The sequence below is a fragment of the Pseudovibrio sp. Ad37 genome (genome assembly GCF_001623075.1).
Classification (GTDB): domain Bacteria; phylum Pseudomonadota; class Alphaproteobacteria; order Rhizobiales; family Stappiaceae; genus Pseudovibrio.
Map to the genome: position 1 here is coordinate 115343 of NZ_LMCF01000218.1, position 57671 is coordinate 173013.

At 51.2% G+C, this 57671-nt stretch carries 47 protein-coding genes, 1 tRNA gene, 1 pseudogene and 1 riboswitch (1 of these 50 cut by a window edge); of the genes and pseudogenes, 19 read left to right on the forward strand and 30 right to left on the reverse strand.

Annotated elements, in window-relative coordinates:
• On the reverse strand, positions 1-155 hold the start of the coding sequence (locus PsAD37_RS23935) for a sulfite exporter TauE/SafE family protein (protein WP_063298215.1). It extends 628 nt beyond the left edge of the window; the window shows 155 of its 783 coding nt (coding positions 1-155); the start codon lies at positions 153-155; its stop codon lies beyond the left edge, outside the window.
• A 163-nt stretch (positions 156-318) separates the two neighbouring features.
• Here PsAD37_RS23935 and PsAD37_RS23940 point away from each other — a divergent pair, with 163 nt between their 5' ends.
• Together PsAD37_RS23940 and PsAD37_RS23945 are read left to right on the forward strand one after the other, a co-directional pair.
• A complete protein-coding gene (locus PsAD37_RS23940) occupies positions 319-891 on the forward strand; it encodes a thioesterase family protein (RefSeq protein WP_063298216.1) in 573 nt (190 codons plus the stop codon).
• The gene (locus tag PsAD37_RS23945) at positions 884-1567 is read left to right on the forward strand and encodes a glutathione S-transferase (RefSeq protein WP_082827155.1); all 684 of its coding nucleotides are present in this window, start codon (positions 884-886) and stop codon (positions 1565-1567) included. Before PsAD37_RS23940 ends, PsAD37_RS23945 begins: the two co-directional genes overlap by 8 nt.
• Here the strand turns inward: PsAD37_RS23945 and PsAD37_RS23950 are convergent.
• A complete protein-coding gene (locus PsAD37_RS23950; protein ID WP_063298217.1) occupies positions 1551-2207 on the reverse strand; it encodes a bifunctional 2-polyprenyl-6-hydroxyphenol methylase/3-demethylubiquinol 3-O-methyltransferase UbiG in 657 nt (218 codons plus the stop codon). The genes PsAD37_RS23945 and PsAD37_RS23950 overlap by 17 nt on opposite strands.
• Before the next feature lie 83 nt (positions 2208-2290).
• Entirely contained in the window at positions 2291-3037 is a 747-nt protein-coding gene (locus PsAD37_RS23955) for a HugZ family protein (protein WP_063298300.1), read from the reverse strand.
• A 326-nt stretch (positions 3038-3363) separates the two neighbouring features.
• Here PsAD37_RS23955 and PsAD37_RS23960 point away from each other — a divergent pair, with 326 nt between their 5' ends.
• Positions 3364-3852 carry a BA14K family protein gene (locus PsAD37_RS23960; RefSeq protein ID WP_057465821.1) on the forward strand — a complete coding sequence of 163 codons (489 nt, stop codon included), beginning with the start codon at positions 3364-3366 and terminating at the stop codon, positions 3850-3852.
• Positions 3853-3958: 106 nt separating this feature from the next.
• Here PsAD37_RS23960 and PsAD37_RS23965 read toward each other — a convergent pair whose 3' ends face one another.
• From PsAD37_RS23965 to PsAD37_RS24000, 8 genes are all read right to left on the reverse strand, one after another.
• Entirely contained in the window at positions 3959-4729 is a 771-nt protein-coding gene (locus PsAD37_RS23965) for an extensin family protein (protein WP_208992054.1), read from the reverse strand.
• Between the two features lie 645 nt (positions 4730-5374).
• Positions 5375-5971: an FMN-dependent NADH-azoreductase gene (locus PsAD37_RS23970; RefSeq protein ID WP_063298219.1), complete on the reverse strand. Its 597-nt coding sequence runs from the start codon at positions 5969-5971 to the stop codon at positions 5375-5377.
• A 183-nt stretch (positions 5972-6154) separates the two neighbouring features.
• On the reverse strand, positions 6155-9901 hold the full coding sequence (metH, locus tag PsAD37_RS23975) for a methionine synthase (protein WP_063298220.1): 3747 nt from the start codon (positions 9899-9901) through the stop codon (positions 6155-6157).
• 89 nt (positions 9902-9990) lie between these two features.
• Positions 9991-10911 carry a methylenetetrahydrofolate reductase [NAD(P)H] gene (gene metF / locus PsAD37_RS23980; protein WP_063298221.1) on the reverse strand — a complete coding sequence of 307 codons (921 nt, stop codon included), beginning with the start codon at positions 10909-10911 and terminating at the stop codon, positions 9991-9993.
• Between the two features lie 2 nt (positions 10912-10913).
• Positions 10914-11930 carry a metalloregulator ArsR/SmtB family transcription factor gene (locus PsAD37_RS23985; RefSeq protein WP_208860167.1) on the reverse strand — a complete coding sequence of 339 codons (1017 nt, stop codon included), beginning with the start codon at positions 11928-11930 and terminating at the stop codon, positions 10914-10916.
• 217 nt (positions 11931-12147) lie between these two features.
• The gene (locus PsAD37_RS29435; protein ID WP_275078348.1) at positions 12148-12270 is read right to left on the reverse strand and encodes a hypothetical protein; all 123 of its coding nucleotides are present in this window, start codon (positions 12268-12270) and stop codon (positions 12148-12150) included.
• 114 nt (positions 12271-12384) lie between these two features.
• Positions 12385-12960: a hypothetical protein gene (locus PsAD37_RS23995; protein WP_063298223.1), complete on the reverse strand. Its 576-nt coding sequence runs from the start codon at positions 12958-12960 to the stop codon at positions 12385-12387.
• 155 nt (positions 12961-13115) lie between these two features.
• Complete coding sequence (locus PsAD37_RS24000) at positions 13116-14201, reverse strand: DUF2336 domain-containing protein (RefSeq protein WP_063298224.1); 1086 nt, start codon at positions 14199-14201, stop codon at positions 13116-13118.
• Between the two features lie 524 nt (positions 14202-14725).
• Between PsAD37_RS24000 and PsAD37_RS24005 the strand changes: the two genes are divergently transcribed.
• Together PsAD37_RS24005 and PsAD37_RS24010 are read left to right on the forward strand one after the other, a co-directional pair.
• Positions 14726-15613: a LysR substrate-binding domain-containing protein gene (locus PsAD37_RS24005; protein ID WP_063298225.1), complete on the forward strand. Its 888-nt coding sequence runs from the start codon at positions 14726-14728 to the stop codon at positions 15611-15613.
• A gap of 204 nt (positions 15614-15817) precedes the next feature.
• Positions 15818-16420, forward strand: a complete 603-nt coding sequence (locus PsAD37_RS24010) for a LuxR C-terminal-related transcriptional regulator (protein WP_063298301.1) — start codon at positions 15818-15820, stop codon at positions 16418-16420.
• Between the two features lie 24 nt (positions 16421-16444).
• Here PsAD37_RS24010 and PsAD37_RS24015 read toward each other — a convergent pair whose 3' ends face one another.
• Positions 16445-17071 (reverse strand): metalloregulator ArsR/SmtB family transcription factor, encoded by a 627-nt coding sequence (locus tag PsAD37_RS24015; RefSeq protein ID WP_063298226.1) that lies wholly within the window; start codon positions 17069-17071, stop codon positions 16445-16447.
• A 392-nt stretch (positions 17072-17463) separates the two neighbouring features.
• On the opposite strand from PsAD37_RS24015, the gene PsAD37_RS24020 reads away from it, so the two are divergent.
• Both PsAD37_RS24020 and PsAD37_RS24025 read left to right on the forward strand, forming a co-directional pair.
• The gene (locus PsAD37_RS24020; RefSeq protein WP_208992055.1) at positions 17464-19488 is read left to right on the forward strand and encodes a diguanylate cyclase domain-containing protein; all 2025 of its coding nucleotides are present in this window, start codon (positions 17464-17466) and stop codon (positions 19486-19488) included.
• Positions 19489-19517: 29 nt separating this feature from the next.
• Entirely contained in the window at positions 19518-19859 is a 342-nt protein-coding gene (locus PsAD37_RS24025) for a DUF2293 domain-containing protein (protein ID WP_063298228.1), read from the forward strand.
• 1 nt (position 19860) lies between these two features.
• Here PsAD37_RS24025 and PsAD37_RS24030 read toward each other — a convergent pair whose 3' ends face one another.
• Positions 19861-20124: a hypothetical protein gene (locus PsAD37_RS24030; protein WP_063298229.1), complete on the reverse strand. Its 264-nt coding sequence runs from the start codon at positions 20122-20124 to the stop codon at positions 19861-19863.
• 260 nt (positions 20125-20384) lie between these two features.
• On the opposite strand from PsAD37_RS24030, the gene PsAD37_RS24035 reads away from it, so the two are divergent.
• Positions 20385-21284 carry a glycosyl hydrolase family 18 protein gene (locus tag PsAD37_RS24035; protein WP_063298230.1) on the forward strand — a complete coding sequence of 300 codons (900 nt, stop codon included), beginning with the start codon at positions 20385-20387 and terminating at the stop codon, positions 21282-21284.
• A gap of 60 nt (positions 21285-21344) precedes the next feature.
• Here PsAD37_RS24035 and ettA read toward each other — a convergent pair whose 3' ends face one another.
• The 3 genes from ettA to PsAD37_RS24050 form a co-directional block, all read right to left on the reverse strand.
• The gene (ettA, locus tag PsAD37_RS24040; protein WP_063289978.1) at positions 21345-22994 is read right to left on the reverse strand and encodes an energy-dependent translational throttle protein EttA; all 1650 of its coding nucleotides are present in this window, start codon (positions 22992-22994) and stop codon (positions 21345-21347) included.
• A 224-nt stretch (positions 22995-23218) separates the two neighbouring features.
• Positions 23219-23884, reverse strand: coding sequence for an energy-coupling factor ABC transporter permease (locus tag PsAD37_RS24045; protein WP_063298231.1), 666 nt, complete (start codon positions 23882-23884; stop codon positions 23219-23221).
• Positions 23885-23919: 35 nt separating this feature from the next.
• Positions 23920-24131: riboswitch (cobalamin riboswitch) on the reverse strand.
• Between the two features lie 356 nt (positions 24132-24487).
• Positions 24488-25291 carry a hypothetical protein gene (locus PsAD37_RS24050; protein WP_208992056.1) on the reverse strand — a complete coding sequence of 268 codons (804 nt, stop codon included), beginning with the start codon at positions 25289-25291 and terminating at the stop codon, positions 24488-24490.
• 426 nt (positions 25292-25717) lie between these two features.
• On the opposite strand from PsAD37_RS24050, the gene PsAD37_RS24055 reads away from it, so the two are divergent.
• Positions 25718-28927 (forward strand): EAL domain-containing protein, encoded by a 3210-nt coding sequence (locus PsAD37_RS24055; RefSeq protein ID WP_063298232.1) that lies wholly within the window; start codon positions 25718-25720, stop codon positions 28925-28927.
• Positions 28928-28971: 44 nt separating this feature from the next.
• On the opposite strand, the gene PsAD37_RS24060 is transcribed toward PsAD37_RS24055, so the two are convergent.
• Together PsAD37_RS24060 and PsAD37_RS24065 are read right to left on the reverse strand one after the other, a co-directional pair.
• Entirely contained in the window at positions 28972-32721 is a 3750-nt protein-coding gene (locus PsAD37_RS24060; protein ID WP_063298233.1) for an AAA family ATPase, read from the reverse strand.
• Positions 32721-33968: an exonuclease subunit SbcD gene (locus PsAD37_RS24065; RefSeq protein ID WP_063298303.1), complete on the reverse strand. Its 1248-nt coding sequence runs from the start codon at positions 33966-33968 to the stop codon at positions 32721-32723. Before PsAD37_RS24065 ends, PsAD37_RS24060 begins: the two co-directional genes overlap by 1 nt.
• Positions 33969-34347: 379 nt before the next feature.
• On the opposite strand from PsAD37_RS24065, the gene PsAD37_RS24070 reads away from it, so the two are divergent.
• The 5 genes and pseudogenes from PsAD37_RS24070 (at position 34348) to PsAD37_RS24090 (ending at position 37918) form a co-directional block, all read left to right on the forward strand.
• Complete coding sequence (locus PsAD37_RS24070) at positions 34348-35079, forward strand: pirin family protein (protein WP_063298234.1); 732 nt, start codon at positions 34348-34350, stop codon at positions 35077-35079.
• Between the two features lie 157 nt (positions 35080-35236).
• A complete protein-coding gene (locus tag PsAD37_RS24075; protein WP_063298235.1) occupies positions 35237-35599 on the forward strand; it encodes a helix-turn-helix transcriptional regulator in 363 nt (120 codons plus the stop codon).
• A 22-nt stretch (positions 35600-35621) separates the two neighbouring features.
• Positions 35622-36036: pseudogene (gene arsC / locus PsAD37_RS24080) on the forward strand (arsenate reductase (glutaredoxin)).
• Positions 36037-36048: 12 nt separating this feature from the next.
• Positions 36049-36756 carry an arsenical resistance protein ArsH gene (arsH, locus tag PsAD37_RS24085; RefSeq protein ID WP_063298236.1) on the forward strand — a complete coding sequence of 236 codons (708 nt, stop codon included), beginning with the start codon at positions 36049-36051 and terminating at the stop codon, positions 36754-36756.
• 259 nt (positions 36757-37015) lie between these two features.
• On the forward strand, positions 37016-37918 hold the full coding sequence (locus tag PsAD37_RS24090; RefSeq protein ID WP_208992057.1) for a BadF/BadG/BcrA/BcrD ATPase family protein: 903 nt from the start codon (positions 37016-37018) through the stop codon (positions 37916-37918).
• A 28-nt stretch (positions 37919-37946) separates the two neighbouring features.
• On the opposite strand, the gene PsAD37_RS24095 is transcribed toward PsAD37_RS24090, so the two are convergent.
• The 6 genes from PsAD37_RS24095 to PsAD37_RS24120 all read right to left on the reverse strand — a co-directional run bounded on the left by PsAD37_RS24095 (position 37947) and on the right by PsAD37_RS24120 (position 42897).
• Positions 37947-38549 (reverse strand): curlin repeat-containing protein, encoded by a 603-nt coding sequence (locus PsAD37_RS24095; protein ID WP_063298304.1) that lies wholly within the window; start codon positions 38547-38549, stop codon positions 37947-37949.
• 41 nt (positions 38550-38590) lie between these two features.
• A complete protein-coding gene (locus PsAD37_RS24100; protein ID WP_063298238.1) occupies positions 38591-39115 on the reverse strand; it encodes a curlin repeat-containing protein in 525 nt (174 codons plus the stop codon).
• 117 nt (positions 39116-39232) lie between these two features.
• The gene (locus tag PsAD37_RS24105; RefSeq protein WP_063298239.1) at positions 39233-40792 is read right to left on the reverse strand and encodes a curlin; all 1560 of its coding nucleotides are present in this window, start codon (positions 40790-40792) and stop codon (positions 39233-39235) included.
• Between the two features lie 250 nt (positions 40793-41042).
• Positions 41043-41993, reverse strand: coding sequence for a CsgG/HfaB family protein (locus PsAD37_RS24110; protein ID WP_057465680.1), 951 nt, complete (start codon positions 41991-41993; stop codon positions 41043-41045).
• A gap of 15 nt (positions 41994-42008) precedes the next feature.
• Positions 42009-42476, reverse strand: coding sequence for a curli assembly protein CsgF (locus PsAD37_RS24115; RefSeq protein ID WP_208992058.1), 468 nt, complete (start codon positions 42474-42476; stop codon positions 42009-42011).
• Between the two features lie 344 nt (positions 42477-42820).
• Positions 42821-42897, reverse strand: a tRNA-Ile gene (locus tag PsAD37_RS24120).
• 206 nt (positions 42898-43103) lie between these two features.
• Between PsAD37_RS24120 and PsAD37_RS24125 the strand changes: the two genes are divergently transcribed.
• The 3 genes from PsAD37_RS24125 to PsAD37_RS24135 all read left to right on the forward strand — a co-directional run bounded on the left by PsAD37_RS24125 (position 43104) and on the right by PsAD37_RS24135 (position 47008).
• Complete coding sequence (locus PsAD37_RS24125; RefSeq protein ID WP_063298305.1) at positions 43104-44186, forward strand: AI-2E family transporter; 1083 nt, start codon at positions 43104-43106, stop codon at positions 44184-44186.
• A 125-nt stretch (positions 44187-44311) separates the two neighbouring features.
• Positions 44312-45067, forward strand: a complete 756-nt coding sequence (locus tag PsAD37_RS24130; RefSeq protein WP_063298306.1) for an SIMPL domain-containing protein — start codon at positions 44312-44314, stop codon at positions 45065-45067.
• Positions 45068-45568: 501 nt separating this feature from the next.
• Entirely contained in the window at positions 45569-47008 is a 1440-nt protein-coding gene (locus tag PsAD37_RS24135) for an MFS transporter (protein WP_208992059.1), read from the forward strand.
• Positions 47009-47158: 150 nt separating this feature from the next.
• Here PsAD37_RS24135 and PsAD37_RS24140 read toward each other — a convergent pair whose 3' ends face one another.
• Both PsAD37_RS24140 and PsAD37_RS27940 read right to left on the reverse strand, forming a co-directional pair.
• Positions 47159-47410 (reverse strand): hypothetical protein, encoded by a 252-nt coding sequence (locus PsAD37_RS24140; protein ID WP_063298242.1) that lies wholly within the window; start codon positions 47408-47410, stop codon positions 47159-47161.
• A 280-nt stretch (positions 47411-47690) separates the two neighbouring features.
• Entirely contained in the window at positions 47691-48017 is a 327-nt protein-coding gene (locus PsAD37_RS27940) for a hypothetical protein (RefSeq protein WP_084408091.1), read from the reverse strand.
• A 587-nt stretch (positions 48018-48604) separates the two neighbouring features.
• Here PsAD37_RS27940 and PsAD37_RS24150 point away from each other — a divergent pair.
• On the forward strand, positions 48605-49345 hold the full coding sequence (locus PsAD37_RS24150; RefSeq protein WP_063298244.1) for a carbon-nitrogen hydrolase family protein: 741 nt from the start codon (positions 48605-48607) through the stop codon (positions 49343-49345).
• Positions 49346-49490: 145 nt separating this feature from the next.
• Here the strand turns inward: PsAD37_RS24150 and rpoD are convergent, their stop codons facing one another.
• The 3 genes from rpoD to PsAD37_RS24165 all read right to left on the reverse strand — a co-directional run bounded on the left by rpoD (position 49491) and on the right by PsAD37_RS24165 (position 54938).
• Positions 49491-51602 carry an RNA polymerase sigma factor RpoD gene (gene rpoD / locus PsAD37_RS24155; RefSeq protein ID WP_063298245.1) on the reverse strand — a complete coding sequence of 704 codons (2112 nt, stop codon included), beginning with the start codon at positions 51600-51602 and terminating at the stop codon, positions 49491-49493.
• Positions 51603-52140: 538 nt separating this feature from the next.
• A complete protein-coding gene (gene dnaG / locus PsAD37_RS24160) occupies positions 52141-54111 on the reverse strand; it encodes a DNA primase (protein ID WP_063298246.1) in 1971 nt (656 codons plus the stop codon).
• 182 nt (positions 54112-54293) lie between these two features.
• The gene (locus PsAD37_RS24165) at positions 54294-54938 is read right to left on the reverse strand and encodes a GatB/YqeY domain-containing protein (RefSeq protein ID WP_342633601.1); all 645 of its coding nucleotides are present in this window, start codon (positions 54936-54938) and stop codon (positions 54294-54296) included.
• A 67-nt stretch (positions 54939-55005) separates the two neighbouring features.
• Between PsAD37_RS24165 and carA the strand changes: the two genes are divergently transcribed.
• Positions 55006-56196: a glutamine-hydrolyzing carbamoyl-phosphate synthase small subunit gene (gene carA, locus PsAD37_RS24170; protein ID WP_063298248.1), complete on the forward strand. Its 1191-nt coding sequence runs from the start codon at positions 55006-55008 to the stop codon at positions 56194-56196.
• A gap of 180 nt (positions 56197-56376) precedes the next feature.
• On the opposite strand, the gene PsAD37_RS24175 is transcribed toward carA, so the two are convergent.
• Entirely contained in the window at positions 56377-56826 is a 450-nt protein-coding gene (locus tag PsAD37_RS24175) for a MerR family transcriptional regulator (protein ID WP_208860172.1), read from the reverse strand.
• Between the last annotated feature and the right edge of the window lie 845 nt (positions 56827-57671).

Sequence of the window (57671 nt, forward strand, 5' to 3'; positions counted from 1 at the left end):
TAAACCAGAAACGGCAGACAAGTCGTTGAAAACCCGAGGCCTGTCGCCCCTTTAACGAAAGCTGCAAAGAAAAAAGCGCCCGCAACAGCAGCAAGTTCCGTTGAGCTATACGCAATCTCCCACACAAAGAGATAACTAGAAATACCTTTAAACATCTGGCACAACACACCTGACCTATTAGGAAAGCTAATTCCCTATTGGAAAATCCATTAGATTTTTGTGAAAGCCCGTGAGCTATCACGTGGAGAAGAAATGCAACTCTGGTTTAGACTTATACTTTATTTCATTAAGTTCCCTTTTCAGGAAAAACTAGCAGACATGTTCAGCAAGTCTGTTGTCCGATTGCGCGTTCTCCCCTCTGACATTGACATGAACATCCACCTCACCAACAGCCGTTATCTGGCCATGATGGATTTTGGCCGTGTAGATCACATGAGCCGCACCAAGCTCGGCAAAGCGATTTTCCGCAATAAATGGACACCACTGGCCAACCATGCCACTGTCCGCTTTCGGCGCGAGCTCCCGTTTGGCGAGCCGTTCAAGCTGGAAAGCGAGATTGTGTACTGGACAGATGAGGCCTGTGTGATGGAACAACGCTTCATCTTCACCAAAGGCCCGAAGAAAGGCATCGTTGCCGCAACCGGTCTGGTGCGCGTCAGCATGTATGACCGCGCGCAGAAGGCTTTTGTCCCAACCACAGCGGTGCTGGAAGAGACCGAAACACTCGCGACAAAGCTCCCATTACAGCCACATATCGAAGCTTTTTTGAAAGAAGAGAAGGCAATTCAGGCCTATGAACGCAAATCTGCTGGTATTGCTCCAGTGGATTCATTAGAAATACCAGCTGCTGAAAACGATCAATCAAAGGCAGACAACAGAAAGCATGGCTGAGCAGACCTCCCTCCCGATCCTGTATTCATTTCGTCGGTGTCCCTACGCAATGCGCGCCAGACTGGGATTGGTCACAAGCCAGACAACCGTTGCCCTCCGCGAGATCGTGCTGCGCAACAAACCAGCCCACATGCTGGAAATCTCACCAAAAGGAACGGTGCCTGTCCTGCAACTGACGGATGGAACCGTTATTGAAGAAAGCCTTGAGATCATGCTCTGGGCTTTGCAGCAAAATGACCCTCAAAGCTGGCTCTCACCAGAGACGGGCACGCTGGAAGAAATGCTGCAACTGATTGAAGAGATGGACGGCGACTTCAAACGCAATCTGGACAAATACAAGTACTCCACACGCTACGAAGGCGCCGATCCAGACGAGCACTACACCCTTGCCATTCACGAACTCTCCAAGCTCTCTAAACGCCTTGAAAGCTCAACGTATCTGTTCGGAGACCGCCCGGCTCTCGCAGATCAGGCACTCTTCCCATTCGTGCGCCAGTTCGCCAATGCAGATAAAGATCGCTTTGAGAGAAAAGCCCCTGCAAGCATAAAAAAATGGCTGCTCGAACGGATCGACCAGCCGGATTTTAAAACCGTGTTCGGTATGAAATGGAAGTCATGGTCACCCGAGGATGACCTTGTACTCTTCCCGCAAGAAGCGACTACACACGCCCTTTAAACAGCGCAACTTCACCAACCACTTCAATCGTCACATCCCTGAAATACGTCTCCAGATTGGAGCGCAAATCATCAAGGTTGTCTTCAGCGTTCGAAAAGATGCCCTTGCTGTTGTAAAAGCCCATCAGCTTGCGCGCTGCCCAGTTTGGTTTCTGCCCTTCACCCAAAATGGTTGAGCCAAACAAGATCCCACCGTCATTCAGCAGCGGTCTGAGGTTCTCAAACACCATATACTTCTGCTTCATGGTTCCCGGCAGGCAGTGCAGCAGATAACCCAGATTGATGCTGTCAAACTTGGCGTCGGTCCACTCAATCGGCTCAAGCACATCAGTCTGCGCTGTACTGACATCCGCCACCACAGAGCGGGCCTTAGCATAGTCCAGACAGGTTTCATTAAGATCCATCAGCACCAGACGTGTCTTATCCGGAAAGCGCCCGTGCTCCAGAAAGTAGCCACTGCCAACACCCACATCGAGGTGATTGGCACTGACATTGCGATTGAAGAAGCTCAGCGCTTTTGAGGCGGAACAACGCCACAGAAACGTGTTGGAGAACCGCAGAACCAACAGGTCATAAATACGCAGAGTTTTGTCGGAGTAGACCTCTGCCCCTGCCGCACTATCCAAATTCTCTTTATTCATTTCCGCACCAATCCTATTTTGCTTCACGCATGCATGGTTGCCATACTAGAACAACAACATGAGAAAAACCCTACGTCATGGTTTTACACAGAACAACCAAGAGTTTGCATCAGCAATTTTTCAAGCTCCACGACTGGCACTGCTTGATCCCAGAAATGGCGGTAAACTGCCTCTCCATCAAAGAAATCAGCCCCTTCACCATCAACGCTCACCAGCCCCCATTTTGAGGCGCCAACCTTAAAGGTTTGCGAGGCAAACGCACCAATATCGTCTGCATGGCGCTCATTCATGCGGATAACAAGATCATGAGCGGTAGCCGCGAGCTGCTCGCGTCCCTCATCAGAAGACAGAACATCCTCGGTATCCAGCAAGAACGCCTTACCAAAGCCGCCGTTCACGTTCACCCGCTCAACATGCAGGCGATACCAGTCGAAATCAGCAAAATCGACATAGAGCTTGGCCTTTGGGTGCCGCATCAGATAGCGGTTGCGCAGCTCAGTGCACAACGGGTCCCCTTTGCTCAGTCGCTCAAAGCGCCCGATAACAGTCAATCGCGGATGAGCCAGTGGGTCCCCTTTACCCGGCTCACCAATCAGCAAAGACGCCCGCTGATCTTGCTCAAGGCATTGAGAATGGTTGGAAAGGCTGGAAGCAAGCATAAACGGCGCACCAACAACATCCGAGCTGACGCCAACACGGCTGACAATAGGGTAACCGGTCTCTGGCTCCAGAACAGCAAGAGAAGCAAATCTGACAGATCTGATCAGCTTCTTGGCAAGAGCGCGTGCTTCATCGGTGGTTTCACGAATTGGATCTATTTTCTTTTCCATACCAACCTCACTTTTCCCAATCTGACCCTGCTCAGATTCTTGGGTCTTGTCTATCTCCACTTAAGCCTATTCCCGAAAAGCGGTCTCCATAATCTGGAGAGGACGACATACTGATTTAAGTAAGATGAATAACGTACTCAACTTAAAATTTGGTAAGAAATCAGCGTCCTAAACATTTTTTCAAGCGCCTAATAAATTGACTTATATATCTTTTCAGAGCCATTCATCTACATGAACAGAAGATGAATGGCTCTCTCAAAGAAGGTTCAGGCCACTTCTGGTTAATTAGTCTCAACAAACACGAAATACCGTTTACGGAGACGAAAATGGCTAAAGCATCAGCAGTAATTTCAGTAGCACTTGCAGGGGCAATGATGTTGCCAGTCGTTTCTGCAGCTCAGGCAGGCCCGCGAAACAATACTTACATTGAGAACAACACTTACGTTGAAAACAACTATTACCATAAGCGTAAGAAGAGAAAGCATAAGAAGCACGGCATCAATGCGGGTGAAGCAGCTGCAATCGGCGTTATCGGTCTGGCAGCAGGTCTCATCATCGGCAATGCAGTGACACCGCAACCTCAGTACGTTGCACCACCACGCCCGGCCTACCGCCCACCAGCGCCAGCGTATCGCCCACCAGCATACCGTCCACCAGTGGTGCACCAACCAGCACCGGTTTATCACGCTCAGGCTGTAGCCCCAGCCCCGTGGTCCCCGGCTTGGTTCGCCTACTGCACCAACAAATACAGAAGCTTTAACCCGAACACCGGCACCTATCGCACGTACTCTGGCAAAAACCGTTTCTGCCAGTAAGCTCTGTCATCACAGAACACGCCCGCTTGAAAGAGATAAAGCCCCGTCTCAATCAGGTGGGCGTTCCCACATCATGCTTCTGAAAATGAATTACGAGCCCGCGCCTTTATTTGCAGACGCGATATTTGCAGCCCTTGCCGTGACAGCCCTGATCGAAGTGTAAGTGGTCTCGGTGATACTTGTCAGCCTCTGGGCCAAGTACGGTCGTGAAGCGCTCACAGGCTCCCTTATGTAAGCTGCTTAGGAAACGCACTTCAGCTGAAGACCCAGCCCAGCCCTCTTCAACAGTCACTTCCCGTCCATCAGACAAATAGAAACCTGCAATATCGATGGCGTTGCCCTTGCCATGCTCTGAGAGCTTCGCGCCGCGTTTGTTATTCCGGCCACGACAAGCATACCCCGCAGCCGTGCGAATGCGCGTGATGGATACACCAAGTTCCCGCCGTGCAGCAGGCACTGCCACATCCTGCAACCAGCCATCCAGCTTTTGTGCCAGCTCGCACTCAATCTGCACTGGCATCGTCAGGCTAATCTCTTGGCCACCACCAACCACAGACCGCAAAGAAACAGGCTGATCAATCCCACATCCATCCGGCCCGTCAACAGCGTTTGTTATCTCAACACTCCAACCACGGAGCACACACATCCTCGCATTACTTGCTGGAGGAAAAACGCGCTGGTTTTCAAGTGGCACAGGAACGAGAGAAAGCGGCTTGCCCGCAGGAACGCGCGAAGGCTGAACATCCACCTTGCTCTGAGGAAGAGGCATCGGAGGCAATAAGGTTGAATTGCCAACATAAGGACGAGCTTTTGGCATCGGTGTGGCACCAACGTGTGCAGCGCCGATGCACATACCGACAACCAAAACGGCAGACAAAAGTCTTCCGGCAGCGTTCCTACCTGTCTTGTAACCCACCTCGAAATCCCCGATTTGAACAGGCGTTTGCCCGGCGCTGTTCCTGATTCAATGCTGAATATTTCCGTTTTCCCGCCTGAATTGTCATGAATGTTTCAAACTATCCACGCCCAATTCACCCCAGGAAAAGCATGAGTATAGCCCGACGAGTATTCGCGAAGCTGCAGAAAACCTGCATATTGATTTGACAGAGGAAACGCAAGAATTCCCTTGGTCTTTCACAAAACAACCAGAAAGTATCCTCCGGCTTTACACATATTATTCGCTACAGAAATTTTCAGTGATCCTAGGTGCTTTTCTAGCAGTGCAATGAAAAATGGCATTTTTTTGCTTCCTAAGGCGGCTTCCGTCACATAAGCTTTAAACAGCTAGTGAGTAACGGGAGATAAATCCATGACTGTCACACGAAGCTTTAACGCCGTCGCAATCACACTTGCATTTGCATTTATTGGTGCTGTCGTTATCGGCTTGCTATAGTCCCCCTCCCCCACACTGACCAAGTCCTTCACAAAATAAAAATCGAAGGCAAGACTTCACCAAATGCACAAAGAAACCCACCTTGTTACCAAGGTGGGCTCAAGATGATTAATTGCTTTTGCGTATCAGTTACGCTGCCACAACTGTCAGACCAGCCATTGTGTTCTGCGCTTGTGCAATTGCTGCATCACGGTCAACAGCAACACCTTCCGCTGCAACAACTTCCACATCGCTCACACCAATAAAGCCAAGCACCTGCTTGAGGTAAGGCACAGCAAAGTCTGCTGGAGAGCCAACAGGCACGCCGCCAGCTGCTGCAACGATGTAGGCCTTCTTGCCCGTCAGAAGGCCCTGTGGGCCGTATTCGGTGTAATTGAAGGTCACACCCACACGTGCAATCTGGTCAACCCATGCCTTCAAAACAGCTGGCACAGAGAAGTTGTAGATCGGCGCACCAATCACCAGCACATCCGCCTCTTTTAGCTCCGCGATGAGCGCATCAGACAGCGCAAGGCCTTCTTTCTGATCTTCACTACGCTGCTCGTCAGGGGTGTAAGCAGCGCCGATCCACGCTTCATTGATAAAGGTAATCGGGGAGTTCAGATCACGCTCAATAACGGTGTCACCATCATTGGAGATCTTGGAGGCAAGCTCATCAGAAAGCTGACGGGTTACGGATGTAGCCGTTGCCGCTGAGCTATGGATCTTCAAAATTGTCTTCTTCATCGGTCGTCTCCTATGCCCCAAAACAGGAGCTATTGTCTTCTCCTGAACATACATAATGGAACCACAGCGAATGATTAGATCACTAATTGGAAACAGTCCTTGCACACACCAGCGACAATCCGACAAAGAAAAAGGGCTGCGAAAGATATCCGCAGCCCTTCTAAATCTCAGTTTTTCAAAAGGTTACTCAGCAGCTTCACGAGCCATCGGGTTGTAGTTCAAAATCGGAGCCAGCCAGCGCTCTGCCTTTGCCAGTTCCCAACCCTTACGCTTTGCATAATCTTCCACCTGATCCCGCTCAATCTTGCCAATGCCGAAGTAGTGGCTGTCAGGATGGGAGAAGTAGAGACCAGACACCGCAGATCCTGGCCACATTGCGTAACTCTCAGTCAATGAGATACCTGTCTGCGCTTCCGCATCAAGCAACTCCCAAAGAGTACCCTTCTCAGTATGATCAGGCTGTGCAGGGTAACCCGGTGCAGGACGGATACCATCGTAGTCCTCTGCAATCAGATCAGCATTAGACAGACCTTCATTCGGCGCATAGGCCCAAAGCTCAGTACGCACCAGTTCGTGCATCCGCTCTGCAAGTGCTTCTGCCAAACGGTCAGCAATCGCCTGACTGAGGATCTTGTTGTAGTCATCACCAGCTTCACCGTAGCGCTTGGCAATTTCATCCTCTCCAATACCTGCAGTTACAGCAAACCCGCCAACATAGTCCGGAATGCCGCTGTCAATCGGCGCAACAAAGTCCGCAAGGGCCACGTTACCGCGATCAGAGGAACTCCGATCCATCTGCTGACGAAGGGTGTAAAGACGGTTCAACTCAGTTGTTCGGCTCTCGTCGGTGTAAAGCACCAGATCATCACCATCCTGCGCACTAGGCCAGAAACCAACCACAGCATTCGCTTGCAGCAGTTTGCCGTCCACGATCTCCTTCAGCATCTCCTGCGCATCATTATAAAGCGCCTGAGCTGCCGGACCATAGCGGTCATCCGTCAACACTGCAGGATAGGCTCCCTTAATCTCCCAGGTGGAGAAGAAAGGTGTCCAGTCAATGTACCTCACCAACTCCTTCAAAGAGACATTGGTAAATGTCTTGGTGCCGATGAACTTAGGCTTGGTTGGAGCATATCCATCAAAGTTCGGCTTGAAGCGATTTTCACGAGCCTTCTCGATGGTCGCCCGAACCTTCTTGTTCCGCGACCGCGCATGCTTTTCAGCAACATCTGCATATTCAACACGCGTTGCATCATAAAGTGTCTCGCGACCACCTTCACTCACCAGACGGGACGCAACACCCACCGCGCGTCCAGCATCAGTGACGTAAATCGCCTGACCCTTGGAGTAGTTCGGATGGATCTTCACCGCTGTATGAACACGAGAGGTCGTCGCGCCGCCAATCAGCAGCGGAATATCCAGCCCCTCACGCTCCATCTCAGAAGCCACGTGGCACATCTCATCAAGCGACGGTGTGATCAGGCCGGACAAACCAATGATATCAACATCGTGCTTGCGCGCTTCATCAATGATCTTGGCTGTTGGCACCATCACCCCAAGGTCGATAACCTCAAAGTTGTTACACTGCAGAACAACGCCAACGATGTTCTTGCCAATGTCATGCACATCCCCTTTAACAGTCGCCATCAGGATCTTGCCGTTAGACGAGCTCTCATCCAAACCACTACGACGCTTTTCCTCTTCCAGGAATGGCATCAGATAGGAGACAGCTGCCTTCATCACACGAGCAGATTTCACCACCTGCGGCAGGAACATTTTACCAGCGCCAAACAGATCACCCACCACGTTCATGCCATCCATCAATGGACCTTCAATCACATGCAGCGGACGATCAAAGTTCTGGCGAGCCTCTTCCGTGTCCTCAACGATAAAGTCCGTGATACCGTGAACCAGCGAGTGCTCAAGACGCTTTGCAACTGTTGCCTCACGCCAGCGCAGGTCAACCTCACGTTTCTTTCCACCCGGACCTTTAAACTTCTCAGCAGCTTCAAGCAGGCGATCCGTGGAATCTGAACGGCGGTTCATGACCACATCTTCACACAGCTCACGCAATTCAGCAGGAAGGTCATCATAAACAGCCAGCTGACCAGCATTCACAATACCCATGTCCATGCCAACCTGAATGGCGTGGTACAGAAACACAGAGTGCATCGCTTCACGAACCGGCTCATTCCCGCGGAAGGAGAACGACAGGTTGGAAACACCACCGGAAATATGAGCGTATGGCAGGTTCTCAGAGATCCATTTGGTCGCTTCAATGAAGTCCAGACCATAGTTGTCGTGCTCTTCAATACCAGTCGCAACCGCAAAGATATTCGGATCAAAAATGATATCCTGAGGCGGGAAACCAACCTTATCTACCAGCACGTCATAGGAGCGTTTGCAGATGTTGATCTTGCGTTCAAACGTGTCAGCCTGACCCGTTTCATCAAACGCCATCACAACAACAGCAGCACCATAACGGCGGATCAACTTAGCCTGCGCGATGAAGTTCTCTTCCCCTTCTTTCAAGGAAATCGAGTTCACCACAGCCTTACCCTGCACACACTTCAGGCCAGCTTCAATGACAGTCCACTTGGAGCTGTCGATCATCACTGGAACCTTGGCAATATCCGGTTCAGCCGCAATCAGGTTGAGGAATGTAACCATGGCTTCTTCACTATCAAGAAGCCCCTCATCCATGTTGATGTCAATGATCTGCGCACCATTCTCAACCTGAGAACGGGCAACATCAAGCGCTGCATTGTAGTCATCGTTCTTGATCAGTTTGCGGAACCGCGCAGAGCCCGTCACGTTGGTGCGCTCACCCACGTTAACGAAGTTCACTTCCTTGGTGAAAGTGAACGGCTCCAGACCGGACAGACGCATCAGGCGCGGCACTTCTGGCAAAGCACGCGGCTTCAAGCCTTCCATCGCATCCGCAAGGGCCTTGATGTGATCTGGCGTCGTGCCACAACACCCGCCAACCACGTTGACCAGTCCAGACTCGGCAAACTCTTTCATGAGGCCAGCCATGTATTCCGGGCTCTCATCGTATTCACCAAACTCATTCGGCAAACCCGCATTCGGATAAGCACAAACAAGAGTATCCGCAACACGGGAAATCTCATCCACGTGCGCACGCATTTCCTTGGCACCCAGCGCACAGTTCAGGCCAACCGTAAACGGCTCCGCATGACTGACAGAGTTCCAGAATGCTTCCGGTGTCTGACCTGAAAGGGTACGACCAGACAGATCGGTAATCGTGCCGGAGATCATGACCGGCAGCTTGATGCCTTTTTCCTCAAACACCTGATCAATCGCGAACAAAGCCGCTTTTGCGTTCAGGGTATCAAAGATGGTCTCAACAAGAATGAGATCACAGCCACCATCAACCAGACCACGGGTCGCTTCAGCATAAGAATCCTTCAGATCATCAAAGGAAACTGCACGGAAGCCCGGATTGTTCACGTCCGGAGAGATCGAGGCCGTCCGGTTTGTTGGCCCAAGTCCACCGGCCACAAACCGGCGGCGGGAAGGATCAATCTCCTTCATCTGCTCAACAGCTTCACAGCAAAGGCGGGCACCTTCCTTGTTCAGCTCATAAACAATGCTCTCCATCGCGTAGTCAGCCTGCGCAATAGAAGTGGAGGAGAACGTGTTGGTCTCGATGATATCTGCACCCGCTTTCAGATACTGCAGGTGGATATCTCGAATGGCATCTGGCTGGGTCAGGATCAGAAGATCATTGTTCCCTTTCAGATCCTGATTCCAGCTCTTGAAGCGCTCACCTCGGAACTGCGCTTCATTGAACTGCAGATTCTGGATCATAGTTCCCATGGCACCATCTAAAACAAGGATACGCTCCTTGGCGGCTGCTTCTAGGGCTGCAAAAATGTCCGAACCGGTCTTTTTCACCTGCAAACTCATGGGATCCGATCTTTTCTAGTACTTTACTTTTGCGGGTCACGAATGGGGCCGTAATCCGACAAATATCTTTATATGTGCGTGGATTGGATTCAGGCAGCGACAGATGCTTTCACATCCTGTTTTGCGCGAAGACCAAGCATGTGGCAGATCGCGTAAACGAGGTCTGCTTTGTTCATTGTGTAGAAGTGGAAGTCCTCAACACCATCATCCGCCAAGCTCATCACCTGCTCGGCAGCAACAGCTGCAGCAACCAGTTCACGGGTGCGAGGGTCATCATCAAGACCGTCAAACCGGTGCGCCAACCAACCTGGAACAGAAGCTCCGGTCTTCTTCGCAAAACCAGAAATGCCCTTGAAGCTGGTCACAGGAACGATACCCGGAATGATTGGAATATTGATGCCGGCAGCCCGAACCCGATCCACATAACGGAAGTAGTGGTCATTATCGAAGAAAAACTGCGTGATCGCACGGGTCGCCCCAGCGTCCACCTTCGCCTTCAAAACATCCAGTTCACTTTCCCAGCTAGGAGATTCCGGGTGTTTCTCAGGATAGGCTGAAACAGAAACTTCAAAATCACCAATGGAACGAATGGAAGCCACCAGATCAGCGGTAGACTGGTAACCACCTTCATGTGGATGGTATGTTTCACCGAGCCCGGTAGCCGGGTCACCACGCAGTGCCACAATATGGCGAACACCGGCATCCCAATAAGAGCGAATGACTTCATTCACTTCTTCCTTGGTGGCATCCACACAGGTCAAATGGGCAGCTGGCTTCAAAGCTGTCTCATTCACAATACGCGAAACCGTAGAGTGAGTACGCTCACGGGTAGATCCGCCAGCACCATAGGTGACAGAAACAAAGCTTGGGCCCAAAGGCTCAAGCCGTTTGATTGACGACCAAAGCTGTTGCTCCATCTTCTCGCTCTTTGGAGGAAAAAACTCGAAAGAAACGGAGATGTCAGAGGCTCCATTGAGCCTAAAACGGCGATCGATACTATGTTCGCTCATAACTAAGCAAGCTCCTTGGTCTGATCCGCTACAGGCAGGTCGGTCACAACCCGACGATCCTGAGCGAGCCAAAGGGTAACGGTTAATTTGTCTTTCTCCCCCGCGCCCGGGGTAAGATCATTCGTTGAAACAAGCTCCAGATCAGCCTCGGAAAGCCAATTGCCTACTTGTCCCTGAGAAAAGCCAAGACGACGATGCGCATGCTTCTCTCGCAAAAACTCCAATTCGTGAGGAGCAAAATCTACAAGCAACAGACGCCCACCCGGCCGCAAAGCACGGGCTGCTTCCAAAATTGCCCGCCCAGGCTCCTCCAGATAATGAAGCACCTGATGAACCACAGTCAGATCAGCTGTGTCTGGCGCAACCGGCAACGCGTAAATGTCGCCCTGCCGCACCTGCGCTTTCTGCAGGCCTGCACGGTCCAGATTAGCCCGCGCAACAGAAAGCATGTTCTGGCTTGCATCAATCCCAATGCCACGCTCGTACTGTTCACTGAACAACTCCAGCAAACGGCCGGTTCCAGTCCCCAGGTCCAGGAGGGTATCAAAGGACTTGGACCCCACGAGTGCACGCATCGCAGCTTCAACGGCAACTTCCGGCACATGAAGGCTTCGCTCCTTGTCCCAGTTGTTGGCGCGTGCTGCAAAGAAAGCCGCCGCTTCCTCAGCCTTTGCACGGCGCAACGAAACCAATCGCTCATGGTCGGCAGCAAGTACCGGATCATCCTGCTCGCTCTGCGCAACAATGCGCCGCGCCAGCTCAGCCGGACCACCTTCACCAAGACGATAATAAACCCAGGCTCCTTCCGGATACCGCTTGATCACCCCTGCCTCACAAAGAAGCTTGAGATGCCGCGAAATCCGAGGCTGGCTCTGCCCAAGAATGACTGTAAGATCCTTCACGGTCAGCTCACCAAGCACAAGCAAAGCAAGCAGACGAATACGCGTCGTCTCTCCACAGGCACGCAAGCAGCCCACCAGGTCCTCTACAGGGAGTTTGCCTTCCGGTTCATTGTTCACTGTCGTTATCAAGCCTACTACCGCCACCAACTGATCGAATAATCTGATATAAAGATATCTTTATACGTATAATAACTCGATGACAAGGAGGAACATTCCCTTCTCGCACCAAAAGAGGAATAGTTTTTCTGAGTTTTCCTTGAAAATTGGCGGATCAAAAATCAACTCTGACATTCCGGAGCGGCAAACAGAGAAAAAAAGCGCGGAATTACAACAGTTAGGCTTTTGGACAGCCGTTCTGATCGTCCTCTTCAACCACAGGCAAAACAGCACCACCCACTGCCTTTTTCTGTGAGTCAGAGAAAGTTTGCCCACCAGCAGCCCCTTCATCGATCCTCACCTTCACCTCACGATGGGCAAAAGTGATGCCGTCGCGGTTGAAGATCTCCCGAATGGCCGGCCTTCTCCTCGCCCTTGACAATCTCCTCAACAAGCACCCAGCAATTTGTCAATGCTAATCGGCAGCAACCTGCACAAGTGATCTTGAGAACAGAAATCCAATCTTCTCGGCCCTACTCTCAGGCATCCCACGATAAAATCGCAAAAGCCTCTTGGCAAACAACTTGTCTGCAAACAGCTCAACCACAAAACCAAGCGTGACTGCCAACAGCGTCAGCGCAAATATCTGCCACACCCACGAAACACTCGTATCGGTCCGCGCCCGCTCCAGTGCATTATGGACGTGCCTGGGAAAGTTCCCAAGATCCTTCAAAACAGCATTCAGAGACTGGCTGGAGCGATCAATGTTCTCCAGAGAGAATAGCTCCAGTCCATTAGATAGCCCCAAAACAAGCGGTGCCCCTTCCATAGGAATTGGCTCGCTTTCCATCACCATTTCCTGAGCATCAACCATAGGAGCTGCAACAACTGGGTCCTGCGTTTCAGGCGTTTGCGCAACAACGAAACTGATGTGCAGCAAAAGCCCCATACCAACCAAAACAGCAAGTGTCAGAAAGGAGATAAGGAAATTGAGAAAGCGATCCGCCTTAGAACTGTCAGAAGAAACTTTTTTACTTTTTCTTATTTGCATCAATCCTGCTTTGGCTACACAACCCAATCAGCAGGAGTAAACACGAACAGCACCTAAAGTTGCTTTGGCAGAAACATTCGACTTTTGGACTAAATTGACCAAAGAAAAGGGCCGCACACGCGACCCTCACAAAACCACTTAAATTTTTGAATGGATCAGGCCATCCATTGCTCTTTCCAGGTAATAAATTGCTTATAGGCTTCTTGTTGGTCAAGCGCCTGATAACTCTTTAACGCAGTCTGACGCTGAGAGTTTGAAAGGCGGTAACGCCATGGCCCAATCTTCAGAAGAGCCTGAACAGTCATCATCCCAAAACCAGAGGCACGACACACCACAAGGAAAGGCTCAGTGTCATTTCGCACAGTCCAATGCTGCGCTTCTGCATGACCAATACCAGCCAGCATCGCAAACGCAGCGACCACTTCAGCAAACCGGTCTTCCTCAGCATAAGCACGCAGAGCATTCTCAGTCAGTTTGCCTTCACGGACCAACTCCATGACGCGGCCGCGACCAGTCTCAAAATCATACCGACCCAGCCAGAATTCATTAGAAAGCTTGCCAGCCGCAATCCGTGCAGCTTTCGGCAATTTCCCAGCAGCTTCGGTCGCGCCTTCTTTGATCAAAAGCTTGCGAACTTGTTCACTAGCGAAGTTTATTAGCGCTTCAATATGAGCATCTGCCAGATCTGCGCGCTGACCAAGGGCTAGCTGAAGGACTTCGTCCCCCTTCGCGTCGGTCATCAGCGAGTTCACACTGCGCTGACCAAGCACGGCACCATCATTCGCAGCAACAGTCTGTTTCACCTCGGTATTTCCAAGGTTCACCAGCACATCACTAATATTCTCAGAAATGACATCCCGCTTCGCAATCGCCAGACGATGATCATCGCTCTTGCTGCGCGCAATGCTCACCAGGTCACTTTCACGCAGCACGTTAGAGTTCCGAAGAAGCGGCTCTGCAATTTCGATTTCATCAAAGGCAAGTTTGCGAACAGTCTGCTCAGGCGCACGGCGCACTTCAGAAAGCTGTTCCGCCATGTAACTCAGCGCATGCCGCTCAACCATTTCTGAGAGCCGCAGCATCACACCATCGTAAATATCGATCTGATCGTCAGAACACCGTTCCCATGTCCGCGCAAACAAAAGCGCAACATGACGCGCAAGCTCCGAACGTCGCTCAATATTGTTCTCAAGCGCGAGAGATTTGAAATCAACGATATGAGAAGCCAAGTCAGATGACATTTAAAACACCGATGGGATACGCAAACAGATAAAAACCTATGGAACAGGATTAAACAAAACACAACTCAATCTATTCTATTTTTAATTAATTTAGAAAAAATAACATGCGATTTGCATGCTTCAAAAAGCGGAAAAACCAATAAGTTTTCTCCCGTTAGAACAGATTTCAGAAATTTAATTAAAAAGATAAGTGACAACAACGAGTTACAAAAACATCACGGAGACTTAACAAGCTTTATCTATGTTGCGAGCAGACCAACATCCGTTAACGACTTGTTTGCGACATGTGCTCTTTTTATAAAAGCGTCCCCAAATTTTGAGTAACAGCATCAACGTTTAAGACCAGTCACTCACCCAATTCCTTACCAAAAGGTCAATTTCATAAAACCAGCCGTTTTGAGTCGCACCATGCTAGCAACTATGGAGTGCAACACCCCCTCATGATTTCAAGTCAGTAATCCAGTAATAATTAGATCAGAACATGTGAATTCAATTTCCTATATTGATAAGATATCCTGATCCTTATGCTTACGTTCAAACAACTCCGCTATTTCCTCGCCGTGCAACAGCATCACCACTTTGGCAATGCCGCAGAAGAAGTCTGTGTTTCCCAGCCTGCACTCTCCATGCAGATCCGGGATCTCGAGAAAGAGTTAGGCCTTTGCCTTGTCGAGAGAAACGCACGTTCAATCCGGATCACGCCGGAGGGCGAAGAAATTGCCAGAAGAGCCAATCAGATCCTGCGAGAAATGCAGGACCTTAAGGATTATGCCAAACACGCAGCATCACCGCTAAGCGGTATCATACGCCTCGGTGTCATCCCTTCACTTGCACCATACATTCTGCCCAAGCTGCTACCCGCTCTTATCAAGCAATATCCTGATCTTCAGCTCAATCTTCGCGAGACTTTGACAGCATCTCTGGTAAGCGAGCTAAAACACGGCACACTGGATGTTGTCCTCGCAGCCCTGCCAATCGAGGAGCCAGAGCTTGAAGAAGTACCTATCTTTGAAGATCATTTCCTTTTAGCTGTGTCCAGCTCACGCAAAATAGATGAGCGTAAGAGGATGGGTCCTGATGATCTGCATGGTGAAAATCTGTTGCTGCTTGAAGAAGGGCACTGCCTCAGAGATCAAACACTGAGCTTTTGTGGAGCAATTAGTCAAAATCAATCAGCTAATGTGGGCGCAACAAGTATAGCAACTGTCCTACACATGGTCGCCGCCGGATATGGCGTCACTGTCCTGCCTGAAATTTGCGCAGATACAGAAATCGCAGACGATCGCATAACACTTTTGCGGTTTGCAGAGCCTCAACCTTCTCGTAGGATAGGTTTAATTTGGCGAAAAACCTCACCTAAAAGCGAGGATTACATGGCGCTTGCAAGGTGTTTGCGTAACGTCACCAACTAATGAAACGAGTTAATTCAACCCGTTGCTGTGAATAACCGAAAAATATACCGTGCAACTACATACGTATTATCGATTTCTCACTAAGCTATAGAATATGGATTAGAAGAACGACTCTTTTTTAGATGAACTTCCTTCCACTCAAATGCACACTATTACGCCATCAGCCGATTTTAGTTGCTTGGTGTAAAACAGGAATCCAATACCTTGAACCAAGAGACCGCCCAAATTGTAGACCAAGCATTCTGCAAGTTCCTTGCAGACAGCCTTGACCGGCTACAAAAGGGCGTGGCCATCATTCAGGGCAATGGAACCATCCTGCAATGCAACGAGTTTGCAAAGCGTCTGTTTGAGCAAACGCCCCAGATCAAGGTCAGCACCGGAAGGCTAGAGTTCACCGACCCGGGCCACCAGCGCGAGTTCCAGAACGCACAAAATCTGGCCACAGCAACAATTGATCTGGATGTACAGCAAGAGCTCGTCCTCAGAAGAGATGAAGCATTTCTGCGCCCGATCCATATCGACATACGCCTGGTCGATACTGAGTTCGACGACCTGTTTTTCCTATTCGTCACAGACTTGGAAATCCAGCAGCAAATCAACATCCAGAAAGCAACCGCCCTCTTCCGCCTGACGGATAAAGAAGCAATCGTTCTGGAACAGCTGTCTGGCACGCAAACAGAACCTCAGATTGCATCAGATCTGGACATTACGAAGAACACGCTGCGCACACACCGCAAAAACATCTACGCAAAGCTCAACGTGAGCAGCCGCGTGGAGCTGGCAATGCTTCTGTCAATTCTGGTCTAGGAAGAACGTGAGGTCGCGAGCCGCTTAGTTGGGTGAGACCTTATAGAGACAACGCCGATCGCCTTTCAGGATATGCTCAACACGCTCGACGCGCACATCATCTCCTAAAACCTCCTGAAACAAATCAAGCTCTGATCGACAAAAGTGTTGGCAGGAACGGGCTGCAGCACAAATAGAGCAATGGTTCTCTGCAAACAGATAGCCATTCTCGCCATCCTTCAGAACCTCAGCCATGTACCCTTCTTCACTGCGCTGTTCAGCAAGACAATGCAACTTGTCAGAGAGGGTCTTTGCAGACTTCATCGCAGTCAGATAGGACTTCCGGGATTGATCGGCACGCGCATCAATAAGACGCTGAAGTCCATCTTCCCCATAAAGGTCTTTGATGTTTCCAAGCAGATCGACCAGTACACCACTATGATTATCAGGAAACTTTCTGTTGCCTGTCTCAGAAAGACGCCAGGTTCTGCGAGGGCGCCCTACAGTCCCTTTCAGGTCTTCAAACTCAACAAGATCAGCTTCCAGCAACGCATCAAGATGTTGACGTACGGCCACAGCCGTCACGCCCAAATGTTTGGCCATGGTTGCAGCTGTGTTCGGTCCGCGCGATTTCAGCGCGTACATCAAACGATCTTTCGTACGGTCACTCATAGGCATCTCATAGCACAATCGAAATTATATGAAAAGTTTTAGCTTTCCTAATAAAGTAAAAGCTGTAGTGCACCAACATCAGAAAACAACGCGAAGGAATCACTGATAACTTACCCATTAAATAGTATTGTCTTTGAACTGTAAGAGATTATGCATCATAATTACTCTTCTACATATGTAATGCACAAATAAGAAATTTCACTTTTCATATAAATCAGAAAAATAGAAGGTACTTATCCCCATTTTCCTAAAACTTACCTAGTATTTTTATAATATTCACATAAAGCTTGCCCCTTAATTCTCACAGAACCCCCCGCTTTCCTTTTGCGTAAAAGCACATAATCACTATCAATAAGGGCGTGGTAAATAATTGGTTGATAGTGGTGGGAATGATGTCTGAAGCAGGCAACACAAAATACAATATCGAGTACCCGGCATGTAAAACGAACCTGCATCCAGTAGAGATGCCTCCGCAGCCATTCGCTCAGTCAGTCCTGCGCGTCTACGAGAAGTTATTCGAACTCCCCACCTTCATAATGGTCAATCACTCAGAGAAAGTGAACGGCTCAGAACTCTTCGTTTCAGATAGCATTCAGCCCTATAAGAACCAACTCAACAGTCTGCTCTCCAAGATTACGGAGCCCCCAATCTGCGGCGATGATGTCCAAATTTTCCCACATAGGTTTAAAAGCGAAGACACGCCTTCCACTGTCAGATCACCACGCCTTGCAACGCAGTTCATTGCACTCATGCCTCTTTACCTACACGCGCAAATAATCGCCATCGTAGGTATTCTCTGTAAGTCCGACGCAAACAATACGACCCACTTTCCCAGAGCACATTTCCAGCCAGATACAACCTCAGATCAACTCATAAACGCAGATCTGAGCAAGAAACTCAAAAGTTTCAGAAATCTGGCGAGAATCCTAGTTCCCGGTCTGTTACGCATCCTTTCAACAAACGACTTGAGCGGGACATTCCCAATCAATGGCACAGCAGCAACAAAATACCTGCTACCACCAGAGCAAACCACTCCGCGAGAAATCTTCACAGTCTGCAATATTGATCCGTTGACCGGCCTACGAACCAGAGAAAGCTTTGAGCAACTCATCTCGGACGCCATTGAGAGCGTGACAAACCCAGATCAACGCGTGGCTTTGTTTTATGTCGATCTAGATCATCTGAAAGTCATCAACGACGCTCACGGACATGCCGCTGGCGACGCAGCTTTGGTGGCTATTTCAGACCGTTTGAAGCAGATGGAATGTGAAAACGTCACAGCCCTCAGATTGGGCGGAGACGAGTTCGCCCTGCTCTTGGAAGACACAACATGTCATCAGATCAGAGTCCTGCTTGAAGAGTTGCCGGTCACCCTCAGCCACCCGATTTATCATGACCACAGCGAAATACGGCCAAAGGTCAGCATCGGCGCTGCGGTGTTCCCACGCCATGCAAACACTGTGAAGGAACTGCAGGATAGTGCCGACACAGCTCTGTATCATGCAAAAAAGAGAGGCCGCAATCGCGCCAGTCTGTTTAATCAGGTCATGCGTACCCGGTTGGAGCGACAGGTCACCCTCCAGCAAACCGCGAAACAGGCACTCTTGCAAAACCAGGTCGGAACGATCTTCCAGCCCATAAGGTTCGGTCAAACAAGTCAAATTCGAATGCTGGAGGCTCGCCCCGAATGGCCCTCTCAGATATTAGAAATTGCTCGGGGAAGCGACCTTTCAAACATTTTTGACAGCGCAAGCTTCAGCAATGTTCTTGGCGAGACAACAATTGCAGCTATCATTCACACCATGCGTGCCTGTCAGAACACTCCAATGCAACATTGGGAGTTCCTGTTCCGCGTCCCCGTTCCCTCATTATTGAAGGAAGGGTTCTGCGATGATCTCAGCTACCTGCTGCAGGAAAACAATGTATCACCAGACAAGTTCACACTGGAGATCCCCTCGCGTGTTCTCTTGAGAGCCAACGCTCATATCCTCATTAGCCAGCTGAATGAACTAACAAACACAGGCGTCAAGTTGTGTATCAACCACTTTGACTCCGGCGGATTGAAGGTTGAGCATTTCCAGAAGCTGAAGATCTCCTACATCAAACTACACGCAGGTTCTGTGGAACGGCTGTTTGAAGATGATAAAACAGCACGATTGCTCTCTGCTGCAACAGAGTTCGCACATGCCTTGAACATCGAGATCATCCTCTCGGAAATCAAAAATGCAAATACAGAAGAGAAACTGAGAAAGTTGGGAGCAGAATACGTTCAAGGCGCATTCTACGGCCCAGAGCAACGCTTTTCTGAGATTTACAAGAAGCACGTGCTTGGCATCTCGCCAGATCCAATCCAGAGAGTAAAAACAAACATGGCACGCAGAAGAATGTCGCGCCTGCCATCATCCATGATAAATTAGCGCACAACACCAGCGCAAAGAGATCATGTGTGAGCAAAATCAAAAGACAACGAGCAATCAGCGATGCCCTCGGCACGCTTATTCCGCATGTTCCATTTCTGGATGCTTCTGAAATCCGAATTAAAGCCAACCAACAACATCTTCGCCATCTACCAGCTCATATTGCTGTTTTTCTGGCAACCACCAGCTACGTCCGTCATCAATACACGGACTATGATGATCTGCTGAGGGAAGGATTGGATCGGGATGCCGCCCGGTATTGCGTCGCGGATGAGATGGAAGCCACCATCACATCATGGGGTGGAAGCATTACCGCTGAAGAGCTGCTTGCCGCTCCCAATGAAAGCGGCGAGCAATATCAGTCTCTATAAATTATCGGCAAACACCAATAATCCAAGTAAATGCAAGCGCTACGAAGCACAGAGCAGGGATGATGATCGCAGCATACCCGAAGAATGCAATTGCTAAACCCCATCCAACAAAGAAGTTCGCGCAGAAATAGTATTTTGCTTCACTGTTGCCATGCACAGCATCTTTGAACAACCAACCGATGATTGGAACAAGAAAAAGAAGCTTAAAGAAGAATGGATCATTATCCTGCTGAGCTTCAGCAGAAGACAGAGTTGTATCGCTCATTACAGTGCCCGTTATTGATTGATGGGGGAAGAACACAGAGTTGACTTACATCAATTTAACAGTCACGCGCATGCGTCACATCAGCACATCTACGTATGAGGCATGAATATAGATGATGGTTCGTCTCCCATCACCAGGCCGAAGTCTCACGTGTAGCTCTAAAAGCATTAACTAAAACACACTTACCAGATCACGACCTCTCCTGATTTTCGTCAGCTAAACGCGAGCTCATTGAGCACAAGAGAAAAAAAGGAAATCAGATGTCGAATAAAGAAATTGTCGGCTACGCTCTCAGCACAAATGCACAGCTCATCGCTGAAATGGCAGAGAGCGATTATACAACAGTCATTCTTTGCTTTGTCGTGAGCGATGAAGCCGGAAATCTCTCTCCAAGCACAGAACTTCAAGCCATGTTCAATGCACCGGACTTGATCAGCAATCTGAAAAAAGCTGGCAAACGTGTCTTGATTTCAATCGGCGGCGAAGTCTTTACAACCGCAGCTTGGGCCGCTCTTGCAAACAACCTCGACAACACAGTCCAACAGCTGACTAAGATGGTAACCGACCATGGCCTTGATGGTGTTGATATCGATTGGGAGGATACCAACTACTCTGGATATGACGCCCCAACTTTTCTGGTTGATCTATCCAAGGCGTTAAAATCAAAACTTCCTGAAGACCAGAACTTCTTAACACATGCACCACAAGCACCATACTTTTATGGTGGATCCGGGTACTTACAAGTGTACGTTGATGTGGCCAAGAATGCCGGAGACGCAGTCGATCTTTACAACATCCAGTACTACAACAATCAGTGGTATGTCGGTGAAACAGCTGAAGAGGAAACAGGAAAAGTCGCGGGTACTGAGCCGGTTGGCGGAAGTACGTTTCCTTCTAGCATTATCGGAATCGCATCAACCGGTGTTCCAATCTCCAAGCTTATTCTCGGCAAACCGACCACGCTGCAAAATGTCGTCGGCTCAGCCGCAGTAAACGGCTATCTGCCCGCTGATGAGATCGTAGACAACCTCATCACACCTCTACTCGCAAAAGAACCTGACTTTGCCGGCGTGATGGGTTGGCAATATCCTACTCAATACGGTTCAGATACAGGCACTGATGAATGGGCAGCAACCATGGCAAAGGCGCTTGGTAACTGATGTTGAGCAACAAAAAAGGCCCGCAAAATGCGGGCCTTAATTCTTTCAAGCAAGCTAGACTTAGCGAGTAAGTGGCTTGTACTTGATGCGGCTTGGGTCTGCAGCGTGTGCACCCAGGCGGCGAACCTTGTCTTTTTCGTAGTCTTCAAAGTTACCTTCAAACCACTCAACGTGGCTATCACCTTCAAAGGCCAGCATGTGCGTTGCAAGACGGTCAAGGAACATACGATCGTGCGAGATAACCACGGCACAACCAGCATAGTTCTCAAGCGCATCTTCCAGAGCTGCAAGTGTTTCGGTGTCAAGATCGTTGGTCGGCTCATCGAGCAGAAGAACGTTTGCGCCTGACTTCAAAACCTTAGCAAGATGCACGCGGTTACGCTGACCACCGGAAAGGTCACCAACTTTCGCCTGCTGTCCAGCACCCTTGAAGTTGAAGGAGGAGCAGTAAGCGCGTGAGTTGATCTCTTTCTTATCAAGATAGATCACTTCAGCACCTTCGGAAATTTCTTCCCAAACGGTCTTGCTGTCATCCAGTTTATCACGGGACTGATCCACATAACCAAGGTGCACACGGTCACTCACAACCACTTCACCGCTGTCTGGTTTTTCCTGACCGGACAACATCTTGAAGAGTGTCGACTTACCAGCACCGTTTGGACCGATGATACCAACAATACCACCACGTGGCAGTTTGAAGGTCAGATCATCAATCAACAAACGATCGCCAAAGCCTTTGGAAACACCTTGAACGTCGATAACATTGTTACCCAGACGCTCACCAACAGGGATCAGGATCTGCTCAATAGAAGGCATACGCTCTTCTTGAGCAGTCAACAGAGCATCATAAGCATTGATACGCGCTTTTGACTTGGTCTGACGGCCCTTCGGCGTCATGCCCATCCATTCCTGTTCACGCTTGATAGCGCGGGAACGAGCCATGTTCTCACGGCCTTCCTGCTCCATACGCTTGGTTTTCTGACCAAGGTAAGTGGAGTAGTTGCCTTCATAAGGAATGCCCTGACCGCGGTCGAGTTCCAAAATCCAGCCAGTCACGTTGTCAAGGAAGTAGCGATCGTGGGTAATGATCAGCACTGAACCCTTAAACTCACGCAGATGGCGTTCCAGCCAGTGCACGGTCTCAGCGTCAAGGTGGTTGGTTGGTTCGTCAAGCAGCATCAGGTCAGGCTCAGACAAGAGCAGCTGACACAACGCGATACGGCGACGCTCACCACCAGAAAGGTTATTTACAGGAGAGTCGGATGGAGGGCAGCGAAGCGCTTCCATTGCCATCTCAACCTGGCTTTCCAGATTCCACAGATCCTGCGCATCAATGATGTCCTGCAGCTGAGCGCCTTCATCGGCTGTCTCATCTGAGTAATTCATCATCAGTTCGTTATAACGATCCAGAAGAGCCTGCTTGTGCGCAACGCCTTCCATCACGTTTTCAAGGACGGTTTTGTCTTCATTCAGCTTTGGTTCCTGCGGCAGGTAGCCAACTTTGGCACCTTCGGCAGCCCATGCTTCACCGGTGTATTCTTTATCCAGACCAGCCATGATCTTCAAAAGAGTAGACTTACCTGCACCGTTTGGACCAAGGATACCGATTTTCGCATCCGGGTAGAAAGACAGGTGAATATTGTCGAGTACTTTTTTTGCACCGTAGGCCTTGGAGACCCCGTGCATGTGATAGATGAACTGGCGCGCCATGGACTGCCTGCATCTCCTGATCTGTGTAAACAATGAAATCTCTGGAGAGCACTCATAGTGGAAGCAGCGCCAAGGGGCAATCCATAACACTTCAGCGATGATCAAATCCGTCGCTTTTTCTCCTCAAACGAGGAATTTCACGACAACACCTGGTCACTTACACGCAAGAAAAAAGGGCAGCAGATTTACACCGCCGCCCTAATAACAAGCAAACTTGATAAAACTTATGCCAGCTTCAGCTGCGGAACCACGGTCAGATTCCGAACAATTGTATTGCCCTCAACAGCCTTAAGTCCCTTCACTGAGATGAAGGTGACCAATGGTTCACAGGCAACAAGTGCCAGATAAGACAGAGCAAACTGCGCCCAAGCTGTAAATGGCGTAGCCACATCACCAATCATTAGCCAGAAACCAACCATGCCGGTTACACCAGCATAATACATCGCATCCAACTTCAGGATCTGCGCAAAAGTCAAACGTTTGGTCAGATCCTTAGCGAACAACTGACGGCCACTCAAATAATGTACAGAGATAAGCGGCAGCATCAAAGATAGGCTGTTGACCCCCAAATGGTACATGTCCTGCGGATCAAACGCGAACGCTTGCAACAGCAAGCCGAGCGCAAACCCAAGAAGAACAGGTGTAAATCCCAGCGTCAGATACATGGCCATAGCACCGATAAAATGGAGTTCGGATGCTCCAACGGACATATGGAAGCTCTGCATGAAAATAGAAAAGAAAACCGCAGCCAACAGTGTCTTTACAGGAATCAGCGGATCTTTCATAAATTCTGAGGCCTGCTCTTTGCAGCCCCACACAAAAACACCGACTGCACCTGCATTGGCAGCAATAACCTTGGCGGCGGAAACGTAACCCGGTTCAATATGCATATAATATGCTCCTCTTCGCACCCTCCGTGCGGTCATGAGTTTATGTCGTGTCGGGCAGGTTTCCTGGCTTATGGCTTTTGCGTCCTCCGCCTTCCCAGAGATCATCTCCAGTGGCTTTTAAGAAGAACGCACCACGTAACAGTTGCGGGGGCAGCTGCGGTTCGGGCCCATCTTTGGTCATCCCTACCGCATTCCCTTTTCATCCAAGAAGCTTGGCTTCTACAGAACCCAACAGCGGGAATATCCTAAATTACAAGAGAAGACACAACTAGAAATAAGAGGTAGTTGGAATAAGCAAAAATCACAGGGATGCAACGGCCTTCGTAACCCGCCAGAGCTGCAGGCAAAAAAAGAGGCGTGTACCCGTTGGTACACGCCTTTAAGAAAGTTGACACTCCCCCATCCGAGTGCCAGCCGAAGCTGTATTTAGAAATATCAGAGTGCCCCATCTCTTCATTGATCTTCATCAAAATAAATAAAATTACCTCAGAAACATCGGATATTATTCAACATTACAAAAGCACTCAGATTTTCAATCGATTAAAACTAGAATAGATCAAATATATCTCGTGCAGCTTGCAACGAAAGTCTCAGTATTTTCTATTAGTTCTTGCTATAAGTTCTCTCCGAAGGTGCCTGCCACGAATATTTCCTTAGCCAATGCTCCTCAGGAGAAACCACAAAGCTCCAGGAGTTCTGCTGCTCTCCAGAATCATCAGGAGTCTGAGTGGAAGCATTTTGGCTGGCAGAAATTTGGATTTTAAGCACCCCCTCACCTTTTCCAGCAAGCTTCAGCAAGCCAAGATCACTGTGAGATCGTCCAAGAAAAATCTGGGGTGCTGTTCCTATCCTCTCCCAGATAGTTCGGGCAAGGTCGGTAGAAGACATCGGCGCTGCGTGGGGAGTAACCTCGATAACCCGAAATCTCGGAAGTCCGTAATTCAACTCCGCCATTGTGCGGTCTACTTCATGGTCTCCAAAGCTTAAAACCCAAATCTGAAAGTGATGCTCTTTTAAAAAGCCCACCAGCTCTTTTAGAGGTTGAAAAGCAAACTCTCTATACGTTGCACCAACAGCCTTCGGCCCGTGTAATGACAGATGAGCACGTACACTCTCAGAGTAATCAGCAAAGCTACTGAAACTGTCGCCAGCTTCAGGTGGCGTCACTTCATTGTCTGCGCCAGCCAGCGCGTCACTCCATAAAGCCCCATCGCCAACCAAAACAGCAACACGGTCATCGAGTTTCACATATTCAGGGCTCCCAGCCCGAGCCATACGCTCAATGCTTTCTACGATACCATGGCGCGCTGTGGTTGAGCTCCAACTCGGCAAGATGTTATCTCGCTCACCACCAGTTGGCTGCAAAACTGAAACCGCTGAGTATAAAAACAAGCTGGACCACTGCATCGTTCAAGACCACCTGAAAGTTGTTTCAGCAAGATGGTGAACTACAATGCACATCAATTGCCCATAAAAAATGAACTAAATGCTGTCGTGAAAAGAGAAGAGAATCATAATTGACAGCCCGTCCCTCTTTCCTCTCAACTTGAAGATAAATACGAGTATTCACGTATATAAAGAATTTCACTCAACGAAACATTTACTTACAATTTTCATAAATTTGCTTTGGAAGTGTCAGATAAACCTCATATGCACCGCACTTTTCGATACTTTTTAGAATTAAACCCGGTTCATCCCTAGAATTCTTAATAAATGCGCAATAATTTCAAACAATTATGCCGAGGAATTTCCTGGGGTACCCAAATGCATTTTCGAGCCCTCTTACTTCCTGTATTGCTCCTTTTCGTTTTAATTGGTTTATCGATACACTTCATGTCAGCGTCATCGTATGCGTCGATTTTCGATCCTGCGACAGGTGGCCTTCACAATCAGCTCAATCAAGCTGAACTGCTCACTCAGCAGCAGAACCTATGGACCATATTGTCTGTTGGATTGTTCGCGCTTGGTGTTCTTGGAATACTGATTGTCTATTCCAGCCTGTTTATTCAAGAGCGTATGCGGGCGACGCGTTTTTTCAACCGTGCCCTTCTCCTCATCGCCATCAGTTCAGCAGCATGCCTGCTCATCGACACAACGCTGAACTTGCCTGATGTAACTGCACAATTGATCCTCTGGCAGTCTCAAGTGGAGTTCAGACCACAGGGAGACATCCACGCCGCTGCAATCCACGCAGCAATGGCAGCGATGATCGCAGTTCTGGCTTATCTGCCTCTATCGCATCAGCTGACACTGCGTGCGACGATCATTCTCGCACTCTCAATCGGCGGGGTCATCTACCCTGCCTACCTGAAGGGTGTCCAAGGGTTACTGCTTCATCTGATTAGCCAAAACACCGTGCTGTCAGTTGGTTTCGAGCAGATTGGCGGCGGTACCGTAGTCACATTGCTCGCAACCTTCGTAGCCTTTTCCGGCATGCTGGTGACCGGACTAAGAAACTCACCAGCGTTACCTGAGTACATTCTGCGCAACACACAAAACTACAACGTGCTGCAGATCAAAGCAGGCGCGGCGCTGATGGCCGTTGGCGGCATTGGCTTTTCTGTCGGTAACACAAGCATTTACTCAGGAGAGCTGGGCAGCGCAATCTTCAACGTTCTTGTCGCAACCGGTGTCTCGGTACTATTGGGTGTCGCCCTCGGCTTCTTTGCACCGCGCAAGGTCATGTACCCAACCATTTTGCTGAGCATGATCGGCGGCTTGTCCTCCGTTCTCGGAAACGCCCAGCATCTGACGGTTGCAGGCGTCGCACTTATTGCTCTGACGGCCTCAGCTGCTTCTATAGCAGTCGCGCGCATTATCTATGCAAGGTCAAAGACCCACAAGGTCATCATTTACTACACCAGCCTTGGCATTGGCTCTCTGATTGGCCTTTTCGGCTTCACAACCGCACTACCAGCAGACCATGCGCTGGCTGGGTTCAGTCTGGATAACCTTATACTTCAGGCAGTTGGAGCTTTACTGACCATCCTTTGGGCCTTCTTGTCAGGTCTATTCCTGTTTACGGCCTTCAAATTTGCGAAGCAGTTTCGCCAAGCCGACGAAATTGATCTGAATGAAACGCCGATTGTCAGCACCATCAGCCAGATGGAGAACTTGATCGGCAAGTTGGTTTGGCATGACGCCAAGCTGGATGAGCGCTTGCCGGTACGGGACAGTGACCCGCAGGAACGCCTCGCTTCGCTCTTCAACACGTTCCTCGACAAGCTTCAGAGCGACGAAAAACGGCGGAAAATCAGCGAAACATCAAACAGTAAGCAGCAGGAAGAACTCAGCAAACTCGCCACATTTGCAGAAGGCGCATTCGAAGGTCTGGCCATCTCGACAGACGGTATTATCGTTGAATGTAACCACGTACTCTACGAGCTGCTGGACTATCAGGCAGGTGAGATGCGCGGGACCAGTTTGCTGTCTCATGTCGCGCCAGACTTCCGCGAAAAAGCGCGTGAGAGCATTCTGGCCAATGAGCCGACCCCGAACGAAGTCATGCTTTTGAGCAAGTCTGGCGAGCGTATTCCGATTGAAGTTCGTGGTCGCTTGATGGAAGTGGCAGACGAGAACCTTCGTGTCTCAGCTGTACGTGATATGCGTAAGCAGAAAGAAGACGAAGCGCGCATTCTCCACCTCGCTCAGCATGACATGTTGACCGGCCTGCCGAACCGAACTTACTTCCGCGAGCGCTTCCAAAAAGCAATCGAAAACCAGGCAAACGCAGAGCAAACAATCTCTGCAGTCATGCTACTGGACCTGGATCGCTTCAAAGATATCAATGACTTATATGGCCACCCAATCGGTGACAAGCTCATTCAGACAGTGGCCCGCCGCCTCAATGCATGCGTCACCCATCACGACACAGTCGCCCGTCTCGGCGGGGATGAGTTTGCGATCATTCAGGTCAATCTCAAGACAACGGCTGAAGTCGGTCTGCTGACCAACAAAATTCTAGAGGTCCTGTCAAAGCCGATTCATGTTGGCAACAATATCACGGTCAGAACGAGCGCCAGCATTGGTATCGCGTTGATTCCAGACCATGGGACGGACCCGGATGAGCTGATGTCCAAGGCGGATATCGCGCTTTATGAGGCTAAAGAAGCTGGCCGAAACACCTTCGCGTTCTTCGAAGACAAGATGGAAGAGGCCATCCTGCTGAGAAGAACAATGGAAGGCGACCTGCGTAACGCATTGGAAAATGAGGAACTTCAGCTTCACTTCCAACCGCAGGCACGCTCTGGCACCCGTTCCATTGTCGGCTTCGAGGCTCTTCTGCGTTGGAACCATCCGGAGAAGGGCCAAATTGGACCGAACAACTTCATCCCGGTTGCGGAGGAAAGTGGTCTGATCATTCCGATTGGCCGTTGGGTTCTGAATGAAGCCTGTGCACAAGCTTCTCAATGGCCGGAGCGGTATCGTGTGGGGGTGAACCTCAGTCCGGTACAGTTCTGTGATGAGTACCTCATACAGGAAGTTGAAGGTGCATTGGCACGAAGTGGGCTGTCTCCGGAGCGTCTGGAACTGGAAATCACTGAGAGTGTACTGATCCACGACGACCGCCGCGCGCTCAATACCTTGAGGCAACTCAAAGAGTTAGGCATCACCATCGCGCTTGATGACTTCGGTACCGGCTACTCTTCTCTCAGCTATCTGCGTCGCTTCCCGTTTGATCGTCTGAAGATCGATCGCAGCTTTGTCAGCGGTGTAACTCAGACGCCGGAACTGGCAGCAATCATCCGTGCTGTCATCGATCTTGGGCAGGCTCTGGGAATGGAAGTTATCGCTGAAGGTGTTGAAACTGAACCAGAATTAGAGCTGTTGCGCAATGAATCCTGCGATGAAGTGCAAGGCTTTTTGATTGGCCGTCCGCAAGTGATGGATGGCGAGATGGCAAAACATGTCAGCAATGCCAATCTGGAAATTCAGGCGTTAGATCAATATATCGCAGCCCTGCAAGAAACCTCTCTGAAGCTAAAAGAGAAGGAAAAACAAGCAGCTGACAAGGCTCTGGGCATGATAGATGCAGGTGACTAGCGCAGCATTTCAGCACTAAAACAATAGGCAGCCAGCAGGACTTATCACCATCCTGCTGGTGCATTCACAGCCACACGGCTCCGTCCAGCACCCTGCCTAACCACCTGAACCTGAACTGGAATTCTATCCTTCAGCGCTTCCACGTGGCTGATGACGCCAACTTTTCTCCCCTGCCCCTGCAGCATCTCCAGCGCATCAATGGCAAGGTCGAGGCTTTCAGCATCCAGAGAACCGAAACCTTCGTCGATAAAGAGCGTATCAACAAACGATTGGCGACCTTCTAAACCGGAGAGAGCAAGTGCCAGGCTGAGCGAAATAAGGAAGCGTTCTCCGCCACTTAGCGATCGTGTAGAGCGTGGTGTGTCGCCCATATCGCGGTCGATGACGAACAGGCCAAGGCCGAAATCAGCCCGTTTTAGCTGGTACCGCGGTTTAAGCTGATGCAGCTGTTTGTTGGCCAGCTCCACCAGCAAATCGAGAGTAACGCCCTGCGCCACCTTCTGGAACTTGGAACCATCCGCAGAGCCAATCGCTTCCGAAATCGCACCCCACGTCTTGGCAGTCTCTTTCGCTTCCAACAACAAACCCATGATTTGCTGGGCCTTTTCCCGCGCGTCCGCATCAACCCGCAGCTTTTCAGAAAGAACGCCCTTGCTCACCTGCAACTCAGCAAGCGTTTGCTTTGAGGCCTCCAACAACGAGGATAACTCCTCCTGCGGCTTCTCCGGCAAAGGTAGTGCCTCAACCGCAGCAAGCTCCTTCTCCCAGGTGGAAACAGCAGTTTGCGTTGCTAAGTAAGCGTCATCCAGCATCTTCAGCTCTGAGGCCAGTGCGTCCAGCTCCTGAGAGCACCGCTCCTGCAATCCGTCATAGGCTTCTTTCGTCAGCCCCAAGCTCGCAAGTTCTGCATTTAACCTGTCAACACAGTCGCTTAGCGCAGAAGCCGCTTTTGCTTCAGCAGCTATTGCCGCTGCCAATCCAGCCTCAATGCGCCCGAATTCTTCTCTTGCGTTGTTTTGTGCGTTGCTAGCGTTATTTTTGCGTTCTTTTGCGTTGCTGTGTTTTTCAGAAAATATCGCCCGATGCGCCCCGGTCGCCATCCCGCCCAACAACAGTTTCCGCTCTGCAGAACGCTCCTGATGCAACAGGCGCAGCTGCTCCAACTGCCTCAGCAACTCGCCGGAGGATTTGGCCAGTCCATCCCGCCGTTCACTCAAACCACTCGTTTTCTGTTCAAGCGATTGCAGCGCGGCAGAAGTTGTTCCCTCCTGCTGCTCCAGTTGCTCCCAGGTGGAGATACGCTCCTGCAAACTCGCCTTCAGTGCTGGTAACTCGGCACCAAGGGACCCGAACACCATGCCACCAGCCAGCAGCGTTTCACCAAGCCGCTGTTCCAATCGTGACTGTGTCTCAAAGTTCTCGGTATGACGACCTTCCACGCCAGAAAGCTCTACCTTGATAGATGAAACCTCTTCAGCCTTGCGAGCCTGATCACCAACTGCTTTCTGGTGCGCATCCCGCAAACCACGCAGCATGACATCCAGCTGCTCCAGCTCTTGACGCAGCACGTCTTCCTGAACAAGAACGGCACGTAGAGCATCAACCTGTGTCGCCACCTGCGCAAGCACAGCGTCCAGCAGGTCCGGCGCATCGAGCAAGCCATCAAGAGCAAACGCCACCTCAACCGGCGGCGCCAAAGCAGCCCACTGCTTTTCCGCCTCAACCCGAAGCGCATCGGCCTCACTGGCATAGCGTTCCATCAGCGCAGAAGCATTTTTCTGCGATGCCTCACAGGCTGCAAGCTGTCCGTTGATCTCGTCTAGGTTTCGCTGCGCAGCTGCGCGAGCTTCTTCCGCTTCCTTGCGCTGTAGAAACACGTCGCCGAACAGCGTGTCCAACGCAGCCCGGCCCTCCTGTGTATCTACGGGGTGATGGTCAGAACCACAGACCGGACATGGTGCATCATCTACCAGCTCGGCGCGCAACAGCTTTACCTGATCGCCTTGCGCCGCTTCAGCAAGAGTGGAAAGGCCGCGCGCTTTCTCAAGGGCTTCTCCCCGAAAAGTCAGTTCACTGGACGCTTTGCCTTTCGCCTGCTGCAACCCGGTCATCTGGTCCACCAGCTTCTTCCAGGTCTCACTCTCAGCCTGCTTGTTGCGCTTGGCTTTCAAAAAGTGGCGAGACGTCTCCTGCAGTTTTTCAGCCCGCTGACGGAACGTAGAAAGCTGCTCCATGCTTTTACGGGCACTCTCAGCACCAAGAGCGGAAATCTCGCCCTTCTTGGCAGCAAACGCGCCTTCACACCCTTCCAGATCAGAAACAAACTGCTCCAGCTGGGCAGAAAGAGTGCTCTGGATATCGCTCAACTCACTCTCGCGCTTGCGCATCTGGGCAAGGTGCGTTGCATCTTTCGTCAGCGCAACCTGAACCCGTTCAAACTCATCCAGATCTGCAATCAGGCTATCCTGACGGTCTTTCAAAATCTTGGTCGCGCTCAATCGCGCCATCTGCTCTTTCACAGTGGCTTGCAAGGCTTTTTGCTCATCCAGAGACTTGGTGTGCTCTGCCAGCGCTGCATCCGCCTGCTTGGCCTCCGCCACAGCAGTGTCAGAGCGGTCCCGCAATTGTTTGCCTTCAACCTCAAGCTCACCCAGCTTGGTGTCCAGTTGCTCAGCTGCACTCCATTCCGGTGTCAACTTGGCGAGTTCAGCTTCCAGCTCATTGAAAACCGCATCAGCCTGTTTGGCCAGCTCTTCCTTGCCAGCAAGGTCTTTGCGGGCACCTTCCAGCATCACCCGGCTTTTTTCAGCAGCAGCACGCGTGCCCGCAACATCCTTCTCGGCCTCAACCACACGGTGGTTCACAGGCTCTAAAGACTTAATGCGCTCAAACTGCGCTTTCAGATCCCGCTTGGCCTTCGCGTTTTCATGGCGGGCCTTCAAAGCTACAAACTCATCTTGCGCTGACGCCAGCTTTGTCTTCGCTTCATCCAGCTTCTGTAAATGGCCCAGCGACTTTGCAATCGCATCCATGTCCGATTGAACAGACTTGGACTGCGTTTCCAGCTCCTCTGACTGCCCCACAAGGGCAGTACGCTCTTCCTCTTCCAAAAGACCAGCCACATCAGACTTTTCTTCCAGTTTTGAGGCTACATCCTTCGCATCAGTAAAGCGCTGGAAAATCTGCTTGGAAATATCCCTGTAGCGCTGCGTGCCCGTCACTTTTTCAAGCAAGGCAGCGCGCTCGTTGTCATTGGCTTTCAGGAAGGCATCAAAATCCCCCTGCGCCAACAAAACCGTACGCTTGAACTGGTCATAGGTCAGGCCCAATCGCTCTTCGACAGCCGCATCCACCTGTTTGATGCCGCTCTCAACCGCAGCATTGTCTTCAATGCGAACCAGCGAGCGTTCCACATTTTGCAAACGTCCTGATGCTTTGTTACGGGCCCGGCGCACAGTCCAGCGCGCACGGTATCCCGTTCCATCCGCGCCAACAAAGTCCGCCTCGGCAAAGCCAGAGGCAGCACCACGTGTAAGCACGGTGCGCGGATTTGTTTCTCGCAGCTCAGCACCGGCAACATCCGGCACGCTATCGCTGCTGCCCGCAGCGCTCAAACGTGGGCATTGCCCAAACAAGGCAAGACACAAAGCATCCAGCAATGTGGATTTGCCCGCACCCGTTTCTCCGGTAATCGCGAACAAACCAGCCCCGTTCAAAGGCTCCTGTTCAAGGTCAATCTCAAACGGAGCCGCCAGACTGGCAAGGTTTTCGCCACGCACCGCTAGAATACGCATTACTCAACCTCCGCTTCTGCGATTGCGCGATAAAAATAATCCAGATGTTTGGCTTCCGGCTCAATGCCGTGCACCCGCTCAAAGGCGGACTTGAAAAGCTCATCCGGCTGAATTTCAGAAAGGCGAATGAGGCTCTCAGCCTCCGCACTTATTGGCTCCTGCGGTTTTTGCCGCAACACCGAAACACCAGCACTGCGCACTGGATATTGCGCAAGGATCTGATCCACCTCAGCTTTCAAGCCACCAGCGGACACCTGCGGTCGCAAGTCCACATGCACAAACGGCTGTTGCTCCAATGGCAGGTCCGCATCCAGCTCCAACGCATCCAGCGCAGGCACCAGCTCTTCAAGCAGCAAACCACCATCGCCCTTCAAGCGATGGAATGGCACAGGCCGCGTCAACTCAAGCCTCTCAAGCGAAAGCACACCGGCATCAGAAAAGCTCAGCAGATTAACGCCGTGCTTGTAATGCTGCTCGGTGACAGAAAGAGGAAACGGGGACCCGGAATAGCGGATAGTTTCTTTGCCCACCTTCTGCGGTTTATGCAAATGCCCAAGCGCCACATAAGTCAGATCATCAGGAAACTGCTCCCACGGCATGGCATGCTCACCGCCAATCAGAATACGGCGCTCCGCCCCTTCTGACTCCAGACCACCCGCCACATGCAAGTGACCAGTCGCAATAAGCGGCATCTCACCAATCTGCTCACGAGCTTGCGAGGCTGCCGCCTCATAAAGCTCCGCAACAGCCCGCACCACAGGAGACCCTTCCTCTGAAGAAGAGAAACTCAGCCCCGGCAAATCCGTTGCCCGAGGAAACGGCAGCGCCAGCACATAGGCTTTCACTGCACCATCACTGTCATGAAGCGGTACAAGATGATGGGAAAGGTCCAGCAAGCCATCGTTTCGGCGCACCATGCCAACCGCCTGCACGCCAATCTTTTGAAACAGCACACCCGGCGCTTCCACACGTCCGGCAGGGTCATGATTGCCAGCAGTCAGCACTGTCACCAGATGCGGACGCTTCTCGCGGAACCGCGCGAGTACCTCATACAACATCTGCGTGGCATCTGCGGATGGGTTCTGGTTGTCAAACACGTCTCCTGCCACAACCAGCGCATCCACCTCATGGCGTTCAATCAACTCTTCAAGCTCTATGAAGAATTGTTGATGCTCATAGGTGCGCGACCAGCCATTCAGACTCTGGCCAATATGCCAGTCTGCTGTGTGCAGGATTTTCAACGCCATACTACCTGTTCCACGCTCCAAGCCTTGAGGGCAGCCGTTTTGAAGGACAGCTGCATCATGACTCAGAAATTTTTCATTAACCAATCCGCAAATTAGGCATAGGGTTTACACAGAAGTCTTTAAAGCGCGGCGCTAACCCACAGATTTAGGGGCTTTGGCACAAGTAGCGCACAGGAATCTGTGCCAGCACCTCCCCCTGCGAAATTTTTGAGAAATTCAGAGCCGGATTTTGCAGTTTCCGAAAACACGCCCCGAATCTATTCGTTCACTAATGGCGAACAATCAGATCACCAAAGCTTACCTTGTTCATTCCAAGCACTGGAATATCTTTAAGGGCATGACGACACCACTGTAAATATTAAGAAATCAGGAGAGCCCCATGTCTGTTACAGCATCTGATTTGAAACTGAGAGTTCGCCCTTCCCACCAGCGCGGCCATGCCGATGCAGGTTGGTTGAAATCCGCCCACTCCTTCAGCTTCGCCAGCTATTTTGACCGCAATAACATGAACTTCCACAATCTGCGGGTCATCAACGATGACTGGGTCGGCCCGGATGGCGGCTTCCCCATGCACCCCCATGAGAACTTCGAAATCTTCTCCTACATGCTGGAAGGCGCGCTGGAACACAAAGACACCATGGGCAACGGCAGCACCGTGCACAAAGGTGGCATCCAGTTCATGAGCACCGGCACCGGCGTGCAGCACTCCGAGTTCAACCCGTCCAGCACGGACGAAACGCACCTGCTCCAGATCTGGTTGATCCCGGACCGCAAGAACACCACACCGCGCTATGAAATGCTGGACCTGAGCGACGAAGCCCGCAGCGGCAAACTGCAACTGTTCCTCTCACACGATGGCCGTGACGGGTCCATCCGCACAGAAGCCGCCGCCGATATCTACTCCGGCAAGCTGGATGGCGCTGACACCATCAGCTTTGAGCTGGCAGACGAGCGCGCAGTCTACGTGCACGTAGCCCGCGGCGAAGTGCAGGTCGGTGGCCAAACGCTGAGTGATGGCGATGCCATTGAAGCAGAAGGCCGCGGCACGCTGGAACTGAGCAACGGCAACGGCGCTGAGGTCATTCTCTTCCACCTTGCACCGCGCGGCTAAACACAACACACACCCCATCTGGACCACCCAATGCCTGACAGGTTGGCATTGGCACATTGGAGGGAGGCACTCCTCAATAACAACAAAAGCCTCCCTCTCTTTTGTCCTTCAAAAGACTCACCTTGCAATACTACAAGGATATTTGTAGTATTATTGCATGACAGAGAATTCTGAGTGCAACACCTCCGCAAATCTAAAGGAAGACGAAGCCGTCGCAGCGCTGAGCGCTCTGGCACATAAAGACAGGCTCGCTGCCTTCCGTCTCATCCTGACAGCAATGCCCAAGGGCCTGCCCTCCGGACAGATCGCCAAAGATCTCTCCATCGCCCCCACACGCATGTCCTTTCACCTTGCAACGCTTGAACGCGCCGGGCTCCTCACCGCCCAGCGCGAAGGCCGTGTGGTGCGCTATGCCATTGCCCCGCACACCATGCGCGGCCTGCTTCGTTTCCTGACGCAGGATTGCTGCAGCGGCGATCCTACCCTGTGTCTGGATTTCAACCCGTTTCCTTGTCGTTGACCGCCCCCATCGGAGAGACCAAATGAACCCGATCATCTACCACAACCCAAAATGCGGCACCTCCCGCAACACCCTCGCCATGCTCAAGCAGGCAGGCAGGCATGGAACCAGAGGTTATTGAGTACCTCAAAACCCCGCCTTCCCGCGCTACACTGGAAAAGCTGATCAAAGACAGCGGCCTCACCGTGCGCGAAATCCTGCGCAAAAAAGGCACGCCCTACGAAGAACTCGGCCTCGATGATGAAAAGTGGACCGACGCGCAGCTCATCGACTTCATCGAGCAACACCCGATCCTCATGAACCGCCCATTCGTCACCACCACCAAAGGCACCCGCCTCTGCCGCCCCTCCGAAGTCCTGCTGGAAATTCTGGATGAGGAACAGATAGGCGCATTCACCAAGGAAGACGGCGAAGTCGTCATTCCGGCAAAGGGTTAAGCCGTGTCTGAGATGTCTTCTGATCTGCCAAAGGTGGAGGCCGACAGCTTCCACCCCATCAACACCAGTGCTCTACGCAAAGACGATGCGCCAGACCACGCCCCACGCATCCTGCTGCTCTACGGCTCCCTGCGCAAACGCTCCTTCTCCCGCCTCGCAGTGCTGGAAGCCCAGCGCATACTGGAGCAGCTCGGCGCCGAGACGCGCATCTTCAACCCAAGCGGCCTGCCACTGGCTGATGATGCAGAGCCTAACCACCCCAAGGTGCAGGAACTGCGTGAGCTGATGATGTGGTCCGAAGGTCAGGTCTGGTGCTCACCAGAGCGCCACGGCTCCATGACCGGCATCATGAAAACTATGATTGACTGGGTGCCCCTCTCCGTCGGCGCTGTCCGCCCAACTCAAGGCAAGACACTGGCTCTGATGCAGGTCAGCGGCGGTTCCCAAAGCTTCAACGCCGTCAACCAGATGCGCGTACTCGGCCGCTGGATGCGCATGGTCACCATTCCAAACCAGTCCTCCATCCCCAAAGCGTTTCTGGAGTTCGACGAGACCGACCGCATGAAGCCGTCCTCTCTCTACGATCGCGTGGTGGACGTTATGGAAGAACTCATGAAATTCACCCACCTCACCCGCGGCCATGCAGACTACCTGACCGACCGCTACTCCGAACGCAAAGAAACCGCAGCAGAACTCTCTGCAAGGGTGAACACGAAGTAAGAACGGCACACCTCACGGCAAGGGGCTCAGCTCTCAGCCAGCAAGCCATCACACCATAAGCGCGCTACAACCCAAAAACCTCAGCGCGCTTATGGTCTTCGAGGTCCAACACTGGCCAAGGCGCTTGCTCATCAACAAACTGGTCAGCCAACACATCCTATTCCAGCCACCGTCACCACTCCCCCTCAACCCACCGCCCGCTAAAACTGACAAGTCTCAACCATGCATTAAACACCTGCTGCCATACACAGCAGTGGGATTGGAACAAACAGAGGCAAGCTTCATGGATTACATTCTGGGTGTTGATGGCGGTGGCTCCAGTTGTCGTGCTGCAATCGCAACGGCAGATGGACGTTTGCTGGGACGCGGCAAAGCCGGATCAGCCAACATCTACAGCGACCCGACCCAGAGCCTCAGCTCCATTCTCCATGCCGCCAAAGAGGCCTGCAAGGACGCAGGGCTGACCGAAGAGGCCTTGCAACAAACATTCGCAGTGCTGGGGCTGGCAGGCGCCAACGCCCACAACGCCCACAACGACCCCATTGGCCTTGCCGAAAACCTGCCGTTCGCCGCCGTTCAGGTCGTCTCCGACAGCTTAATCGCATTGGAAGGCGCTCATGATTCTGACGACGGTGTCATCGGCATCCTCGGCACAGGGTCCAACTTCATGGCCCGCAAAGGCGAAAAGCACTATTACCTTGGCGGCTGGGGCTTCCATTGCGGGGATCAGGGCAGCGGCGCCAAAATGGGCGAACGCGCACTGGAAGAAGCCTTGCTCGCCCACGACGGCCTGCGCAGCCTCTGTCCGTTAACGGAGCACATTCTGCGCCAGTTTAACGACGATCCGCGTAAGCTTTCCGAGTTTGCCCGCACCGCAAAGCCAAAAGACTTTGGCGAGTTCATGCCCATCATCCTTGTCTATGCCAAGCAACAAAGCCGCCTTGCCCTCGACATTGTCGAGGAAGGCACCACCTATGTGGCCTCCGCCCTCCGGCTTTTAAGCGATGATGGCAAACTCCCCATCGCTTTGCTCGGCGGCCTGAGCCACGCCTACGACTCGTTTCTGCCTCCAGACCTGAAGCAGTTCATCGTGCCCGCCAAGAACGACGCCCTGCGCGGGGCTCTGGCAATGGCAGAGCGTGAGAACGCCCTGAACACCTGAAGCTCGCCTCTGCAAAAGTCTGGCCAGTCTACTGCTGATGCACCATCACAGTATTGCCTGGCGCATAGACAGTAAGCGTATTGCCAGCAGCAACATCTGAAGTTTTAAGCCCGTTCCCACGCTGTGTGTAAAGCACATTGGTCCCGTTGCTCGTCACAGCAAGCCCGGCTTCGTTGTTATTGCCATGTTGCCATAACGTGCCCTTGGAACTGCTGCCAGACACCTCCACAGCCCCCTGATTGGCATCCCCCGTCTGGAACAGGTTACCGGTTGAATTATCACCCGAAATCACAACACTCGCATCATTGCCAACACCAGCAGCAGAAGGCGCGAGAAAGCTGTTGCGCACAGCAAGCGCAGCAACATTATCTGCTGTATCCAACGTGTTTTTGGAAGCGCCAAAAATCTTGCCAACAAACCATGTTCCGCGCAAAGCCTGTTGCCCCAGACCTGCAGCAAGAGTGTCTCCACCTTGCAAAACAGTAGCCTCACTGTTGCTCGCACTTTGCGAAACCTGAACTTCGTGATTGTCCCCCACCTGCCGGATGAGAGCCGTGTTCCCATCACCTGCAAAAGCCGCAGACTGCATCAAAACAGATGCCAGAATAAAACCAGCTAATTTCCTAAACATATCCATCACCCGAAAATTCGGAGCGAGGAGCCCACTGAAGGCTATTGCCCCTGCATGATACTCAGAGAATTTCCATCTCCAAATTGATTGAAGAGCGCGCGGTTGTTGTTCCCGAACTGCCCCACCAGCGCATTGTTGTTGTGCCCATAAGTTCTGCCAGAGAGCGCATTGCCATATCCATATTGGATAAACCCAAAGCCATTCCCGGTTCCCTCAGCCTCATAAAGCACCGTATTCCCGGTCCCAATGATCAGCCCCTGCCCGGCAACCGGAGAGTTAGGTACATCACTCACAAGTTCCGGCATCACGGGAAGGATCAAAGTAGCGTAACTTTCTTCTAGCCCCCGAAGACTGATGGTGTTCCCACCAAACTCCGTCACTTGAGGAATGTTACCCGTAAACACCTTTGCGCTCTTGTCCTCCAGTAGTTGAGAGGTTGAGGCACCCTGCTGATACCCAGAGACATCAACTTGCGGAATAACCGCCATTTCCTGGGCAGAAACTCCAGAAAGAGCACCACAAACAGCACTACCAAAAACGAAAAAACCAACACGCCCAAACAACATTGCAATGCTCCGGAAGTGGACTACGCCACTCCCATCACATCACAGCGGTTTCTATTTTTTCTGGATTCAGTCACTAAAACTAAAAAGACCCCGGCCCGTAGGCCGGGGGAAAAAGACTTACCAGTTGGAACCCATCAATGTATTGAACGGAACAGAACTGTCAGTCACGATAGCTGGAACTCCCACACTGGCAGCCCCCTGATTAATGGTCGCAGAGTTGCTGTCACCCGTCTGGCTGACATTAGCAACGTTGAAGTCGCCCTTCTGGCCAACCATTGCTCTGTTGTGGCTTCCCATCACAGAGACGCCGGCTTCGTTGTAATCACCGATCTGCCCGACCTGAATGTGGTTATCATTGCTGGTAGAAGCGTCAGTCCGATTACCAACATTACCGGTGATAGAGTTGCCTGTACCGTTCTGGGTGAGGAAGATCTTGTTCTGATCACCATTAACGTCTTCAAAATCGATGTTGTTGCCATCACCACCTTTTTGAATGAACTGCAGGCGGTTATAGCTACCATCAACAACACCAACAGTTACGCCGTTGTCGCTTGTCGTCTGCAACACATAGAACTTGTTGAGGTTCGGACCATTCAAGCCATCAATGTAAACGCCGTTGTTATCACCAGACTGCTTCACAGCAATATACTGCCGATCGCCCCATGAATAACCGGAGAAGGCATTGCCAGCACCAGACTGCTGAATGGAAACTTTGCCGTTAGTACCAGCACCCACGTAGTCAACTGTGTTGGAGTCTCCAGCCTGACGCGCACGGATCATAAAGTTACTGCCGTTTAGACTGACATCAATATCCTGCATGTCACCAGTCTGGCGGTATCCAGCATCATTCATGTCACCTTCAATGACAGATTTGGTGTAGGACTGATTCGAACCAGCATCCTGAACCAGATCGACCATATTGCCGACACCTCTGGACTCAAGCCAGAAATTGTTGCGTGAACCATTCTGAAGAGCTGATGTGTCGTTGGCAGAACCAACCTGAATCAGCTTTGCACCATGGGATGGACCTTCAACGACAGGAGTACCCGTTCCCGTTGGATCTGGTGGAACATCATCGATATTGGCACCATTAAGTTCCCCACGCTGACGGATTGAAGCGGTGTTAACTCCACCAACAGCATTGGTGTTTTCTTGAGTAACCCGAGCCACAACGTTGGTATCACCGCGCTGGTCAATTGTCAGGCTGTTCTGCAAGGCAACAGCACCGACTTGACCAGTCTGGTTGACACGCCAGACACGATGATCAGGAGTACGATCAGAGGGAGAACCATTTGCACGCTGCAAGATGCTTGCAGTGTTCTGGTCACCAGACTGAGTGACATTTCTTACCATCTGATTGTTATCTTGGTTGACGGAAAGAGTGTTGCTGGCGCCATGCTGCACCATTTGACCATGATGGTTGGTGTTAGCAGTGCGGTTGTTACCTGCAATGTTGTTGCTGCCAGTCTGCAGTACAGTCGCAGTGTTTCCGCCACCTGCAGTGTTGGTCTGCACTACAATCGCATCGTTGCTGTCGCCAATCTGGGTGATTGTACCCGTGTTGCCTGCACCAGCAAGATTTACCTGGCTCAGAGAAGATGCATTACCATCTCCCGCATGAGCAGCAGCAACTGAAAATGCCAAAGCTGAACATGACAAAATAAGAATTTGCTTCATAATTACGAACCTTCACCTATAATAGTTCGGGTGAGCAAAGGAGATTGTAACCAATCACATTTGCTCCGTTGCGACATGAGGGTGTGTGAGTTTTTGCGAGGTCGCACACCCTCTATTACCGTTTTTACGGTAACCGAGATCTCTTGCCACCATTTCTCATAGTCACTTATTTTCAATGTCTTAGAGAAATTTTGGATCAAGAGGAAAAAGATGGATGTTGTTCTAGAACTGCTGAACATTTTGCAACATCCTAAGATTTCTTATTCGCCCACAGGTTTGACCGTGCTAGTGGAACACTGCCCCGATATGGACCCATATTCGATGGGGGGCGAGCCTTTTTAACCTTTACACGCTGGGTGACCTGTGCCTTCTCAGATGTGTATTCCTGATACAAAGCATTGGCTTGAGCCGGGTTCTCAAAACTCCAGGCTCCAACACGCGCCCCTTCCATGACAATGGAATAAACCGCCTTCTCAATGGCCTGCTGCACAGCAAGGGTGACAGGCTCATTCTTGGTGATGCCAGCTTCGGCTTCTAAAATTTCATCTAAAGCGATGTAGCGGAACGCGCCACCTTTCAACCCGACAGAGACAACGGATTTCTGAACCATCACGTTGGCCATGACTTCACCGGTTCGTGTGCTGACAGCACGCAGCGAAACCGTCACGTCATCCTGCCGGTAATCCGCATTTCCGCCAATGCCCAGATAACGAGCCCCTAATCCGCCTGTTCGGGTGTTGCTATCATACCCGACAACGCCACCCTCAAAAAGAACTCCCGCATAAAGCAGTGGTGGCAGGACCTTCGGATCAACTTTGTCTTCACCCAGATAGATTTTGCGGATCTGCGTAACGATCTGGCGTTCTTTCAGCAAAGCATCAAGATTGCCCCTTTCAACCACACGGAACCATTTGCGATCCCCGGCATCCTGAAGCGCACGAACCAGCATAGTGTCAGCGCCCTGCGTCACAGATCGTGACAGCGTCTGGACCTTGTCAGACGGCTTATACTGGCCTGTCAGATCCTGATAACTGTAGACAGCAGCGTAAATCGGTTCCTTCGGAGCGGGCAGCTTTTTCAGTTTGCTGGCTTGCACCGAAATCGTTGCAAGCTGAGGTCCGGGACTAAATGCCATGCGTGTTACCGGCCCGCAGGCAGACAACGACAACGCCATGGCAACAACAATGGATTTCTTCATCATATCAATAACCTGGCATTAATTTATGGGAGTACTGTCTTGCAGGACAGGAACCGTGATATCGGTAATGGCACCCGTGCTTTCATCAATAATCTGCAGCTGAATGGAATCTGTGCCGCGAACAAACGAAACCTTCTGGTCGCCAAAGCTCACAGTGCCGCTGTCTTTCGGATCATCACCAAAAATCGCCTGGGATACCTGATCCGCCAAAGCATAAATCAGTCGGTTCTGAAGCTGGCGTACAAACAAATCAGCCAGGCTACTGCCAGAACCATCAGCACCGCTACCAGACCCGGAACCATACTTGTTGCTTCCTCCGACAGTCGCAGTTTTCTGGGCATTCGCCGTTGCAAAAAGGTGAGTGGTATTAGCCGCATATCCGCCAAAGCTCGGATTAGTCGGCTGATAAACAAGTTGTTGTGCGTGAGAGGAGCCAACACTGAGGACACACCCCAGCATAAGCCCGAGAGCAGAATTTAGTCTCATAGCAACCCCTAATCTAACGAGGACTTCACGATAAATTTCTGAGAAAGAAAGTGTCAGTTGTATCGATGTAGCTTTGGTATATTAGGGGATTACAATTGTGTCATCTCACGACATATCGAGGTATTAGTTTCTTTTAACAAGGTAAGAACCAAATGATTACTTTAGTTCAATTTCACCTAGCGAATACCTGATAGAAAATATTACCTATAAATTCATGGTGTTATAAATATCAATTCTAATAGAGCCCACACGATTACATCATGCAGATAGCATAAATGCATAACTTGAATGCAAGTTACATCAAGGCAGCCGTTCTAAAAGGGAAATGAACAAGATAGGAAAGGTGGTAGGCCCGGAGGGACTTGAACCCCCAACCAGTCCGTTATGAGCGGACGGCTCTAACCAGTTGAGCTACAGGCCCTTACCGAAGACAGGTTCTACACCAACAACCACGGCTGAGTAAATTGTTTATAGCAGAGAGGGGGGCAGATCCTGTTGAAACTTGGGGATGCGCCTTTTCCCCGGCAGATCAACAGAGCATTCATCACAAAGCTTTATAAATACCTGATTTTAAGAGACTATGTGAAAACTAACAGCTTCCGGCAGCCTGATCCCTTGGAGTGCATGATGCGCCAGCCTCTTATTAAGTTCACCGCCTCTTTGTTCCTTCTTGTCATTATTGGCTGGCTACTCTTCATAGGGCGCTCCCTCATTATACCCCTGATTATCGCATTGGTGCTTTGGTACATTATCAACTCCATGTCCTCTGCCCTGCGACATTTGCCTGTGGTTGGACCGTATCTGCCGCGCCCACTCACCATTTTGCTGGCCCTGTTCGCGATCTTTTATGTCGTCGGCATCCTGTTCAACATTGTCTCAGTCAACCTGCAGCAACTGGCGTTCGACGCACCAACCTATCAGGGGCGGCTGGATGAGCTGCTGCTCAAGCTTGCCAACCAACTGAACATGGAAAAGCCGCTCCAGCTTTCAGACATCCTGCCCAACTTCTCGCTAAGCGCAGCCCTCAGCACCGGAGCATCCGTTCTCACCAGTCTGGCCGGATCCAGCTCACTGGTCTTCATCTACGTGCTCTTTATGATCTTTGAGGCGGCAACCTTTGACAAAAAGCTCGCCGCCCTCTTTGAAGATTCCGACCGCGTACAGCTTGCGTTCGCCATCCGTGGAGAGATTGGTCGTCGCATGCGTCACTACATGGGTATCAAAACCGGTGTCAGCATCATCACCGGTTTCCTCACCTACGGCATCACGTCATGGGCAGACCTGCCTTACGCGGCCCTTTTCGGGTTCATCGCCTTCCTGCTCAACTACATCCCGACCATTGGCTCTCTGATTGCCGTCATCTTCCCAAGCCTGTTGTCACTGGTCTATTTTGACACCCTCACACCATTTATCGCGATTACTCTTGGGCTGGGAGCAGTTCAGTTCATTCTCGGCAATCTGGTGGAACCACGTCTGATGGGCACACAACTTAACATTTCACCCCTCGTTATTATGATCTCATTGAGCTTTTGGGGGGCATTATGGGGCGTTATTGGAATGGTGCTGTGCGTGCCGCTTGTCGTGCTTGCCATCATCATTTGCGCCCAGTTCCCATCTTCGCGCCCCATTGCAATCCTGTTGTCGGGGGATGGCAATGTCGGCGATCCGATAAACCTGGATCATCAAAATCAAACCCGTGAATTGACATGATCACGCCTGAGAGCCGCCGCAATTGTAACTTCTAATTGCATTTCTCGATATTCGGCTGATCAAGAATGACAGTCCGCAGCACGGATCAGGCATCAGCCTCAACAAATTTGAAACTGGAGATTTTAATGCAGAGCGAACAGAAGAAATTGCGTCTTCCAAGTATAAGCGCGCTGGCAGTTGCTGGTCTTGTTGCCGCCGCCCTTGTTGTATCCAGCGGTGTCAATGCCAAGGCTGCTGAACAAACTGGCAAGATCACAATCTCCGGCCAGGGATCGGTCAACGTGGCGCCTGATATGGCGACGCTGGTCTCTCGCGTAATCACACAGGGTGATGATGCAAAGTCCGCCCTTCAGCAAAACTCCGTCACCATGCGCGCCATCCTGCAGGATGTTGAAGACGCTGGCATCGAAAAAAAGAATATCCAGACCACCGGTTTTGACATTTCACCGATCTACGACAACCGCCGCCTCAAAAACAATGAGCCAAAAGCTCCTGAGATTGTTGGCTACCGCGTGCAGAACGGCATCCGCATCAGTCTGAAGGACATCACCAAACTGGGCACCACACTGGACATGCTGGTGCAAAACGGCTCCAACGATGTTGGCCAGATCCAGTTCGGCGTATCCAATCCTGAAAAATATATTGATGAAGCCCGCGAAAGCGCCGTGCAAGACGCGCGCACCAAGGCGGAAACCTACGCGAAAGCTGCCGGTGTTAGCCTTGGCAAAATTCTCAGCATTTCCGAAGCCGGGTACAACCCACGTCCCTACCCGGAAATGATGGGCATGAGAGCTGCAAAAATGGACAGTGCCCCACCAATTGCAGCAGGTCAGGAGACCCTCTCGTCATCAGTTACAATAACCTACGAACTTGTGCAGTAACACAAGCCTCCAATGCAACCTCTCAAAACCCCGCCCCAAGCGGGGTTTTCTTTTTTAAATGCCGACAACCATCATAGCCCGGCAACATGCACGCTCCCACTAGTGCTCCTATATTGGAGTCTGATAGGCTCCACCCCAGACATTCCTCAGTGATGCATACTCTGAAGCCGCCTCACTTCAGAACACCCCACCAAGCACGCAGCATTTTTCGTTGTTTCAGCACCCCAAAACTGCGCAAAGCATCACGTGGACGACCGCCAAGTGTCCACACAAAACCAAGCTATTCAAGTTGTCTTCACATCTGCCGAAAAAAGGACCTCCTCGTGCTGTAGAAAAGCTAAGCCTGCGAAACAAAAGGAACAATCCGCCAATTTATGTTGGGCCAATTTTTGCAGAATCGATTTATCGACGACACACGGCAAAGGGATTTAATAAGAAAATACTTTACTTATTAAATCCTCCGAATTAAACAAAACATATATTTTAAAACAGGCAATACTCATGACCATTTCCAGTCCGTCACAAACAATGGCATTATCGCCCTTCAAAAAGCTAACCATGAATGGTCGCTGGCTTGCATCCCTCATCATGATTTTAGGTGTGGGTTCGGCAAGCATGAACACTTTCCTCTCCTCCGCCATCATGCCAGACATCATCCGCGACCTTGGCGGCCAGCAACGCGCCTTCTGGGTGCTCAGCCTGTTTCAGATTGGCTCCATTCTGGCAGGCACAGTCACAGGATCCCTGAAAGCCCGCATCGGCGCACGCCCTTTATTCATCGCCGCCGCCCTGTCTTTTCTGGTGGGCTCCTTCATCGCTGGCGCAGCTGGCGCGTTGGAGCACTTGCTGCTCGGCAGATTGCTACAAGGTCTGGGTGAGGGCATGATTGTCTCGCTCTGCTACACCTTGATTTCAGACCTCTACCCGGAAGACGCCGTCCCCTCAGTCTTCGCCTTGCTCTCGGGGATTTGGGCAATTTCCGCAGGCATTGGCCCGCTCGCCGCTGGCATTTTGACAGAAAGCTGGTCGTGGCGCGCAGTGTTTTACGCCAACCTGCCGCTGTCGCTCTTGTTGCTTGTGCTGGCAATCACCGTCATCCCCTCCACCACAAGAGACAAAGACCAAACCACTCAATCCACTGACAGGTTAAGCATGTTCCCCCGCCTCGGATTGCTCGCTGTCGCCGTCCTGCTCATCGCCTATGTGGGTGAGCTGCGCAGCCTTCCCCACATCAGTGGTGCTTTAGGTGTTGGCCTGATCCTGCTGTTCCTTGCTGTAAAATGGGATAAGAAAAGCACAAACCCATTCGTTCCGCGCGGCGCGTTCAGGTTCACAGGCATTTTGGGCCTTGGCATGTGGGTCACACTGCTGCTGTTTATCGCCAGCGCTGCCCGTTCTATCTATGGCGCTGCCATGGGTCAGGTTCTGTGGGGTCTTTCCGTCACCGAGGCGTCCTATGCCATGGCGATTACAGCCTTCACATGGACAACCGCTGCATGGATCGTCGCCCGCGTGCAGACACCGCACATACGAACCTATCTGATCCGTCTGGGAACGCTAAACATCATCGCAGGCATACTGCTCACCGCTGTTTCGCTCTACACCATGTCTCTTTGGATATTCTTGCTTTCCGCCGTCTTTAACGGAGCAGGCTTTGGCATGAGCAGCCAGTTCCTGAAAGTGGCAATCATTTACGCTGAAACCGACGATGAGCGCGACAGAGCCTCCGGCTTCATCGGGCCGCTGCAATCCGCAGGCACGGCCATTGGCGCAGCATTAGCAGGCCTTTTGGCAGGCCTCTCCGGTTTCTCCGTTCCCGGCGCGAAAGACTTGATCACTTTGGAAAATGCAGCGCAATCCGGTCCGCTCATGTTCCTCATTATGGCAGCCATTGCAGGCATAGCCGCCCTGCTGGCTTTCAAGATGCCAAGAATGCCCTGATCACACAGAAGGATTAAAAGCATGTGCCGTAAATGTGGAGACAACCCCGGACGCGACCCGCCAACGGTTCAGGCACTTGCCGGTGCCCTTGTTAAAGCGCAGCTGCAAAAAGTGGAATCCAGTTTTTTAGATAAAGATACGGTTAGGAAATCACCGTGGCAGCGGCTGACCCGGTGCAGGTGGCGGTGATCGGCGGAAAGGCTGATCAAAATACTTGTCATGACCACGCCAGCCAATATCGTGCATACGGTTCATCATCGCAAACATCATAATCACGGCAATCACCACAAGAACCAGCAGAGTCGTAATAATCGAAGTCGCAATCACCCACCCCCTGCTCGGCTTCTGCTCAATCGCAGCCCTCAACCCATCCAGCTCACGCCGCATATCTTCCGGTTCCATATCCCTGCTCCTTAGACTGCACATCCTTACAAGTCAGACCTCGGACAAGGACACGCATAAAATCGATACGCAATCCTCGCAGAAAACCCACAAGAGCTGATTGAGAGAAACCTTCAGTTTGAAGCCAAGAACTTCAAGACCACAAAACCAACGCATCCATATACGCACACAAAAATGCTGGCCTGCGGGCACAATTCGCCCGGCCGCAGACCAGCAGGACACTCATGAAGGGCTGTGCAAGGGTAGTTGAGGCAGCCCTTGAAGTGCCGTTCACAGTGATCTAATCAAGAGACACAGTTTTAGTATTGACCAATGTTGGAGAGGCGACGCTGCGTGTCGCGTGACCGGAAAATCCTTTAGGGAAGGACGTACCAGACAACGCATCAGTTAAAATTCCGCAGGTCTTATCAAGTGCCTCTAGGCGGTTACATAAAGCGTAGTACAAAGTGATTAAAACGTCACGTTCGCAACTGTTCTTCATCCGCTCGCTCAGCACCATATGCTGCATATAAGCAAGGTTCTGAAGATCAGAAACAGCAACGTTCACGTCGTCAATTTCATTCTGAAGAGTATTTGTGGCGCCACAGGCGCATGCAGTGTCGTCCATATTCAAAGCCTTCTTTTCTGGCTGTTGAAGATCCGCGACGACAGACGAGCTTTCGACGGCCCGCTGGCGAGCGGGAGGTTCGAAACCTGGAAAAGACAGGCGAGTTTATTCCCTCCCGAAGGAGGTGTTGTATTCACCGCCCTCCCGCTCATAGCAAAGGGTTTGCGCCTTTGGAAAAAAGGCACAAAAAATCCGCTAGTTGACGGGAGCGGTTACCGCTTTTCAGAGGTTTCGAAGCCTCACATATGAATGTGGAATGGAACCGCTCACCTGTCAACGAAAAGTTGCAACAACTCCGCACCTGTTGCCCTGAGGATACGCTAGTAAGCACCTCACCCCACACCACAGCCCTATATCCCGCAAGCCACACGTCACGCCCCCCACCGCCGTCCTCCCGCACTTGATGCGGGATCTAGAACCACACCCACCAGCGCTCCCCCCACAACTCTGGATACCGGATCTCCGCTGCACTCCGTCCGGCATGACGGAAATACCTTCTTCAGTAGCAGACAAAGCAACCATTTAACCTTGGTGAATTTAGCAGAAGGTTTAATGTCGGGAGCAGATCTCAAGGAAGGGCAATACACGTGTCAACCGTCCGTATAGCAGCAGCACAGGCTCCTGAATTTCTCAATAATCTACCAGCTGCACTACAATTTCTCAGAAAAACCTCTGATCAAGCGAATGCACAGAACGTTCACTTATTGGCTTTCCCAGAAGGGTTTTTACAAGGCTACATCCCCCAAGAAAAACAGGTACGTGAAGTAGCTATTGATCTTGGTTCACCACGTTTTCTCGAGCTGTTGGAGCAGTTTCCCGTCTCAGGGCCGATACTTGTAGTTGGTATGATCGAGAAGGAAGACGAAAAACTATTTAACACATCAATAGTCGTTAAAAATCAAGAATTTGTTGGGAAATATCGGAAACACTACCTTTTACCAAGTGAGGCAGCTTTCACAAAGGGGCTAGATGTTCCAACATTTGAAGTCCAAGGCCTCAAGTTTTCCATAAACATCTGTTATGACTTAAACTTCGCACCTCTCGCAGAACAGGTTGCCCGACAAAACGTGGATCTCATCGTTTGTTGCGCGAATAACATGCTGAAGCATGAAACAGCAGAAAAATACAAATCACTACATAATTCAGTGCGGGGGCTACGTTGCCAAGAGACTGGACTGTGGCTGATATCATCGGACGTTACTGGCAAACGCGAAGGCTATCTGGCACTAGGGCCTACAGCAGTCTTAAACCCCAAAGGTGAAGTTGTTTCACAATTGCCATTGGGACAAGTCGGGTTGCTGGTGTTTGACCTTCCCAAAGTGCTGTAACCCATCGTTTAAGGCGGCATCGGTTTGGTAGTTGGTACATATGAGAATTTCTTACACTCTTACTTCAGTGCCCACTTTCAAAAAACAAAAAAAGCCGGCCTCCTCACAGAGACCGGCTTCTTAATTCTCACATATCCGTAGCAGCTTAGCTGTCCAGGAAGCTCCGTAGTTTGCGGGAGCGGCTTGGGTGTTTCAGCTTACGCAGCGCTTTCGCCTCAATCTGACGAATACGCTCACGAGTAACGGAGAACTGCTGACCAACCTCTTCCAGAGTGTGGTCGGTGTTCATGCCGATACCAAAGCGCATACGCAGGACACGCTCTTCACGAGGTGTGAGCGATGCCAGAACGCGGGTCGTGGTCTCACGAAGGTTCGCCTGAATTGCCGCATCAATCGGCAGGATGGCGTTTTTATCCTCAATGAAATCACCAAGATGGCTGTCTTCCTCGTCACCAATCGGTGTTTCAAGGGAGATAGGCTCCTTAGCGATCTTCAGCACCTTACGGACCTTCTCAAGCGGCATCTGCAGCTTTTCAGAGAGCTCTTCCGGGGTTGGCTCACGGCCAATCTCGTGAAGCATCTGACGAGAGGTACGAACGATCTTGTTGATCGTCTCGATCATGTGCACCGGAATACGGATGGTGCGTGCCTGATCCGCGATGGACCGGGTGATCGCCTGACGAATCCACCAGGTCGCATAGGTGGAGAACTTGTAACCACGGCGGTATTCGAACTTGTCTACCGCCTTCATGAGGCCAATGTTACCTTCTTGAATAAGATCCAGGAACTGCAGGCCACGGTTGGTGTATTTCTTGGCAATGGAGATAACGAGACGAAGGTTCGCTTCCACCATTTCCTTCTTCGCGATACGCGCTTCGCGCTCACCCTTCTGCACCATGGAAACCAGGGTACGGAATTCGGTGATCTCAAGGCCAGTCTCAGTCGCAAGCGTCTGAATCTCGCCGCGCAGTTCGCGGATCATATCGCCGTCATGGGTCACAAACTTCTTCCAACCACGGCCAGACAGGTTTGCAACTTTGCGGATCCAGTTCGGGTCCAGCTCAGAACCCTGATAGTATTTGATGAAGTCAGCGCGGTTCACGCCGTTGCTGTCTGCAAGACGCAGCAAGCGACCTTCATAACCCATCAGCATTTTATTGATGGAGTAAAGCTGCTGAACCAGTGTCTCAATACGGTTGTTATTGAGGTGCAGGCTCTTCACTTCAACAATAATGTCTTCTTTGAGCTTCTTGTAACGACGCTCCTGAGACGGAGACAGAGTTTTGTTAGCCAGCTTGTTTTCAACCAGCTGGTCCTGAAGCTTGCGCAGCTTCTTGTAATCCTCTGTGATCCTGTCAAAGATCTCAACGACCATAGGCTTCAGTTCTGCTTCCATCACGGAAAGAGAAACGTTTGCCTCGTACTCGTCGTCATCGTCATCAGTGGTTTCACCACCTTCTGCAGGTGCTTCACCCGGCGCACCCGAAGCTGCATTAGCAGGCGCAGCAGCGGCAGCACCGTTAGGCTTACGGGCTTCTTCTTCCTTGCGCTTGCGGGCTTCTTCTTTTTCCTTAAGGCGCACAGCCTCAGGAACTTCACCTTCGCCAGCGTTTTCCTGCTCAGAAAGGTCATCATCAGATGGACCGTTCTTGTCATCAGGTCCGGAATATGTTGCATCCAGATCAATAATGTCACGCAGCAGAACCTTGCCTTCGGCCAGCTCCTCACCCCAGATGATAATCGCCTGGAAGGTCAGTGGGCTTTCGCAAAGACCTGAGATCATAGCCTCGCGGCCAGCCTCAATACGCTTTGCAATGGCAATTTCGCCTTCGCGGGACAACAGCTCAACAGAGCCCATCTCGCGCAGGTACATACGCACCGGATCATCGGTACGGTCTGTAGGTTCTTTAGCAGTCGTAGTTTTGGTAACAGCAGTAGAAGAAGCAACAACCAACTCACCGCCGTCTACAGCGGGTGGAGCTTCCTCTTCCTCTTTACCTTCTTCTGCATCTTCCGCCTCAACAACGTTGATGCCCATTTCAGAAAGAAGCGACATGGTGTCTTCAATCTGCTCAGAGCTCACCTGATCAGGTGGAAGAACTTCATTCAGTTCGTCATAAGTGATGTATCCGCGTTTTTTCGCGGACTTGATCATTTTCTTGACGGCGGCGACCGACAAATCCAAGAGCGGACCATCTTGTCCCTCTGCGCCTGCCGGTTCCTGCGTATCTTCAGCTTGTGTCGCCTTCGTCGCCATATTCTGCTCCAAAGTCGCTGGTCGTGCTCCAGCGAACTATCGCGTTACGCAATCAATCACCCCCGTGTTTGGACCACACAGGCGGCATTTGAATCACATTTGACTTTGGGGTTTAACGCAAAGTCCCTTAAACCTGACTTAACCCTGGTATCAAAATGTTTTCACGGAATTGAAAACCCAAAACTCATTCGGGCAAGACTGCTCACCGGCATCCCTACCGTTTTAGGCCGTATCCGGCACATTCCAGGCATCGACAGCGCTGATTATCCGATTATGATATCGCCGCTTTAAAGACATCTAAGGTCTACGGGCGCTCGTATCGACTGTCCGACTTAGTGTATGTAGCCCGCCTTTTGTGATTCGCAAGGGCGATTCGGCATGGTCAATCTGATTCTAGGGGATTTTGGACAGTTCATTGCGTGTTTTTCTGGATAACTTTGAAAAACAAGAGTTCTTCCATCACAATTCTACCTCAAGTTGCGATCACCAGATCCTCTGGGGGGAGCAGATAAACAGACCCGCAATCCCTCCTCTCAGATCAAGCCAGAACAGACCCTTTTGAGGAGCGCATTTTGGCGGCACGCTCTGCCAACTCCTGCTCATCATGAAGGCAATCCTCACGGCGACGAGCCAAATCCTGCGTAAGCGCCTGAAACCGGCCCCAGCTTTCTTCGGTCAGATCCTGCTCCATGGCTCGCGTTTCATGCTCAAGTTCCTGCTCCAACATGCGTAACTCAAGCATATCTGCATAATTCAGGAACAACATCTCCACGAAGTCCTCGGGCGGGTCTTCCTTCAAAACCTGCAGACGGTTGGTCAGCGCATCCCAGCGGCGCAAGGTACTTGCCTTGCTGCCATCGCTTTCAGAGCTCGCACTCACGATGGCTTCCTGCAGGATTTGATAGAACCGTTCATCCAGCTTGTTATAGATCTGCGTCACAGCACCTTCAGCAAGGTCCGTCGCAATCCGAACCAGCGCCGTCATGAACATGGAGTGCAGCTCGTTGGAATACGTCAGCTGCGAAATCCGTTCAAAGTGGCGGTCAAACAGCTCCGGATACATCAGGCACATGGTGCAGAAGCTGCGCTCCACCCCATAAGATGGCGTGTCGGGCGCTTCAACGCGGGCACGGGATGCCCACTCATCATCCGCGCCTTGTTTCTTGTTTCCGCGCCAGCCCTCATCGCGACCACCACCGCCTTTGCCACGGTTTCGGCGGCTCTCCTCGTAAAACAAATTGGAGAGTTTGAGGCGCAAGTCCATCCGATAACGCTTCTGAACGCGCTCATCTTTGATGGTCCCAACCAGATCTTCAACGGCCTTTTCCAGCGCAGCCTTGCGCTCAGGCGTATCAATCCGGGCTTGTTCGCTCTCACGGCGCCAAACCACTTCTGAAAGTGGCAGAGCTTTCTCAATCTCTCCGTACATGGCAGCGGTGCCACCAGCATTAATCACATCATCCGGATCCTGCCCATCAGGCAAAAACGCAAACTGGAAAGACTTACCGCTGGTCAGAACTGGAAGAATACGATCAACCGCTCGGTGGGCAGCAGAGATACCGGCGACGTCACCGTCAAAGCAGACCACTGGCTCATCAGCAAACTTCCAAAGCCGCATAATCTGGTCTTCGGTAAACGCAGTACCCAAACTCGCGACCGTCGCCTTGATGCCAACCTGCCAAAGGGCAATGGCATCCATATACCCCTCCACAACGATCGCCAGCCCGCTCTCATAAGCAGGCTGGCGCGCGCGATGCGCATTAAACAGCATCGTCCCTTTGTGAAAAACGGGCGTTTCCGGTGAGTTCAGATATTTCGGCTGGCCATCCGGGTCCATGGTCCGGCCACCAAAAGCAACCGCCCTGCCCCGATCATCATGGATCGGGATCATCAGACGATTGCGAAATCGGTCATAAGACGGACGCCGGTCCTCGGGTTTAATGAGCAAACCCACTTCAATCAGCTCAGCTTCAGTGACGTCTTTCGCCATCAAAGCCTTCTTCAGATTATCACGTCCCGGAGGCGCAAAACCAAACTGAAACTCATTCAGCGTCTCGGCACTCAAACCGCGCCGCTGCACATACTCTTGCGCAGCGCGCCCGTCAGCAGACTGGAACACATGCCGGAAATAGCGTGCCGCCATCTCACAGACATCGGTCAGAGAATTACGTTTAGCAGCTCGTTTTGCCGCCTGAGGATCGGGCGCAGGCATGGCGATTCCAGCCACACCGGCTAATTCTTCCACAGCTTCGGGGAAACTGAGGCCCTCAGTCTCCATCAGAAACTTGAAATGATCTCCACTTTCACCACAGCCAAAGCACTTGTAGCGGTTGCGGCGCTCATCAACATGAAAGCTGGGAGACTTCTCTGAATGGAAGGGACAACAGGCCCAATAATCGCCCTTTCCGGGCTGCGATTTACGCCGATCCCAGGTTACACGTCGCCCCACCACATCTGTAAGCGAGACGCGGTTGCGAATGTCATCAAGAAAGAGCTGATCGAAACGCATAGTGGTCCAATTTGTCGTAGTGGCCTGAAAGCAGCTGAGCTGGGTATTATATAGCCGTGAAGGCCCCAAGAAGCCAGCAAAACCCCCATTTACGCTGGCTTAACTCAATTTATCGCTTCAGGAAAAAAGAAAAGCCGCATCATGATGACGCGGCGGCCTGTAAGTGCTCCAAAAACGTTGACTTACTGCGGAGCACGCAGCATCTGCTTCACCATACAACTGGCTTTCGCAAAGTCCATCTGGCCCGGATAACGTTCTTTCAACTCAGCCATACAGCGGCCCATATCGCGCAGTCCGCGCGCTTCAACGCACTCGACAACTGTTTGACAAACAAGCTTCATTTCGTACTCGCTGAGCTGAGACGGCAAGAATTCACGGATCATTTCCGCTTCTTCACGCTCTTGCACAGCAAGCTCTACCTTACCGCTCGCTTCACAATGCGCCGCTTCCTGTTCACGCTGGATTAGCATGGTGTGCAGGAGGTCCATCAGCTCTTCGTCGCTTAAGCCATCACGGCCTTGCTCACGAGCAGCCATATCCCGGTCCATAATGGCAGCGGTGATGAGGCGCAACGTGGCGGCACGTCTTTTGTTAGTGTCTTCTTGCGCGGCTTTCAGCGCATTCGCTATTTTGTCTCGCAACATACTAAAGGAACCCTGACGCGGAAACTTTAAAAGAGGCTCTCCAAATCCCGGATAATACGTCTCATCCATCTGATTTGAGCTGATTTCCTGTAACTCGAGCGCTATTATTTCTACACGAGTGATATTGACCAGAGGAACCCCTTCTCCTATGGTCCCGGCCTTGATGCGACTGTGACGCGCCAAAGTCAAGTCCCTTCGGTGCGTTTCAGATGGACGCATACTGTCATCAACCGTATCAAGAAAGCAAGTGATGAAAGCTCAAGACGCGTGGTCAGCACCTAAACCTACCGCCCTCCTCGTTCTCGCAGACGGTACAGTCATTGAAGGCCGAGGCGTTGGAGCTCTTGGAACAGCGTCCGGCGAAGTCTGCTTCAATACGGCAATGACCGGGTATGAAGAGATTCTCACAGATCCTTCCTATGCAGGACAGATCATCACCTTCACGTTCCCCCATGTTGGCAATGTGGGCGCGAACGAAGACGATGTTGAAACTGTAGATATGGAAGGCACGTCTGGCGTACGAGGCGCGATTCTGCGCACCGACATCACCACCCCTTCCAACTATCGCTCTGGCAACCACTTCGATGCATGGCTCAAGGCACGAGGCATTGTGGGCCTGACCGGCGTAGACACCCGCGCATTAACAGCTCTCATCCGCGAAAAAGGCATGCAGAACGCTGTGATCGCTCATAACGCTGATGGTGAGTTTGATGTGGAAGCGCTGAAAGCAGAAGCAGCCGGCCTCCCGGATCTGGAAGGCATGGACCTTGCAAAAGGCGTGAGCACTCAGAAAACCTACGATTGGAACGAAACCACCTGGGATTGGGATGACGGGTTTGGCGCCCAGAACAAACCAAGCCATCACGTGGTTGCTCTGGACTTTGGCGTAAAGCGTAACATCCTCCGCCTTCTGGCAGATGCCGGATGCCGCGTAACTGTGGTGCCTGCAACCACTTCTGCTGAAGACGTCCTCGCTCTCAAGCCGGATGGAGTATTCCTGTCCAACGGCCCTGGCGATCCAGCTGCAACAGGTGAATATGCGGTTCCAACCATCCGTAGTCTCGTGAAGTCTGGCCTGCCGGTCTTCGGTATCTGTCTGGGTCACCAGATGCTCGCGCTTGCACTTGGTGGCACCACCACAAAGATGCATCAAGGCCATCACGGCGCAAACCATCCGGTTCACGATTACACCACCAACAAGGTTGAAATCACCAGCATGAACCATGGCTTTGCTGTGAGTGCTGGCAGCCTGCCCGACAACGTGGAAGAAACACACGTTTCCCTGTTTGACGGCACCAACTGTGGTCTGCGTGTAAAAGATGCGCCTGTCTTCTCAGTACAGCACCATCCGGAAGCGTCTCCAGGTCCACAAGACAGCCACTACCTGTTCTCTCGCTTCATTGAGCTGATTGAGAACCACAAAACACCTGCTGCCGCTTAGAACGCAACGTGCTCTAAGCAAAACGGTACAGCAGAATGAATAAAAGCGGGGTCCAGTACCCCGCTTTTCTTTTGCCTGACTGCGAGCAGAACATGGCCGGAGACACCGCTTAAGCAACGTCAGGACAACAAAAAACCCGGCACCAAGGGAGCCGGGTTCCGTAACTCTTATCAGAAGCAATTAAGCCGCTTCTGTTTCCAGCATGCTGCTCAGTGCATGAGACACACCGCGAACTTCTGCAATCTGTTCTTGAAGCGCTTGCTCCTGCTCATGAAGCAGCTGCTCCTGCGCACCACAAATTTCCTGAAGTTCTTTAAGTTGCTCAGGACGAGGGCTGGAACCCTCAACGAGCTTGATAATACGACGAACTTCTGCCAGCGTCAGACCGATCTTCTTGGCCTGCAAAATGACCCGCATGCGGCTCACATCACGACCTCTGTAGAAGCGGCGTGCTCCACGACGTACTGGGTTAAGAAGCCCCTTCTCCTCATAGAATCGTAGTGTACGCAGAGTGACGCTAAACAACTCTGACATTTCAGAGATTGCGAGCAGTTGACCGTCCCCATCGTCCTCACGAATAGGTCCAGCGATATCCGCAGCGACATCTAGCTTACTAGGAATACTGTTCATTTCCATTTGCCCGGTGGTTTGTATGTTAAACCTTAGAAGAGTTACAAAAGCTCATCATTTCAGCTCCCCACCCGGTGCCTCCATGAATTCCCCTAATAACTTTTGTACTCCCCCACTTCTGTACTAGCTTATGCAGTAGCATTTGATACCCACTCACACTGCGGAAGCTTTTCGATGTTCATTTGAACAATCTTCAATGCATCCCCAGTGAGGAATGAGTACCCCCACTTTCAAAGTCCTCAATGAAATCTATGATAATTCATATTAGACAATTGATAATCTACACAAGGAAACTGATAAAATATAGCCCGACATCGCATTTTTTACTTCGTAAATGCAACGTATACACTAGGACATCCGAGAATTAACATCATAAGTAGTTATACTAGATAAGTATTATAAAAAAATAACGGCACCTACTTTTGCAATTCCGCTGATTTATTCTACATTCTCCGGCAAATCTCCAAAGATGTTCCTGCGTTATCTGAGCTAATATACTATAGAAGCGTCAATTACATATTGTCTATAATATGTGAACATGACGAAGAGATAGCGAGAATGAGCAATATAACTTCTAACTACTCTCCTTCTTTAGATCTGCTCTGACTTTATTCTTTCTCAGTAAAACGAAAATTGGCTGACCAAATGATCACTCTGCACATTTTTTAAACAGGATGTTCATTTTTCGCGCTGCAAAACTTTGAACTGCCGTCGCGTACAGAGGGGATAATGTGGAATCTGTCACATTAAAAGGCAAGATGCCCCAAAGATTCACTAGATCAAAAGTGCCAGATTGTGCGCATTGCACAATTTTGGCCACCCATTTTCATTAATTGAAACATCTT

Coding starts and splice junctions, on each gene's coding strand:
- rpoD (WP_063298245.1), bottom strand. CDS start 51,602: ATGGCGACGAAGGCGACACAAGCTGAAGATACGCAGGAACCGGCAGGC.
- PsAD37_RS24175 (WP_208860172.1), bottom strand. CDS start 56,826: ATGAACAGTATTCCTAGTAAGCTAGATGTCGCTGCGGATATCGCTGGA.
- PsAD37_RS24015 (WP_063298226.1), bottom strand. CDS start 17,071: ATGAGTGACCGTACGAAAGATCGTTTGATGTACGCGCTGAAATCGCGC.
- PsAD37_RS23950 (WP_063298217.1), bottom strand. CDS start 2,207: ATGAATAAAGAGAATTTGGATAGTGCGGCAGGGGCAGAGGTCTACTCC.
- PsAD37_RS24125 (WP_063298305.1), top strand. CDS start 43,104: ATGCGCCAGCCTCTTATTAAGTTCACCGCCTCTTTGTTCCTTCTTGTC.
- PsAD37_RS24070 (WP_063298234.1), top strand. CDS start 34,348: ATGTCTGTTACAGCATCTGATTTGAAACTGAGAGTTCGCCCTTCCCAC.
- PsAD37_RS24045 (WP_063298231.1), bottom strand. CDS start 23,884: ATGCATATTGAACCGGGTTACGTTTCCGCCGCCAAGGTTATTGCTGCC.
- PsAD37_RS24115 (WP_208992058.1), bottom strand. CDS start 42,476: ATGAGACTAAATTCTGCTCTCGGGCTTATGCTGGGGTGTGTCCTCAGT.
- PsAD37_RS23970 (WP_063298219.1), bottom strand. CDS start 5,971: ATGAAGAAGACAATTTTGAAGATCCATAGCTCAGCGGCAACGGCTACA.
- PsAD37_RS23995 (WP_063298223.1), bottom strand. CDS start 12,960: ATGCAAATAAGAAAAAGTAAAAAAGTTTCTTCTGACAGTTCTAAGGCG.
- metH (WP_063298220.1), bottom strand. CDS start 9,901: ATGAGTTTGCAGGTGAAAAAGACCGGTTCGGACATTTTTGCAGCCCTA.
- PsAD37_RS24130 (WP_063298306.1), top strand. CDS start 44,312: ATGCAGAGCGAACAGAAGAAATTGCGTCTTCCAAGTATAAGCGCGCTG.
- PsAD37_RS23955 (WP_063298300.1), bottom strand. CDS start 3,037: ATGGAAAAGAAAATAGATCCAATTCGTGAAACCACCGATGAAGCACGC.
- PsAD37_RS24065 (WP_063298303.1), bottom strand. CDS start 33,968: ATGGCGTTGAAAATCCTGCACACAGCAGACTGGCATATTGGCCAGAGT.
- PsAD37_RS24135 (WP_208992059.1), top strand. CDS start 45,569: ATGACCATTTCCAGTCCGTCACAAACAATGGCATTATCGCCCTTCAAA.
- PsAD37_RS27940 (WP_084408091.1), bottom strand. CDS start 48,017: ATGGACGACACTGCATGCGCCTGTGGCGCCACAAATACTCTTCAGAAT.
- PsAD37_RS23960 (WP_057465821.1), top strand. CDS start 3,364: ATGGCTAAAGCATCAGCAGTAATTTCAGTAGCACTTGCAGGGGCAATG.
- PsAD37_RS24060 (WP_063298233.1), bottom strand. CDS start 32,721: ATGCGTATTCTAGCGGTGCGTGGCGAAAACCTTGCCAGTCTGGCGGCT.
- ettA (WP_063289978.1), bottom strand. CDS start 22,994: ATGGCGCGCCAGTTCATCTATCACATGCACGGGGTCTCCAAGGCCTAC.
- PsAD37_RS24005 (WP_063298225.1), top strand. CDS start 14,726: ATGCTTACGTTCAAACAACTCCGCTATTTCCTCGCCGTGCAACAGCAT.
- PsAD37_RS24140 (WP_063298242.1), bottom strand. CDS start 47,410: ATGGAACCGGAAGATATGCGGCGTGAGCTGGATGGGTTGAGGGCTGCG.
- PsAD37_RS24100 (WP_063298238.1), bottom strand. CDS start 39,115: ATGTTGTTTGGGCGTGTTGGTTTTTTCGTTTTTGGTAGTGCTGTTTGT.
- PsAD37_RS24000 (WP_063298224.1), bottom strand. CDS start 14,201: ATGTCATCTGACTTGGCTTCTCATATCGTTGATTTCAAATCTCTCGCG.
- PsAD37_RS23945 (WP_082827155.1), top strand. CDS start 884: ATGGCTGAGCAGACCTCCCTCCCGATCCTGTATTCATTTCGTCGGTGT.
- PsAD37_RS24075 (WP_063298235.1), top strand. CDS start 35,237: ATGACAGAGAATTCTGAGTGCAACACCTCCGCAAATCTAAAGGAAGAC.
- PsAD37_RS24035 (WP_063298230.1), top strand. CDS start 20,385: ATGTCGAATAAAGAAATTGTCGGCTACGCTCTCAGCACAAATGCACAG.
- PsAD37_RS24095 (WP_063298304.1), bottom strand. CDS start 38,549: ATGTTTAGGAAATTAGCTGGTTTTATTCTGGCATCTGTTTTGATGCAG.
- dnaG (WP_063298246.1), bottom strand. CDS start 54,111: ATGCGTTTCGATCAGCTCTTTCTTGATGACATTCGCAACCGCGTCTCG.
- PsAD37_RS23940 (WP_063298216.1), top strand. CDS start 319: ATGTTCAGCAAGTCTGTTGTCCGATTGCGCGTTCTCCCCTCTGACATT.
- PsAD37_RS24050 (WP_208992056.1), bottom strand. CDS start 25,291: ATGCAGTGGTCCAGCTTGTTTTTATACTCAGCGGTTTCAGTTTTGCAG.
- metF (WP_063298221.1), bottom strand. CDS start 10,911: ATGAGCGAACATAGTATCGATCGCCGTTTTAGGCTCAATGGAGCCTCT.
- PsAD37_RS24030 (WP_063298229.1), bottom strand. CDS start 20,124: ATGAGCGATACAACTCTGTCTTCTGCTGAAGCTCAGCAGGATAATGAT.
- carA (WP_063298248.1), top strand. CDS start 55,006: ATGAAAGCTCAAGACGCGTGGTCAGCACCTAAACCTACCGCCCTCCTC.
- PsAD37_RS24110 (WP_057465680.1), bottom strand. CDS start 41,993: ATGATGAAGAAATCCATTGTTGTTGCCATGGCGTTGTCGTTGTCTGCC.
- PsAD37_RS24020 (WP_208992055.1), top strand. CDS start 17,464: ATGTCTGAAGCAGGCAACACAAAATACAATATCGAGTACCCGGCATGT.
- PsAD37_RS24055 (WP_063298232.1), top strand. CDS start 25,718: ATGTCAGCGTCATCGTATGCGTCGATTTTCGATCCTGCGACAGGTGGC.
- arsH (WP_063298236.1), top strand. CDS start 36,049: ATGTCTTCTGATCTGCCAAAGGTGGAGGCCGACAGCTTCCACCCCATC.
- PsAD37_RS24105 (WP_063298239.1), bottom strand. CDS start 40,792: ATGAAGCAAATTCTTATTTTGTCATGTTCAGCTTTGGCATTTTCAGTT.